The sequence below is a fragment of the Nonomuraea sp. NPDC005983 genome (genome assembly GCF_040614375.1).
Lineage (GTDB): Bacteria > Actinomycetota > Actinomycetes > Streptosporangiales > Streptosporangiaceae > Nonomuraea.
The window spans coordinates 1-53,701 of sequence record NZ_JBEXUP010000036.1 but is presented as its reverse complement, the minus strand read 5'-3'; the positions used below and the strand labels follow the sequence as shown (position 1 = coordinate 53,701).

At 68.5% G+C, this 53,701-nt stretch carries 60 protein-coding genes and 7 pseudogenes (1 of these 67 cut by a window edge); 35 read left to right on the top strand and 32 right to left on the bottom strand.

Annotation, left to right across the window (positions count from 1 at the left end; all coding sequences use genetic code 11):
* Positions 1-342, top strand: partial view of a rhodanese-like domain-containing protein gene (locus ABZ297_RS18375; protein WP_355347002.1) — the 3' portion only. 237 nt of this gene lie to the left of the window's left edge; 342 of the gene's 579 nt are visible here — the last part of the coding sequence; its start codon lies beyond the left edge, outside the window; it ends in the stop codon at positions 340-342.
* Between the two features lie 69 nt (positions 343-411).
* Positions 412-678, top strand: a complete 267-nt coding sequence (locus ABZ297_RS18370; protein ID WP_355346999.1) for a metal-sensitive transcriptional regulator — start codon at positions 412-414, stop codon at positions 676-678.
* Positions 679-710: 32 nt separating this feature from the next.
* On the opposite strand, the gene ABZ297_RS18365 is transcribed toward ABZ297_RS18370, so the two are convergent.
* From ABZ297_RS18365 to ABZ297_RS18345, 5 genes are all read right to left on the bottom strand, one after another.
* Positions 711-968: a Tn3 family transposase gene (locus tag ABZ297_RS18365; protein ID WP_355346996.1), complete on the bottom strand. Its 258-nt coding sequence runs from the start codon at positions 966-968 to the stop codon at positions 711-713.
* Positions 969-1,094: 126 nt separating this feature from the next.
* Entirely contained in the window at positions 1,095-2,075 is a 981-nt protein-coding gene (locus ABZ297_RS18360) for an alpha/beta hydrolase (RefSeq protein WP_355346993.1), read from the bottom strand.
* 243 nt (positions 2,076-2,318) lie between these two features.
* Complete coding sequence (locus ABZ297_RS18355) at positions 2,319-3,158, bottom strand: NAD(P)H-binding protein (RefSeq protein ID WP_355346990.1); 840 nt, start codon at positions 3,156-3,158, stop codon at positions 2,319-2,321.
* Positions 3,159-3,492: 334 nt separating this feature from the next.
* A complete protein-coding gene (locus tag ABZ297_RS18350) occupies positions 3,493-4,416 on the bottom strand; it encodes an RNA polymerase sigma-70 factor (RefSeq protein WP_355346987.1) in 924 nt (307 codons plus the stop codon).
* Positions 4,413-4,538, bottom strand: a complete 126-nt coding sequence (locus ABZ297_RS18345) for a hypothetical protein (RefSeq protein WP_355346984.1) — start codon at positions 4,536-4,538, stop codon at positions 4,413-4,415. Before ABZ297_RS18345 ends, ABZ297_RS18350 begins: the two co-directional genes overlap by 4 nt.
* A 940-nt stretch (positions 4,539-5,478) precedes the next feature.
* Between ABZ297_RS18345 and ABZ297_RS18340 the strand changes: the two genes are divergently transcribed.
* The 3 genes from ABZ297_RS18340 (at position 5,479) to ABZ297_RS18330 (ending at position 8,006) form a co-directional block, all read left to right on the top strand.
* Positions 5,479-6,678 carry an FAD-dependent oxidoreductase gene (locus tag ABZ297_RS18340; protein ID WP_355346981.1) on the top strand — a complete coding sequence of 400 codons (1,200 nt, stop codon included), beginning with the start codon at positions 5,479-5,481 and terminating at the stop codon, positions 6,676-6,678.
* A gap of 17 nt (positions 6,679-6,695) precedes the next feature.
* Positions 6,696-7,652 (top strand): sigma-70 family RNA polymerase sigma factor, encoded by a 957-nt coding sequence (locus tag ABZ297_RS18335; RefSeq protein ID WP_355346978.1) that lies wholly within the window; start codon positions 6,696-6,698, stop codon positions 7,650-7,652.
* A gap of 102 nt (positions 7,653-7,754) precedes the next feature.
* Entirely contained in the window at positions 7,755-8,006 is a 252-nt protein-coding gene (locus ABZ297_RS18330) for a hypothetical protein (protein WP_355346975.1), read from the top strand.
* A 381-nt stretch (positions 8,007-8,387) separates the two neighbouring features.
* Here the strand turns inward: ABZ297_RS18330 and ABZ297_RS18325 are convergent, their stop codons facing one another.
* The gene (locus ABZ297_RS18325) at positions 8,388-9,239 is read right to left on the bottom strand and encodes an SDR family NAD(P)-dependent oxidoreductase (protein WP_355346972.1); all 852 of its coding nucleotides are present in this window, start codon (positions 9,237-9,239) and stop codon (positions 8,388-8,390) included.
* Between the two features lie 252 nt (positions 9,240-9,491).
* On the opposite strand from ABZ297_RS18325, the gene ABZ297_RS18320 reads away from it, so the two are divergent.
* From ABZ297_RS18320 to ABZ297_RS18310, 3 genes are read left to right on the top strand one after another with little or no spacing between them, the layout of a single operon-like run.
* A complete protein-coding gene (locus ABZ297_RS18320) occupies positions 9,492-10,520 on the top strand; it encodes an RNA polymerase sigma-70 factor (RefSeq protein WP_355346969.1) in 1,029 nt (342 codons plus the stop codon).
* 10 nt (positions 10,521-10,530) lie between these two features.
* Complete coding sequence (locus ABZ297_RS18315) at positions 10,531-11,754, top strand: cytochrome P450 (protein WP_355346966.1); 1,224 nt, start codon at positions 10,531-10,533, stop codon at positions 11,752-11,754.
* Between the two features lie 7 nt (positions 11,755-11,761).
* A complete protein-coding gene (locus ABZ297_RS18310) occupies positions 11,762-11,959 on the top strand; it encodes a (4Fe-4S)-binding protein (protein WP_355346963.1) in 198 nt (65 codons plus the stop codon).
* Between the two features lie 262 nt (positions 11,960-12,221).
* Here ABZ297_RS18310 and ABZ297_RS18305 read toward each other — a convergent pair whose 3' ends face one another.
* Entirely contained in the window at positions 12,222-12,830 is a 609-nt protein-coding gene (locus ABZ297_RS18305; protein ID WP_355346960.1) for an XRE family transcriptional regulator, read from the bottom strand.
* 87 nt (positions 12,831-12,917) lie between these two features.
* On the opposite strand from ABZ297_RS18305, the gene ABZ297_RS18300 reads away from it, so the two are divergent.
* Genes ABZ297_RS18300 through ABZ297_RS18290 form a run of 3 tightly spaced genes read left to right on the top strand, consistent with a single transcriptional unit; the run spans position 12,918 to position 15,137 of the window.
* On the top strand, positions 12,918-13,544 hold the full coding sequence (locus ABZ297_RS18300) for a class I SAM-dependent methyltransferase (protein ID WP_355346957.1): 627 nt from the start codon (positions 12,918-12,920) through the stop codon (positions 13,542-13,544).
* Between the two features lie 38 nt (positions 13,545-13,582).
* Positions 13,583-14,083 carry a DinB family protein gene (locus tag ABZ297_RS18295; protein WP_355346954.1) on the top strand — a complete coding sequence of 167 codons (501 nt, stop codon included), beginning with the start codon at positions 13,583-13,585 and terminating at the stop codon, positions 14,081-14,083.
* Between the two features lie 25 nt (positions 14,084-14,108).
* Positions 14,109-15,137: an alpha/beta hydrolase gene (locus ABZ297_RS18290; RefSeq protein ID WP_355346951.1), complete on the top strand. Its 1,029-nt coding sequence runs from the start codon at positions 14,109-14,111 to the stop codon at positions 15,135-15,137.
* Between the two features lie 306 nt (positions 15,138-15,443).
* Here ABZ297_RS18290 and ABZ297_RS18285 read toward each other — a convergent pair whose 3' ends face one another.
* Positions 15,444-16,580, bottom strand: coding sequence for a helix-turn-helix domain-containing protein (locus tag ABZ297_RS18285; protein WP_355346948.1), 1,137 nt, complete (start codon positions 16,578-16,580; stop codon positions 15,444-15,446).
* Positions 16,581-16,760: 180 nt separating this feature from the next.
* Here ABZ297_RS18285 and ABZ297_RS18280 point away from each other — a divergent pair, with 180 nt between their 5' ends.
* Positions 16,761-17,672, top strand: coding sequence for a hypothetical protein (locus ABZ297_RS18280; RefSeq protein WP_355346945.1), 912 nt, complete (start codon positions 16,761-16,763; stop codon positions 17,670-17,672).
* Positions 17,673-18,053: 381 nt separating this feature from the next.
* Here the strand turns inward: ABZ297_RS18280 and ABZ297_RS18275 are convergent, their stop codons facing one another.
* The 3 genes and pseudogenes from ABZ297_RS18275 to ABZ297_RS18265 all read right to left on the bottom strand — a co-directional run.
* A complete protein-coding gene (locus ABZ297_RS18275) occupies positions 18,054-18,419 on the bottom strand; it encodes a hypothetical protein (protein ID WP_355346942.1) in 366 nt (121 codons plus the stop codon).
* Positions 18,420-18,468: 49 nt separating this feature from the next.
* Positions 18,469-18,819 (bottom strand): transposase, encoded by a 351-nt coding sequence (locus ABZ297_RS18270; RefSeq protein ID WP_355346939.1) that lies wholly within the window; start codon positions 18,817-18,819, stop codon positions 18,469-18,471.
* A 202-nt stretch (positions 18,820-19,021) separates the two neighbouring features.
* Positions 19,022-19,228: pseudogene (locus tag ABZ297_RS18265) on the bottom strand (DUF4277 domain-containing protein); the annotation flags it as partial.
* Between the two features lie 211 nt (positions 19,229-19,439).
* Between ABZ297_RS18265 and ABZ297_RS18260 the strand changes: the two are divergent.
* The 3 genes and pseudogenes from ABZ297_RS18260 to ABZ297_RS18250 all read left to right on the top strand — a co-directional run.
* Complete coding sequence (locus ABZ297_RS18260) at positions 19,440-22,274, top strand: BTAD domain-containing putative transcriptional regulator (RefSeq protein ID WP_355346936.1); 2,835 nt, start codon at positions 19,440-19,442, stop codon at positions 22,272-22,274.
* A 461-nt stretch (positions 22,275-22,735) separates the two neighbouring features.
* The gene (locus ABZ297_RS18255) at positions 22,736-23,128 is read left to right on the top strand and encodes a recombinase family protein (RefSeq protein ID WP_355346933.1); all 393 of its coding nucleotides are present in this window, start codon (positions 22,736-22,738) and stop codon (positions 23,126-23,128) included.
* 153 nt (positions 23,129-23,281) lie between these two features.
* Positions 23,282-23,638 (top strand): annotated as a pseudogene (locus ABZ297_RS18250) (Tn3 family transposase); the annotation flags it as partial.
* 81 nt (positions 23,639-23,719) lie between these two features.
* On the opposite strand, the gene ABZ297_RS18245 reads toward ABZ297_RS18250, so the two are convergent.
* Positions 23,720-24,196, bottom strand: coding sequence for a DUF6194 family protein (locus ABZ297_RS18245; protein ID WP_355346930.1), 477 nt, complete (start codon positions 24,194-24,196; stop codon positions 23,720-23,722).
* A gap of 63 nt (positions 24,197-24,259) precedes the next feature.
* Here ABZ297_RS18245 and ABZ297_RS18240 point away from each other — a divergent pair, with 63 nt between their 5' ends.
* Positions 24,260-25,159: a MerR family DNA-binding transcriptional regulator gene (locus ABZ297_RS18240; protein ID WP_355346927.1), complete on the top strand. Its 900-nt coding sequence runs from the start codon at positions 24,260-24,262 to the stop codon at positions 25,157-25,159.
* A gap of 187 nt (positions 25,160-25,346) precedes the next feature.
* Here ABZ297_RS18240 and ABZ297_RS18235 read toward each other — a convergent pair.
* Positions 25,347-25,622 (bottom strand): annotated as a pseudogene (locus ABZ297_RS18235) (Tn3 family transposase); the annotation flags it as partial.
* Position 25,623: 1 nt separating this feature from the next.
* On the opposite strand from ABZ297_RS18235, the gene ABZ297_RS18230 reads away from it, so the two are divergent.
* On the top strand, positions 25,624-25,824 hold the full coding sequence (locus ABZ297_RS18230) for a hypothetical protein (protein WP_355346924.1): 201 nt from the start codon (positions 25,624-25,626) through the stop codon (positions 25,822-25,824).
* A 229-nt stretch (positions 25,825-26,053) separates the two neighbouring features.
* Here the strand turns inward: ABZ297_RS18230 and ABZ297_RS18225 are convergent, their stop codons facing one another.
* The 4 genes from ABZ297_RS18225 to ABZ297_RS18210 all read right to left on the bottom strand — a co-directional run bounded on the left by ABZ297_RS18225 (position 26,054) and on the right by ABZ297_RS18210 (position 28,847).
* Positions 26,054-26,614 carry a hypothetical protein gene (locus tag ABZ297_RS18225; RefSeq protein WP_355346921.1) on the bottom strand — a complete coding sequence of 187 codons (561 nt, stop codon included), beginning with the start codon at positions 26,612-26,614 and terminating at the stop codon, positions 26,054-26,056.
* Between the two features lie 455 nt (positions 26,615-27,069).
* A complete protein-coding gene (locus ABZ297_RS18220) occupies positions 27,070-27,630 on the bottom strand; it encodes a TetR/AcrR family transcriptional regulator (RefSeq protein WP_355346918.1) in 561 nt (186 codons plus the stop codon).
* Between the two features lie 199 nt (positions 27,631-27,829).
* A complete protein-coding gene (locus ABZ297_RS18215) occupies positions 27,830-28,057 on the bottom strand; it encodes a hypothetical protein (protein ID WP_355346915.1) in 228 nt (75 codons plus the stop codon).
* A gap of 118 nt (positions 28,058-28,175) precedes the next feature.
* A complete protein-coding gene (locus ABZ297_RS18210; protein ID WP_355346912.1) occupies positions 28,176-28,847 on the bottom strand; it encodes a phosphatase PAP2 family protein in 672 nt (223 codons plus the stop codon).
* 155 nt (positions 28,848-29,002) lie between these two features.
* Here ABZ297_RS18210 and ABZ297_RS18205 point away from each other — a divergent pair, with 155 nt between their 5' ends.
* The 3 genes and pseudogenes from ABZ297_RS18205 (at position 29,003) to ABZ297_RS18195 (ending at position 30,153) form a co-directional block, all read left to right on the top strand.
* On the top strand, positions 29,003-29,263 hold the full coding sequence (locus tag ABZ297_RS18205; RefSeq protein ID WP_355346909.1) for a recombinase family protein: 261 nt from the start codon (positions 29,003-29,005) through the stop codon (positions 29,261-29,263).
* Between the two features lie 396 nt (positions 29,264-29,659).
* Positions 29,660-29,833: pseudogene (locus ABZ297_RS18200) on the top strand (argininosuccinate synthase); the annotation flags it as partial.
* Positions 29,834-29,835: 2 nt separating this feature from the next.
* Positions 29,836-30,153: a hypothetical protein gene (locus tag ABZ297_RS18195; RefSeq protein WP_355346906.1), complete on the top strand. Its 318-nt coding sequence runs from the start codon at positions 29,836-29,838 to the stop codon at positions 30,151-30,153.
* 189 nt (positions 30,154-30,342) lie between these two features.
* On the opposite strand, the pseudogene ABZ297_RS18190 reads toward ABZ297_RS18195, so the two are convergent.
* From ABZ297_RS18190 to ABZ297_RS18180, 3 genes and pseudogenes are all read right to left on the bottom strand, one after another.
* Positions 30,343-30,426 (bottom strand): annotated as a pseudogene (locus ABZ297_RS18190) (IS5/IS1182 family transposase); the annotation flags it as partial.
* 374 nt (positions 30,427-30,800) lie between these two features.
* Positions 30,801-31,316 (bottom strand): hypothetical protein, encoded by a 516-nt coding sequence (locus ABZ297_RS18185; protein ID WP_355346903.1) that lies wholly within the window; start codon positions 31,314-31,316, stop codon positions 30,801-30,803.
* Positions 31,317-31,494: 178 nt separating this feature from the next.
* Positions 31,495-31,782, bottom strand: coding sequence for a hypothetical protein (locus ABZ297_RS18180; protein ID WP_355346900.1), 288 nt, complete (start codon positions 31,780-31,782; stop codon positions 31,495-31,497).
* A 51-nt stretch (positions 31,783-31,833) separates the two neighbouring features.
* Here ABZ297_RS18180 and ABZ297_RS18175 point away from each other — a divergent pair, with 51 nt between their 5' ends.
* From ABZ297_RS18175 to ABZ297_RS18160, 4 genes are read left to right on the top strand one after another with little or no spacing between them, the layout of a single operon-like run.
* A complete protein-coding gene (locus ABZ297_RS18175; RefSeq protein ID WP_355346897.1) occupies positions 31,834-32,385 on the top strand; it encodes a sigma factor-like helix-turn-helix DNA-binding protein in 552 nt (183 codons plus the stop codon).
* Positions 32,386-32,416: 31 nt separating this feature from the next.
* Positions 32,417-32,602: a hypothetical protein gene (locus ABZ297_RS18170; protein WP_355346894.1), complete on the top strand. Its 186-nt coding sequence runs from the start codon at positions 32,417-32,419 to the stop codon at positions 32,600-32,602.
* Positions 32,603-32,650: 48 nt separating this feature from the next.
* Positions 32,651-32,860 carry a hypothetical protein gene (locus tag ABZ297_RS18165; RefSeq protein ID WP_355346891.1) on the top strand — a complete coding sequence of 70 codons (210 nt, stop codon included), beginning with the start codon at positions 32,651-32,653 and terminating at the stop codon, positions 32,858-32,860.
* Positions 32,857-33,198: a GNAT family N-acetyltransferase gene (locus tag ABZ297_RS18160; protein ID WP_355346888.1), complete on the top strand. Its 342-nt coding sequence runs from the start codon at positions 32,857-32,859 to the stop codon at positions 33,196-33,198. Before ABZ297_RS18165 ends, ABZ297_RS18160 begins: the two co-directional genes overlap by 4 nt.
* 32 nt (positions 33,199-33,230) lie before the next feature.
* On the opposite strand, the pseudogene ABZ297_RS18155 reads toward ABZ297_RS18160, so the two are convergent.
* The 3 genes and pseudogenes from ABZ297_RS18155 to ABZ297_RS18145 form a co-directional block, all read right to left on the bottom strand.
* Positions 33,231-33,642, bottom strand: a pseudogene (locus tag ABZ297_RS18155) (Tn3 family transposase); the annotation flags it as partial.
* Between the two features lie 178 nt (positions 33,643-33,820).
* Complete coding sequence (locus ABZ297_RS18150) at positions 33,821-35,329, bottom strand: MFS transporter (RefSeq protein WP_355346885.1); 1,509 nt, start codon at positions 35,327-35,329, stop codon at positions 33,821-33,823.
* A 9-nt stretch (positions 35,330-35,338) separates the two neighbouring features.
* Positions 35,339-36,160, bottom strand: a complete 822-nt coding sequence (locus ABZ297_RS18145) for an oxidoreductase (RefSeq protein ID WP_355346882.1) — start codon at positions 36,158-36,160, stop codon at positions 35,339-35,341.
* Between the two features lie 188 nt (positions 36,161-36,348).
* Between ABZ297_RS18145 and ABZ297_RS18140 the strand changes: the two genes are divergently transcribed.
* On the top strand, positions 36,349-37,056 hold the full coding sequence (locus tag ABZ297_RS18140; protein WP_355346879.1) for a helix-turn-helix domain-containing protein: 708 nt from the start codon (positions 36,349-36,351) through the stop codon (positions 37,054-37,056).
* Between the two features lie 650 nt (positions 37,057-37,706).
* On the opposite strand, the gene ABZ297_RS18135 is transcribed toward ABZ297_RS18140, so the two are convergent.
* Positions 37,707-38,096, bottom strand: coding sequence for a RidA family protein (locus ABZ297_RS18135; protein WP_355346876.1), 390 nt, complete (start codon positions 38,094-38,096; stop codon positions 37,707-37,709).
* Positions 38,097-38,162: 66 nt separating this feature from the next.
* Here ABZ297_RS18135 and ABZ297_RS18130 point away from each other — a divergent pair, with 66 nt between their 5' ends.
* Positions 38,163-38,765 carry an ABATE domain-containing protein gene (locus ABZ297_RS18130; protein ID WP_355346873.1) on the top strand — a complete coding sequence of 201 codons (603 nt, stop codon included), beginning with the start codon at positions 38,163-38,165 and terminating at the stop codon, positions 38,763-38,765.
* Between the two features lie 191 nt (positions 38,766-38,956).
* Here the strand turns inward: ABZ297_RS18130 and ABZ297_RS18125 are convergent, their stop codons facing one another.
* Genes ABZ297_RS18125 through ABZ297_RS18115 form a run of 3 tightly spaced genes read right to left on the bottom strand, consistent with a single transcriptional unit; the run spans position 38,957 to position 41,089 of the window.
* The gene (locus tag ABZ297_RS18125) at positions 38,957-39,256 is read right to left on the bottom strand and encodes a Tn3 family transposase (protein ID WP_355346870.1); all 300 of its coding nucleotides are present in this window, start codon (positions 39,254-39,256) and stop codon (positions 38,957-38,959) included.
* Positions 39,257-39,273: 17 nt separating this feature from the next.
* On the bottom strand, positions 39,274-39,480 hold the full coding sequence (locus tag ABZ297_RS18120; protein ID WP_355346867.1) for a hypothetical protein: 207 nt from the start codon (positions 39,478-39,480) through the stop codon (positions 39,274-39,276).
* Positions 39,467-41,089, bottom strand: coding sequence for a CocE/NonD family hydrolase (locus ABZ297_RS18115; RefSeq protein WP_355346864.1), 1,623 nt, complete (start codon positions 41,087-41,089; stop codon positions 39,467-39,469). Before ABZ297_RS18115 ends, ABZ297_RS18120 begins: the two co-directional genes overlap by 14 nt.
* Positions 41,090-41,385: 296 nt before the next feature.
* Between ABZ297_RS18115 and ABZ297_RS18110 the strand changes: the two are divergent.
* Positions 41,386-41,592, top strand: a pseudogene (locus ABZ297_RS18110) (helix-turn-helix domain-containing protein); the annotation flags it as partial.
* A gap of 84 nt (positions 41,593-41,676) precedes the next feature.
* Positions 41,677-42,111, top strand: a complete 435-nt coding sequence (locus ABZ297_RS18105; protein WP_355347033.1) for a helix-turn-helix domain-containing protein — start codon at positions 41,677-41,679, stop codon at positions 42,109-42,111.
* A gap of 253 nt (positions 42,112-42,364) precedes the next feature.
* Here the strand turns inward: ABZ297_RS18105 and ABZ297_RS18100 are convergent, their stop codons facing one another.
* From ABZ297_RS18100 to ABZ297_RS18090, 3 genes are all read right to left on the bottom strand, one after another.
* Positions 42,365-43,675 (bottom strand): FAD-binding oxidoreductase, encoded by a 1,311-nt coding sequence (locus ABZ297_RS18100; RefSeq protein ID WP_355346861.1) that lies wholly within the window; start codon positions 43,673-43,675, stop codon positions 42,365-42,367.
* Positions 43,676-43,972: 297 nt separating this feature from the next.
* Positions 43,973-44,350 carry a DUF4267 domain-containing protein gene (locus ABZ297_RS18095; protein WP_355346859.1) on the bottom strand — a complete coding sequence of 126 codons (378 nt, stop codon included), beginning with the start codon at positions 44,348-44,350 and terminating at the stop codon, positions 43,973-43,975.
* Between the two features lie 73 nt (positions 44,351-44,423).
* Positions 44,424-44,897, bottom strand: coding sequence for a cupin domain-containing protein (locus ABZ297_RS18090; protein ID WP_355346856.1), 474 nt, complete (start codon positions 44,895-44,897; stop codon positions 44,424-44,426).
* A gap of 60 nt (positions 44,898-44,957) precedes the next feature.
* Between ABZ297_RS18090 and ABZ297_RS18085 the strand changes: the two genes are divergently transcribed.
* Complete coding sequence (locus tag ABZ297_RS18085) at positions 44,958-45,926, top strand: DUF5937 family protein (RefSeq protein ID WP_355346854.1); 969 nt, start codon at positions 44,958-44,960, stop codon at positions 45,924-45,926.
* A complete protein-coding gene (locus ABZ297_RS18080) occupies positions 45,892-46,218 on the top strand; it encodes a Tn3 family transposase (RefSeq protein ID WP_355346851.1) in 327 nt (108 codons plus the stop codon). The genes ABZ297_RS18085 and ABZ297_RS18080 overlap by 35 nt, the downstream gene beginning before the upstream one ends.
* A gap of 124 nt (positions 46,219-46,342) precedes the next feature.
* Here the strand turns inward: ABZ297_RS18080 and ABZ297_RS18075 are convergent, their stop codons facing one another.
* Complete coding sequence (locus ABZ297_RS18075) at positions 46,343-46,840, bottom strand: helix-turn-helix domain-containing protein (protein ID WP_355346848.1); 498 nt, start codon at positions 46,838-46,840, stop codon at positions 46,343-46,345.
* Positions 46,841-46,915: 75 nt separating this feature from the next.
* On the opposite strand from ABZ297_RS18075, the gene ABZ297_RS18070 reads away from it, so the two are divergent.
* The 4 genes from ABZ297_RS18070 to ABZ297_RS18055 all read left to right on the top strand — a co-directional run bounded on the left by ABZ297_RS18070 (position 46,916) and on the right by ABZ297_RS18055 (position 50,943).
* Entirely contained in the window at positions 46,916-47,752 is an 837-nt protein-coding gene (locus tag ABZ297_RS18070) for an MBL fold metallo-hydrolase (RefSeq protein ID WP_355346845.1), read from the top strand.
* Between the two features lie 497 nt (positions 47,753-48,249).
* Positions 48,250-48,657, top strand: coding sequence for a hypothetical protein (locus ABZ297_RS18065; protein WP_355346842.1), 408 nt, complete (start codon positions 48,250-48,252; stop codon positions 48,655-48,657).
* Positions 48,650-50,242, top strand: a complete 1,593-nt coding sequence (locus ABZ297_RS18060; protein WP_355346839.1) for a multicopper oxidase domain-containing protein — start codon at positions 48,650-48,652, stop codon at positions 50,240-50,242. Before ABZ297_RS18065 ends, ABZ297_RS18060 begins: the two co-directional genes overlap by 8 nt.
* A gap of 317 nt (positions 50,243-50,559) precedes the next feature.
* Positions 50,560-50,943 carry a VOC family protein gene (locus ABZ297_RS18055; RefSeq protein WP_355347030.1) on the top strand — a complete coding sequence of 128 codons (384 nt, stop codon included), beginning with the start codon at positions 50,560-50,562 and terminating at the stop codon, positions 50,941-50,943.
* Between the two features lie 226 nt (positions 50,944-51,169).
* Here the strand turns inward: ABZ297_RS18055 and ABZ297_RS18050 are convergent, their stop codons facing one another.
* Positions 51,170-51,850 carry a TetR/AcrR family transcriptional regulator C-terminal domain-containing protein gene (locus tag ABZ297_RS18050; protein WP_355346836.1) on the bottom strand — a complete coding sequence of 227 codons (681 nt, stop codon included), beginning with the start codon at positions 51,848-51,850 and terminating at the stop codon, positions 51,170-51,172.
* Positions 51,851-51,884: 34 nt separating this feature from the next.
* On the opposite strand from ABZ297_RS18050, the gene ABZ297_RS18045 reads away from it, so the two are divergent.
* On the top strand, positions 51,885-53,339 hold the full coding sequence (locus ABZ297_RS18045; protein ID WP_355346833.1) for an FAD-dependent oxidoreductase: 1,455 nt from the start codon (positions 51,885-51,887) through the stop codon (positions 53,337-53,339).
* Positions 53,340-53,701 lie beyond the last annotated feature (362 nt).

The following is a 53,701-nucleotide window of genomic DNA, read 5'->3' as shown; positions in this document are numbered from 1 at the left end:
CTGGAGCGCGCCGGCGTACCGGCCCGCTCTCTGAACGGCGGGACCGCCGCCTGGACCGCGGCCGGCCACCCGGTCGACCGCCCGGCGACCGCAGGCCACGGCCACCACATCTGGCCGATGGACCGCCAGGTCCGCCTCGCCGCAGGCGCCCTGATCCTGCTCGCACTCGTCGCCGACCTGGCGCTTCCAGGAGCGCGGCTGCTGTCCGCTGCAGTGGCCGCGGGCCTGGTCTACTCCGCCCTGAGCAACACCTGCGGCATGGCCGCGCTCCTCGGCAAACTGCCGTTCAACCGCCCGCCCAAGGCCGACCTGGAGGCAGCGCTGGCCGCACTGCGGGCCTGAACCACACCCGATCCATACCCCCGGGGGTACAGGTATCATGGCAGAAAGGTCCGACAAGGGAGGCATCCGGTGCAGGTAGAAGAAGAAGCGGTGAGCGCCGTGCTCAACCGCCTGCGCAGGGCCCAGGGTCAGCTGGCCGGCGTCATCGCGATGATCGAGGCAGGACGCGACTGCAAGGACGTCGTCACCCAGCTCGCCGCCGTCTCCCGCGCCCTCGACCGAGCCGGCTTCAAGATCGTGGCCAGCGGCATGCGGCAGTGCCTGGCCGCCGCCGACGGCGACACGCCCCCGATGTCCGAGGCGGAGCTGGAGAAACTCTTCCTCGCCCTGGCCTGACGACCGCGCCGGGACCGCCAAGCTCCTCGGCATCAGCCCCGGCACCTTCTACTACAACCACATCCCCGACCTGCTGCCTCTACGAGAGCAGGGTCTCCTACGGCGAACAGCCAGGCCAACGCGGCTTCGATGTCGACAGTGATGAACCCGAAGAAGTTGATGTTCTCGCGGTGGCCAGGGGCGATGAACGACAACAGTTCGTCGAGGACGTCGCGGCCCTGGGCGCGCAGCTCGCCGATCGCCTTGGCGTGGTACTCGGTGGTCCAGGTGATCGCGCGATGCGCGACCATGCCGTGCTGGCCGCGCTGCCGGCGCGGCCCTGTCTGGCAGCCGGGCGCACCTGCGGCGCGTGGGCAAGAACGCCTGGATCTCGTTCGCGTCTTGAGGCGTCTGCCTCCCGCAACGTCACGACGCGTTCAGCCCCCGGGTGTGGGGTCCAGGAAGGCGGTCAGGTGGGCGTTGACCGCGGCGGGATCGTCTTCATGGACATTGTGCCCCGCGCCCGGAACGACGTACACCGAAGAGCCGGGTATGCGTCGGCCGAGCACGTTCGCCTGCCACGGGGGGACGACGGTGTCTCGCTCGCCCCACAGCACCAAGGTGGGTGCGCTGATCTGCCCCAGGTGCCGGTCGACGAGCGACAGGTCGAGGTTGCGGACCTGCTTCCACATCGCCTCGCGATTGTCTGCGCGGCTGAGCGGCACCCAGTAGGCATGGGCGGTTTCGGGGGTGAGCCGCTCGCGATGGACGTAGGCCGCCTTGAGCCCGGAAACGTACAGGTCCTCAGTCATCAGCTTTGTCATCGCCTCTCCGATCACCGGGATGCGCATCAGCCGCAGGTTCTGGTTGAGCTCGGTGTCGAGTGCCAACGGCGCCATGAGCACGAGCCGGTCCACCCGTTCCGGTTCCTGCCAGGCGAAGGACAGCGCGACCGAACCGCTCAGCGAGTGGGCGACGATGGAGGCTCGAGGAAGCCCCACGGCGTCCATGAACTCTCCCAGCGCGTTGGTCATCGCCGGAACGTCGTAGCCGAAGTCGTCGTCACGCACGGTCGTGTATCCGTTGCCCGGCAGGTCCACCGCGTATACGGTGTGGTCGGCCGCGAGCGCAGGGATGACGTCGCGGTAGGTGTGGATCCACTGCGTGCCACCGGGAAGCAGGACGACTGGGGGCCCGTCGCCGGTCCTGCTGTAGTGGAAGCGGGCGACGGCGGTGTCGACAAAACGCGACTGGCTCAGCGGGGAGGTAGCCGAGCCGCGGGCTTCTGGAGGTTGCCACACATACGCGATCAGCAACGTGGCGGTGACGGCGAGAGCCAGCAACATCACCAGGGTTGTCAGCGTTCGGCGGGCCCAGCGCTTTCCCGGCCTGGACTGCTGGTCAATCTCCTGCGCCATTCTTTCCGTCTCCTTGTCGTGGTCGCACGTGTACGCACCTCACCTATCGGACTAGGTCTGTGACACCCGCAATCAGTGATCCAGCTCTCCGCTCCCCGCGGCAGTCGATCAAGATCATGAGGAGGATCAAGTAATGACGCCACGCTCAGAGTGCCGGCGGGTGGAGGAGCTCCCACCGCTGCGGGAGACCGAGCAGCCCGTGCCCCGGATGTGCCCGGAGGCGCACATCCGGGGCGGTCACCGTCAGGCCGAGGTTGAGCCGAAGTCCGCCGCGCGGTGGGCGACCCACTGGGCGTAGGTGAAGGCCGGTCGACCGGTGACCTCCTCGACCGTCGGGACTGTTTGTGCGATCTTGCCGTCTCTCGCGGCGAGCCCGTCGATGAACTCGCCGATCACCGGCGCAGGCATTCCGTGGCGCAGCATCTGCTCCTGGAACTGTTCACGGGGTTGCTCCTCGAACCGCAGCGGCCGTCCGATCGTCTCCGCGATGATCCGCACGCGGTCGATCTGGGTCAGCGACTGCGGCCCGGTGAGCAGGAACGCCTCGCCGACACGCTGATCGAGGAGGGCGCGTACGGCTACCGCGGCGATGTCGCGCGGGTCGACGGGGGCCAGGGCGGCGTTGCCGTACACGCCGCGGACGACCCCGCCGCCCGTGATCTGGGGTGCCCAGACCAGGTCGTTGGTCATGAACGCGTCGGGGCGCACGAAGGTCCACGGCAACCCGGACGCCTCGACGGCGCGTTCCAGTTTCAGGTGCCCTTCACCGATCAACCCAGGCGGGGAGTAGGTGACGGACGAGGAGGACAGCAGCACGACATGTTGCAGGTGGGCTTGGCGGGCCGCTTCGAGGAATCCGTCGAGGGCGTTGAAGACGGGGAACAGGAATGCCCGGTCGACGCCGGACAGCGCTTCGGCCAGGGCTTCCGGGCGGGCCAGGTCACCGGGAACGACCTCGGCCTGGTCCGGGATTGAACGGTCGGCTGGGTTGCGGGTGAGGACGCGTACCTTCTCACCCGCGTCGAGCAGTTGGTGGACGATGTTGGCGCCGACGTTTCCGGTGCCACCGGTTACCAGGATCATGGACGATATCTCCTTCATTTTCTTTTCTTCTGGCCGGTTGTCGACGCGGGCTCTGTTCGGCCCACGACGAGAAATCCGGCTGGGGCAGGGTTGTCGATGGTGTGGCCGAGGGCAGGCGAGATCCGTGCCCCGGGTAGAGGCCTGCAGAAGTCGGAGGCTTGGCCACAACTCGGAGCTCCTGCAGCTCCGCCGGCGCGAGCGCGGATCAGCAGCCCCTCGGTACAGCTGATGCGTTCGCGCAGGTCATGTGAGCACGCGGGCCGGCGGCCGCGGCAGATGCGGCTGCCGTGGGACACCCTCATCGCCGGCGCACCAGCGCTGGCGGCGCTGGTGGTCAGTTCGTGGGACGGCGGGCCTGGTTCGTCTCGCGGATGACCGCCCAGGCGTCCGCGACCGGACCCAGGTGTTCGAGCTTGTCCGGGTTGATTACCGTGCGGATTGCCTGGATCTGTCCGTCGAGAATGTCGAGCGTCCAGGTGTTGATGACCTTGCCGTCCCGGTCGCGGAAGATCGCGCCTGGCTGGCCGTTCACCTGATGCGGCTCCACGACGCCGCCGATCTGGGCGAACAGCGAGACAAGGACGGCCAGTGCCCGGGCCACGTTGTCGGCGCCGAAGACGCCCTTGCCCCACTGCGGGGCCTTGCCGCCGCTGTCGCTGACCATGTGCACGTCGGCGGCGAGGAGCTCGGCCAGCCCTTCGACGTCTCCTTGCCTGAAGGCGTCGAAGAACCGTTCGGCGAGTTCCTCGCGCTCGGTTCGGTCAGCCTCGAACCGGGGCCTGCCCGCTTGCATGTGGCGACGCGCCCGCGCCGCGAGCTGGCGGCACGCGGCCTCCGAGCGCCCGACGGCGGTGGCGATCTCGGGGAAGTCGAAGGCGAACACCTCCCGCAGCACGAAGACCGCGCGCTCGAGCGGGCTGAGCCGTTCGAGCAGGAGCAGGGCCGCCGTCGACACCGAGTCGGCCAGCTCCGCCGACCGTGCCGGGTCCTGGTAGGGGTCGGTCAGCAGCGGCTCGGGAAACCACGGCCCGACGTACTCCTCCCGCCGGGCCCGGGCCGAGCGCAGCACGTCGATCGAGATGCGGGTCACCACGGCCGACAGGAAGGACTTGGTCGAGGCGGGCTCGGTGGGCGTGGTGTGGTAGCGCAGCCACGTCTCCTGGACCGCGTCCTCGGCCTCGCTCACGCTGCCCAGGATCCGGTAGGCGATGGAGAACAGCAGCGGCCGCAGTTCCTCGAACTCCTCGGCGCGGGTCATGCCAGCTCTTCCTTCAAGCCCTGCCGCCAGGAGGGGTAGCGCAGCTGCCAGCCGAGCTCCCGCTCGGCCTTGGTGTTGGAGAGGCCGCGCTCCTCGGTCCCACCAGCCACGAACACCCGCATGACCATCACCTTCCCGTTCCCAAGCCTGTCTTCGATACCGAGACGAGACAGCCACTCCATCTGTGACATGAGGACGGAAAGTAGCCGACACCGGCGTGGCACGAGGCCGAGCAGCGAGAAGTCGGCGACCAGCACGTCGGGCTGGACGGGCGCGCAACTCGGCCAGCTTGTCTCGGGCGTAATCGGCCGCAGGGCCGCAGACAATGCGATCTCTCAGCCGCGCGAACGCGCCAATCGGCGTGCGGGCCTCGAAGTCCCTGAGGACGTCCTTGACCGGATCGGCGCCGTCGTCCAGGCGATCGGCTCTACGCCGCTGGCGGCGACCTCCTCGTGCGGTGACCTGTCGGCCAGCACCCCGGGCGCCGTGGCCGCGTTCGCGCAGCGCGGGCGACCGACAGGACGGGCGGCACGGCTCCGCCGCCGGACCAGATGGCAAACAGGAAGTATTAGAGCCCCAAACAAAATGATCTCTTCAGTGGCCGGCTGCGGCGCTGCCCCTCGCCGGGAATCATCGACTGGCGGCGTCTCGTCCGCTGATCTAACGTGACTGGCTATGGTCAGGGCCTGGTGGGTGCTCGGCGTCCTCATGGTGGTGAGCGGTGCCGCGCTCGGCTTCTTCTTCCCGAACCCATGGGGCTGGGACGGGCACAGCTCCCTGACGTGCGGAAGCGCCTTTCTCGGAGATGGCTATCAACCGAGCGACCCCCAGTGCCCCACTCGTCGGCTGCTATCAGGGAGCATTGCAGTGCTCCTCATCACCGCAGGCGCGATCTTGGCCTGGATGAACTTCCGAGCACGGCGCAGGGCAGTGAGGTCCGGCCTCTAGAGTTGGCCGGCGCTCCTGCCGCTCTGTGACCCATGCCACATGCAGTTCCTGTCAGCAATCGGGGCGCCGCTCCGCTCAACTCACAGAAAGCAAGCGAACCGACAGGAGCAACACATGAAGCACCGCATCGTCGTCCTCGGCGCCGGCTATGCCGGGGCCTACGTGGCCGGGACCCTGGCCCGCCGGCTGTCCCCAGCGGACACCGAGATCACCGTGGTCAACGCTGTGCCGGACTTCGTCCAGCGGCTGCGGCTGCACCAGCTCGCGGCCGGCCAGGAGATCGAGGCTCCACAGCTCGCCGACGTCTTCGCGGGCACGGGGATACGGCTGCGCCTGGCCCGTGTCACCGCCGTCGACCCCGAGCGCCAGGTCGTCGCCGTGGCCGACGCCGACGGCGGCGGCGAGCTCGGCTACGACACCCTTCTCTACGCGCTCGGCAGCCACGGCGACGACAGCGGCGTCCCCGGCGCGGCCGAGCACGCCTTCGACATCGCCGCCCGGCCCTCGGCGCTGCGCCTGCGCGAGCGCCTGGACAGCCTGGGCAGGCGGGGCGAAGGCGGGAGTGTGCTGGTCGTCGGCGACGGGTTGACCGGCATCGAGACCGCCACCGAGATCGCCGAATCCCGGCCCGGCCTGTCGGTGGCGCTGGTCGCCCGCGGCGAGCTGGGCGCCCGGCTCTCCGCCGGAGCCCGCAGCCACTTGCGCCAGGCCTGCGACCGGCTGGGCATCACCGTCCTGGAGCACACCAGCGTCGAAGCCGTCGAAGCGACGCGGGTGCTGTGCGCCGACGGCACCGCCCTGGCGTCCGACGCAACCGTGTGGACGGCTGGGTTCGCGGTCAACCCCATCGCCGCCGCCAGCGGGCTGGAGGTCACCGAGAACGGTCAGATCGTCGTCGATCGCACCATGCGGTCGGTCTCGCACCCGAACGTCTACGCCGCCGGCGACAGCGCCTACGCCATCGGCGACAACGGCCGGCCGCTGCCGATGTCCTGCGCTTCGGCCGGCTACACCGGCCGGCAGGCGATCCACGCGATCGTGGGACGCCTGACCGGCTGCAAGATTGCGAACATCAAGCTGGTCTACTGGGAAAACCACATCAGCCTCGGTCGGCGGGACGGGATCCTGCACCTGGTCGACGACGAAGGGCACGCAAAGCCGAAGTATGTGGGCGGCCGGAACGCCGTGCGGATCAAGGAGGGCATCGTCAAGACCTCGCTGTGGGCCACCTCGCACCCGACCTTCGGCGTGCCCAAGCGCCAGCGCCGCCTGGCCGCCGCGCCGCATGCGTCCGTCAAGACGGTGGTCGTGTAACGCCTAGGGTGGTCCGCGTGGACAGCACCGCCACTGACCGCTTCGACACCAGTCGGTTCGAGGCCAGCCGGAACCGACTGGCCTCGCTGGCGTACCGGCTGTTGGGCTCCGCCGCCGACGCCGAAGACGCCGTGCAGGATGTGTTCCTGCACTGGCAGGCCGCCGACCGGCAACGGATCAAGGTGCCGGAAGCATGGCTGACCAAGGTCGTCACCAACCTGTGCCTCGACCGGCTCCGCTCGGCACAAGCCCGCCGCGAACGCACCGTCGGCGCCTGGCTGCCCGAACCGCTCCTCGACGGCGACCCGATGCTCGGCCCGGCCGACACGTTCGAGCAGCGCGAATCGGTCTCCCTGGCCGTGCTGACGCTCATGGAGCGCCTGTCGCCCCTGGAGCGGGCCGTCTACGTCCTGCGCGAGGCGTTCTCCTACAGCCACGCCGAGATCGCCGAGATCCTCGACATCACCGAGTCCGCAAGCCAGCAGCACCTTCACCGGGCCCGGCGCCGCATCACCGCCGCGCGCCGCGGCGGCGGCGGCGAAGTCGACCCGGCCTCCGCCCGCAGGATCGTCGAGGAATTCCTCGCCGCCGCCTCCTCGGGCCGCACCGAACGGCTGGTGGCGCTGCTCACCGACGACGCGACCGCGATCTCCGACGGTGCCGGCCTGACCGAGAAGCTGCTGCAGTTCGACACTGCGCAGGGCATCGCCGCCGTCGCACGGGCCGGTTTCAAACCCACACCCGCCAAACGGCGACTCGCCGGCGGCACGCCCGCCATCCACTACGCGCTCGTCAACGGTGCACCCGCCATCCTCTTCGTGGTCGGCGAGCAGGTCATCGGCGCCGTGACGTTCGACATCACAGGCGGCAAGATCGCAACCGTGCGCGGCATCGCCGCCCCCACCCGCCTCGCCCGCCTCGCCGAAGCATGGCGGCAGGACGAACCGGACACGCCGCTCATCACCCAGTGGTGACCTGACGCCGACCGCGGCCAGGCGCAGCACCCGCGCTGCGATGAACCGTTCCCGGGCTTCGGACGCCAGCAGCCTGAGCCCATCAACCTGTCGTTCCCCGCCATGTGCATCGGCCTCGGGCGGCGCGCCGGCATCTTCCAGTTCGCCCACAAGGACGACACCGCGATGCGGCTCTACCTCGGCGGCCGCCCAGGCGCGAAGCCCAAGGAGCTCTCCTGCAAGGCCAGCGTCATGCATCTGGTGAACGAGGCACGCAAGCCCAGCTCGCACACCTGGCCCAAGGGCGGCATGCGCCAGGAGATCCTGCAGGCCAAGCGGGGCGGAACGCCGGCCACCACCGAACCAGCAGCCTAGCTCTACTACGTCCGCACTCCGGGTCGGTAAGACCGCTGTCACCAGGTACACGGAATTGCGTTAGCGCAGATCAGACTCCTTGCTGCGGCGCTGGCGAAAAGGTTCATGTGCGGCCAGCCGCGTGGCTGTCAAGCAGGTGGACGGGCCTCGCCGAGCCGGCTCGCGGTCTTGCCGACGCCGATGGCGTAGGCGCGGACGTCCGGGGTCAGGCACCGTCCAGAAATCTCTATCCCGAAAGCTGTACGGCTGGCCCAGCCGTACAGCTTTCGCACTCGCGACCACGACCGCGACGCCTGTTCAGCAACCTTGTCGAGCGCCGAACTCCAGCCGGGAGCGCGTCGGGCCGAGAAGAACAACGCGGCTCAAGGCTCGAACCGAGGGTCACCGACCTTCTTGATTGAGGTTGCCGTGAGCCTCGGCCGAAAGGTCCTGCCAGCCGGCCCAGGTCGTGAGCCGGTCGGCGTAGACCTGCTGGAGCATCGGGTAGAAGCCCAGGCCGAAGAGCACCCGCAGGGGCGGGTTGTCGGAGTCGACGATCTTGAGGAGTGCCTGGGCAGCGGCGGCCGGGTCGCCCGCGGGCTGCTTTCCCGCGAACCCGGCGATGCGCTGGCGGAGACCGTCGTAGATCGGGTTGGGCTCGGCCATGTAGCCGTTGGCGAGAGGATCGGGGTTCTTGCCGGAGCGGGTGGCGAAGCCGCCGGGCTCGACCACGGTCACCTTGATGCCGAAGCCGGCGACCTCCTGGGCGAGGGTTTCGTTCAGGGCTTCCAGGGCCCACTTGGAGGCCTGGTACGCGCCGCCGAGCGGCATCGCGATGAGCCCGGCCGCCGAGGACAACTGGATGATGTGCCCCGAGCGCTGCTCGCGCAGGTACGGCAGCGCGGCCTGGATCACCCACACCGCGCCGAACAGGTTGGTCTCCAGCTGGTCGCGCAGGTGCTCCTCGGTCAGCTCCTCGATCGCCCCCATCTGGGCGTAGCCGGCGTTGTTCACGACGACGTCGAGCCGACCGAAGTGCTCCTTGGCCCGCTGCACGCTCGCGAAGACGGCGGCCTTGTCGGTCACGTCCATCTCCAGCGGCAGCACCGCATTACCGTGGGCGGCGACCAACTCGTCGAGGCTCGCGCTGTTCCGGGCGGTCGCGGCCACCTTGTCGCCGCGGGACAGGGCGGCCTCGACGAAGTTGCGGCCGAGGCCGCGCGACGAGCCGGTGACGAACCAGACCTTGCTCATGATGTCTATCCGTTCTTCTGCAGTGGCGCTCGCGCGGTGGTGACCACGCGACGGGGCCAAGGCGATCACTCGTGGAGTCCTGTGCCGCGGTTCGTTCGCGCGGCGTCCTGACGAGCATGAGGCGTCCGCGACCCGAGCTTTGTGACAGTGCGGGCGTGTGACGTACGCCACCACTCATGGGTGTCACACATCGGTGAGAGCCGGCGCCTTATGCATGGAGCAAGTCGAGAAGCGCACAGGTGGGAGCCGTCCATGAACGAGCACAGCGAGCCGAAGACGGGCGCACCCGGGCCGCCCGCCGATGGCGGCCGGACGGACTCCACCGAGGCGTTCCTCACCCACCGCAACCTGCTCTTCACCGTCGCGTACGAGATGCTCGGATCGGCGACCGATGCCGAAGACGTCCTGCAGGAAGCCTGGCTGCGGTGGATGAAGGTCGATGTGGGGCAGGTGCACGACCAGCGCGCCTACCTGGTCCGGATCACGACCCGGCGGGCGCTCGACTGGCTGCGCATGATGCGGCGCCGCAAGGAGGCCTACGTCGGCTGCTGGCTGCCGGAGCCGCTGCTCACCGCGCCAGACGTGGCCGAGGACGTCGAGCTCGCCGAAAGCGTGTCGATGGCGCTCATGCTCGTCCTCGAGACGCTGTCGCCGACCGAGCGCGCCGTCTTCGTGCTGCGCGAGGCCTTCGATGTCAGTTACGACGAGATCGCGGCCGCCGTCGGCAAGAGCCCCGCGGCCGTCCGCCAGATCGCCCACCGCGCCCGACGCCACGTTGAAGCCCGCCGCCCTCGCGAGACGGTCTCCCCCGGCGAGGCCCGGGCGGTGTTGGAGTCGTTCCAGCGCGCGCTCGAAGCCAAGGACCTGCAGGGCCTGCTTGACGTGCTCGCCCCCGAGGTCGTGGCCATCAGCGACGGCGGCGGCGTCAAGCAGGCCACGCCGCGTCCGATCATCGGCGCCGACAAGGTGGCCCGCTTCATCGTCGGCGGCCTCGGCAAGGCCCAAGTCGCGCTCACCGGTGACCCCACCCTGGTCAACGGCGACCCGGCACTCATCCTCCGCGTGAACGGCGAGATCGACGGCGTCATCGCGCTCCGGGTCGAGGACGCCCGCATCACCGGCCTCTACTACGTCCGCAACCCGCAGAAGCTGACCCGCATCGAATCCGCGACCCCACTCACCCTCGGAGGGAAGCCAGGCGCGGTGCCTGGTCAGCCGCCGGTGTTCACCGCAGAACAAGCCCGATCAGCTCCGAGCAAACTCAGCCAGATCTCTAACTAGGAGGTTATTCATGACGACGAACATCAACGGCGAACTCGCCGGCCTGGAACTGCCGGTCGAGCGGAGCTGCCCGTTCGCCTCGCCCGCCGCCTACGAGCGACTGCGCGAGCAGGCGCCGATCAGCAAGGTCCGCCTGAGCAGCGGCGGCGAGGCGTGGTGGGTGTCTGGCCATGAGGAGGCCCGTGCCGTCCTCGCCGACGGCCGCTTCTCCTCCGACAAGCGCAAGGACGGCTTCCCGCTCTTCACCCTCGATGCGGCGACCCTGAAGCAGCTCCGCAGCCAGCCGCCGTTGATGCTCGGCATGGACGGCGCGGAGCACGCTGCGGCCCGGCGTCCGGTGATCGGCGAGTTCACCGTGAAGCGGCTGGCCGCGCTGCGCCCGCGGATTCAGGACATCGTCGACCACTTCATCGACGACATGCTCGCCACCGATCAGCGCCCGGTCGACCTGGTGCAGGCGCTGTCCCTGCCGGTGCCCTCGCTGGTGATCTGCGAACTGCTCGGCGTCCCCTACACCGACCACGACTTCTTCCAAAGCCGCACCACCATGATGGTGCGCCGGACCTCGCTGGAAGACCGCCAACGAGCCTTCGCCGAACTGCGCGCCTACATCGACGACCTGGTCACCCGCAAGGAGTCCGAACCCGGCGACGACCTGTTCGGCCGGCAGATCGCCCGGCAACGCCAGAAGGGCACCGTCGACCACGCGGGCCTGGTGAGCCTGGCGTTCCTGCTGCTGACCGCCGGACACGAGACCACGGCGAACATGATCTCGCTCGGCGTGGTCGGGCTGCTCTCCCATCCGGAGCAACTGGCCTTGGTCAAAGCCGACTCCAGCAGGACGCCCATGGCCGTGGAGGAACTGCTGCGCTACTTCACCATCGCCGACGGGGTCACCTCCCGGCTCGCCACCGAAGACGTGCAGATCGGCGGGGTGAGCATCAAGGCCGGCGAGGGCGTCATCGCCTCGACCCTGTCGGCCAACTGGGACCCGGCGGCGTTCAAGAATCCAGCCGAACTGGACGTCGAGCGCGGGGCTCGCCACCACCTCGCCTTCGGATTCGGCCCGCACCAGTGCCTCGGCCAGAACCTGGCCCGGATGGAACTGCAGATCGTCTTCGACACGCTGTTCCGCCGCATCCCCACCCTGCGGCTCGCCGCACCGGCCGAGGACCTGCCGTTCAAGACCGACGCCGTCATCTACGGCGTTCACGAACTCCCCGTCACCTGGTGAGCAGGACATGATGCGGATCAAAGCGGACACCGGCCTCTGCGTCGGCTCCGGCCAGTGCGTCCTGACCGAGCCGGCCGTCTTCGACCAAGACGACGACGGCGTCGTGGCCCTGCTGACCGATCACCCCGACGACCAGAGTGCCGCACAGGCGCGCCACGCCATCACCCTGTGCCCGTCCCGGGCCCTGTCCATCCTGCGGGAGTGAGTACACCCAGTTGGATGATGCGTCCGTGCTGGTAGGGGGCGACGACGTCGGCTTAGGTCAGACCTTGCCTCCAGCGCCGCGTTCGGCCCGCCGATACCTGGAATGCCACTCGGTAAATGGGGGCTGGAGCTGGGGCCGGAGCGGTGCCGACGGGCTGCGCGAAATGGTCGAGCACCTGCCGAACGCCATCCTGTGGCGCCTTGAGAAGATCGATCACAGCCCCACCGGACGCGGTCGTGCGCCGCGTTCTCGCCTTCCTCGATCAGGTGGAGAAGCTTCCGTCGTGAGACGACCGATGGGGGCCGGCGCGCACGTGCGAACGCACCCCTTGCAGGCCGAACAGGATGAGAAGCTCGACCGCTCCGCCATCGGCGCTGCCCAGCCAGTGCGGCAAGGACGTGTCGAACTCGGCTGCCTCACCGGGCGGCAACGTCAGGTCGCGCTCGCCGAGCACCAGCCGCAGGCGACCGTTGAGCACGTACAGCCATTCGAAGCCTTCGTGAGTCTGCGGGGACGGTTCGAGCGGTTCCGGTTGAGCGGGGATGATCATCTTGAACGCATGCACCCCGCCCTGCCGCCGGGACAAGGGCACGAAGATCATCCCGAACTGTCTGATCGGCTTCAGGTGGATCCGGGGGTCGCCGGTGCGCGGGGCGCCGACGAGATCGTCCAACGGAACGCCGTAAGTGCGAGCCAGCGGCAGCAGCAACTCCAGAGTCGCCCGGCGCTGCCCGCTCTCCAGCCGCGACAGGGTGCTCTCCGACACCCCGGTCGTCGCCGCGAGGGCAGCGAGGGTGATGCCGCGGTTACGACGCAGCGCACGCAGCCGCGGCCCCACCGCGTCAAGCACGTCATCCGTTTCGCGATCCACGAGACCATCTTGCCAGAACCGCAAGATTCCGTGCCAGATCGTGGCACGCCTGGCGAGACTGAGCGCGTACCGACAGAAGGAGTCTTGATGAGCACCACCGATGCGGTCACGTTCTGGGACGGCGTCCACGCGGCCCGACCGGCAGCCGCCGACCCGCAGCCGAATGCTCGCCTCACCGAGACGACTACGAGCCTGCCGCCCGGCGACGCCTTGGACCTCGGATGCGGCGACGGCGGCGACGCGCTGTGGCTCGCCGGCCAGGGGTGGCACGTCACCGCCGCCGACATCTCGGCCGTGGCGGTCGAGCGGCTCGCCGCCCTCGCCCGCTCACACGGCCTGGGCGACCGCGTCATCGCCGAGCGGCATGACCTGCGCGGGTCCTTCCCGCAGGGCAGGTTCGACCTGATCTGCGCCCACTACCTGCACACCCCCTTCGATCTGGACAGGGCAACCGTCCTGCGCGCCGCCGCGCACGCGCTGCGCCTGGGCGGGCGGCTGCTGGTCGTCGACCACGGCTCGACCGCGCCGTGGTCGTGGAACCAGAATCCCGACGTTCGGTATCCGACTCCGCGGGAGGTCGCCGCAGGTATCGATCTGGACCCGGCGACGTGGACGGTCGAGCGGGCCGACGCACCCCGCCGGATCGCGATCGGACCGGGCGGGCGCACCGCCGAGGTCACCGACCACGTACTGATCATCCGCCGCACCACCTGACCCGGCGCCAGAGCCGCTCCCCCACAAAGGAGACCACCATGCCCACCGCCTCCGCCCGCAACCGCCGCAGCGACACCCCGCCGCCCCGGACCGGAAGCAGCGAGACCGCGATCCTGCGCGAATTCCTCGACTGCCTCCGGACCTCGATCGCCGCGAAGGTCGACGGTGCACCCGAACCGCAGGTCCGAACAGCAGCAGTGCCGTCGGGCACGAACCTGCTCGGCCTGCTCAACCACCTGACTTTCGTCGAGCGCTCGATGTTCCTCGGGGACCACGTCACCGACTGGCAGGCGACGTTCCAGGCTGCACCAGCCGACAGCGTGGCCGACGTCGTCGCCCGCTACCGAGAGACGGTCGAGCGCGCGAACGAAGTGCTCGACGGGTGCACCGATCTCGGCGCACCGATCCCTCGATCGCGGCCGGAACGCCCCGCTCCCAGCATCCGCTGGGCGCTCACCCACATGATCGAGGAGACCGGCCGCCACGCGGGCCACGCGGACATCCTCCGCGAACTGATCGACGGCGCGACCGGGCGCTGATCCACCTCCTTCAGGACAGGAACACATGATCACCGCAGCACGGCCGTTGTCGCGCCGCTTCCTCCGATCCGCGCGCACGGTGGCGACCATCACGCTCACCCTCCTGCTCACGCTCGGCACCGCGGCTTGTTCCACGCCGACAGCCGGCGATGTTCCCCCCTATGCCGTCGCCACCCAGGGCGATCCCCAGTTCAAGAACACCTTCCGACACGAGTTCGCCGACGTCGACGGCGTCCGCATGCACTACGTGACCGGTGGCAGCGGCACGCCTGTAGTGCTGATACACGGTTGGCCACAGACCTGGTACGGCTGGTGGCCGATCATGCCGGCACTCGCCAAGGACCACACCGTCTACGCTGTCGACCTTCCCGGACTGGGCGACAGCACCGGCTCACCGACCGGCTACGACAAAGCCACTCTGGCGCGGTACGTGCACATGCTGATCGCCGATCGGCTCGGGGTGCGTGACGCCCGCGTCGTCGGGCACGACTTCGGCGCCGCAGTAGCATTTCAGTACGCCAGCCAATTCCCCGACGACACCGCACGCCTCGGCTACTTCGACCTGCCGCTACCTGGGCCCGCGATCGATGCGTCCACGTACCGCTCACTGAGCTGGCACATCGCCTTTCACTCCCAGCGACGGGTCCCCGAGGCGGTCGTAGGCGACGACGTCCGCGAGTACCTGGCACTGTTTTATCCCCAGGTCTCGTTCGGTGGAACGGCGTTCGGTGGCACCTCTGATCGGTCCCCGTTCACCGACACCGAGATCAACGAGTACGCACGGACCTACAGCCGGCCCAAGGTCCTGTCGGGCGGCTTCGAGCTCTACCGCGCCCTCGGCAAGGACGTCCGCGATACCGTGGCAGCAGCACCGATACGCGTCCCGGCCCTGCTCATGACCGCCCAAGGGCAGCTCGATGCGATCCGAGCCACAGTGGTGCCGCGCATGACCAACATCGTGCGGGCGGTGGACGTGCCGAACGCAGGGCACTGGCTCGTCGAGGAGAATCCCCAGTTCATCACTGCGGAGCTACTGCGTTTCCTCGACGCATGACCGCCGGTCAGTGCCGCCTTGGGCGTCACTCTGGTGCTGGTCGCTGCCGCCGCGGTCGGGTTGATCGTGCTCGCCCTGATCGGACTCGGCTCGCCCGATCTCTCCCCCAAGGCAAGCTCGACATCACCAACCTGCTGGAGGTCATCAAGATCTCGCTCGCCGTGGTCGCCGGAGTCGGCGGCGTCGTGGCCCTGGTTGGCGCCTATCGCAAGCAGCGCCTGGCCGCCGTGCGCACGGCGGCCTTCGGCATGGCGCTCGTGACGCCGCCTCGCCCACCTGGGCCGCCGCCGGGAGCTCGTCAGCCGCTCACCAGCGACACGTGGCGCGGGCTGAGGATGCGGTCACGGTGTGGGTGTCATTGGCCTGATGAGGTTGGTTGGCCAAGATGAGAGTCAGGCGTCCGGGCCCAGGTACCGGCCAGGTGCCCAGGGTGACCCAGCTGCCGCGGTGGGTTGCCTGGTCGATGGTGACGGGTCCAGCCAGGTGCGGTGGGGTGGTGTTGTCGTCGTCGAGGTAGTAGGAGGCGGTGCCGGTTGAACGCCGGTCGTCGGCGATGAAAGCTTCGATGGTGCATCGCGCTTCAGGCCGGGTGTCGAAGTACCAGTTCACGAGCTGAGTGGCGTGGCCCAGTTCGGAGCCCACTTGCATGAACAGGGCGGTGCCGGTGCAGCCGTCCTTCGTCCAACCGCCGTCGGCCGGTCTCCAGCCAGGGTCGGCGTAGGACCATTCCTCCCGGCAGCCGATGCCGTGCACCGCGCTCCAGCGGCCGGCCTCGCCGGGCGGGGCAGTGGTGGGGCGTGCGGCTGGGTCTACCAAGGCCGTGCCGTCGGCCGGCGGCGTCGAGAGGGATAAGCCGGACGAGGTGCGCCCCGGGAGGGCCGCGGCGGTCGGATCGTGCAACAGCGACCACACTCCGAACATGATGGCGACAGCTCCCGCCGTCCCGGCGGCGATCGCGACGGTCCTTTGCCACCCGCGCCATCTGGGCGACCGGCGCCGGGCAGATGGCTCGGCTGACTCAGCGGCGGCGGCGGGATCGGCCGCAGCAGCCGGTATCGGCGGCAGGGCCGCAGGCCCTGTTCGCTCGGCGTCGGCGAGCGGCTGAGCCTCAGCGATGGCGGGATGCCCGCTCCGCTGCGCGGCGCGATCACTCTGGGCGGTGTGGATACGGTTGCGGCACTGTACCCACGGCTGCGGATCTTCGTTCAGTGCCGTGACGATAGCGCGGACCTGGTCGGCCGCGGGCAGCCGGATGCCGTTGAGCAGATCACCGATCGTCGACTTGGAGATATGCGTTCTGGCGGCCAGAGCGCGCAGCGACACCTCGTGACGGCGGCACAACGCACGCAGTGCCGCGGCCAGATCAGCGGCCGACACGCACTCCTTGAGCATCTGGTGGAGCTGTCCGTCCTGCTCGGACATCTGGTTGCCGCCGTTGGACACTGTCCGGCCCCTTCCTGTTTTCGCTGCTCCGTGGCTTGCTCTGGACGCTGGTGTCCGATCTTGTCCGCAGGTACCGACGGAACGTGGTGGACACGCCCGCATACCTCGCACAGTGGTCTCACCACTGGTCAAGGCGCCGACCTGAGGCATCCCTCCCTTATCTAGTCTCCAGGAGTTCGCATGCGTCTACGAGGTCTGAGGACCTTCACCGGATTGGCGGCCGTCGCGGTCGTCCTCGGCTTCTGCGGGGCGACCACCCCCGCCCACGCCGACACCGAACCGCAAGCAACCGTGCAAGCAGTGCCAGATGTGGACCTGCGCACCACGCCACTCGCCGACGGCCACGTAGACGATCTGGCCGAACCGGCCGTGACAACAGACGACGGCGCCCCCAAGACACCGCTGAACACCACGGTGACGGCCCGCCGCTGTCCTAACAGTGAGGTCGATCTGCCCCTGGGCCCACTCGCCGACCTCGCCGCCCAGACCTCGATGCTCACCCAGGGGCAGATCGACACCTACTGCAGGCTCAGCCCTCACGAGCGAGCGGTCTGCGACGAGGATCTGCTCAAGTGCGTCAACGTGGCCCAGCCCGCTCACGACTTCGCCTACCAGTACGACACGAGCATCGGCGGCCCGCGCACCAAGAACGGGGACGACCGCGCGGATGCGGCACGACACTGCCTGTGGCAGCTCTACCTGACCGTGAACGTCGACGCGGACTACGCGGCCCGCTGGGGAGATGCGCATGAGCACAGCGCCGATCCCGCGCAGAGCCACGCCATGGATCTGCACAACAACACGGTGGCCCGCGCAGCCTCGCGCAGCGTCGTGGAAGAGATCGCTCCGACCATCTCGGCGTATCCGCAAGGCGGCCCTGAGGTGAAAAAGGCCATGAAAGCCGCCGTGGTGGCCACGTGCGACGGCCTGGTCCAGCGAGCGGTCCACGTCAAGCCCGTAGGCGACCCACACGACCAACAGGACATCTCGGTGACCGACCTGGAAGGCACCGACATCTGCTCCCCGGACAACACGCTCGACAACCTGATGCCGTGCGATATCTCTACACGGCTGGTCTACATCAACGACTAACGGACGCCTGCCCCCTTGAGCGGGTTGGCGCGTAAGGCCTGGGTCGGACGGACATCCTCCATCCGGCCCAGGCTCGTCCCAGTCCAGGAGGCCCTCGCGGCACTCACAGCTACCTTGCCCCCTGGCGTTTACGAGACGGCCGAGCGAAGCATCCCGCGCGGCCGCGTTTCGGCTTGGCCGTGCCGTTGACGGCGAGCAGGGCCGCGAACTAGGTGGGCCCGTCACTAACGTCGGTTGGGTATTGCTTGGTGGGTGGAGTCCCGTCACTGGCTCCATGGCCTTTCGTGTCACCACGGGCCATAGATAGAACTCCGGCTAACTGTGCCTGGCTAGCGATCGGGTGGCCGGACCGGCTGCCACCTGCATCGGTAGGGCAGGGCCTTAGCAGAACTGGGCGAGGGCCTGGTCGTAAATGCGATCGAAGCTGATTTTGAAGTGCCGCCCATCGGGCATTGTGAGCCTGACGGTCACGTATTCCGCGCCCTGTGCCGTGTGGATCTCGACGGCTGCTCCTGCCCGTGGGATGGTCCTACGCAAGACCTTGGCGTCCCGGTCGATGGTGTGGACCACCTGTTGATCCGAGATCGTCAGGTAGCCGCCGATCCAGCCCTGATGACTGTCGATCGAGGCGAAACCGTGGATCATGCCGGGAACGGTCAGCGAGCCATCGGCATGCAACCTCGCGCGAGGCATTCCCCATCGACGTGGGGCCCAGCCTAGGAGACCGCCGAGGATTTCGCCGAGCATGCTCCCAGGCTACGTTTCAGGAGAGGCAAACGCGTGCATCCGCGGCCTGTTACGTACCCTTGGTCGGGTAGCTGGTCCAGCTTCGGATGGGTGAGCTCGCGGCGAAGTTGGTCCTGAGTTGGGCTCGGGCGTTGCGCCAGCGCACATAAGCGCCGATCGCCGCGTTCTGCTCGTCGTGAGTGCGGTCGTCGGTGCCGTTGAGGGCGTAGCGGCGCAACGCGGCGAACTCGGACTCGATCCAGTTCAGCCAGGAGCAGTAGGTCGGCAGGAACACCAAGTCGACGTGGTTGTCGGAGGCCCAGGCTCTGACCTCGGGATGTTTGTGCGGGGAGTAGTTGTCGGCGATCACGTACAGCTTCTCGCTGGGCCGGCGGACGCAGAGCGTCTTGAGGAAGGACAAGTACTCCCACCAGCACTTGCGTGGCCGGATCCGTTAGTACTACTTGCCGGTCGTCAGGTCCAGTGCGGCGATCATCTGCATGACGCTGTTGAAGCGGTTGTATGTGGCCCGCAGCCGAGCCGGCCAGTTGATCGAGATGCGGCGCGATCGCATCCAGCGCCCGGCCGATCCGATCATCGTTGACCAGCTCAGCCTCCACACCGAACGCCTCACCCACCGCCCGGCTCCTGGCCCACTCCTGCACGTGCACCAACGGAGACGGCGAGGTCAGCCGGTTGGCTACCAGCACCTCGATCACCTGACCATGCGTCAACGCAGCCACATCACGCACCGGGCAGGCTGCATCGACCAGTTCCCGGATCCGTAACCGGGAACAGAACTCGGCCACCACCGGCAACGCCCCGAGCATCTTCTCGACGCTTACCCCGCCCCACTGCGCACGCTGTCTCACAAGCCACAGGTCATACCGCTACGACCAGTTGAGATCAACACCAGCGCCCGAGATCGTCAATCATCCCGACGTGCGGAAACGGGGCTAGCCGCGCTGCTCATCACTCTACCGAGCTGTTCAGCTGGGTAGAGTGATCGTCTCTCTGTGGATTGACCGGAAATGGATGGGCATGGCCGAAGACCTGCGTTTTTCGTTGCTCGGCCCGGTGCGGGCCTGGCGCGGCGGGCAGGAGCTGGAGCTCGGCTCGCCGCAACAGCGCCTGGTGCTGGCCGTACTTCTGCTAGCAGGGGGCAGGGCCGTGAGCGGCGAGCAGGTCATGGACGCGGTGTGGGGTCAGACGCGGCCGCGTACCGCGCTCCAGGTCTTGCGCACCTACGTCTCGCGGCTGCGCGCGGTGCTCGGCACGGACGCGCTGAGGTCCATCGGCGACGGCTACGCGCTGCTGGGCGGTGCGAGCGACCTCGCCGAGCTTCACGAGTTGTACGGCGAAGGCCGCTACACCGAGGCGCTGGCCCTGTGGCAGGGCGAGCCGCTGGCAGGGCTCTCCGGACTGTTCGCCGAGTCCCAGCGCGCCCGCCTGAGCGAGCAACGGCTCGCCGCGCTCCAACACCGCCTCGACGCCGACCTCGACGAAGGCAGGCACGCCGAGGCCGTCAGCGAGCTGAACGCCCTGTGCGCGGAACATCCAACCAGGGAGCGTCTGCGCGGCCTGCTCATGCTGGCGCTGTATCGAGCCGGACGGCAGGCCGAGGCGATCGGCGTCTACACCGACACCCGCAGGCTGCTGGCCGACGAACTCGGCGTGGACCCCTCGCCGGAGTTGGCCGAGCTGTACCAGCGCATCATCAGCGCCGACCCCGAGCTCGGCCGCGCCGCTGCCCGCCCCGGCGCCGCCCACGCGCCGGTCACGCACACGCCACGGCAGCTACCTGCCGACTCGGCCGACTTCACCGGCCGCGAGCGCGAGATCGAGGAGATGGTGACCGCGCTGCGCTCCGGCGAGACCTCCGCCCTGGTCGTCACGGCGGTCGCCGGGGCAGGCGGCGTCGGCAAGACCACGCTGGCCGTGCACGTCGCCCACCAGCTCGCCGGCTACTACCCCGACGGGCAGCTCTTCGTGGACCTGCGCGGATGGGGAGCCGAGCCGCTGGAACCCGCAACGGTGCTCGGCTCGTTCCTGCGCGCGCTCGGCCTGGATGAGGCGCCGGAAGACCTCGCCGAGCGGGCCGCGCTCTACCGCTCGGTGCTCGCCGACCGGCGGGTGCTGGTCGTGCTCGACAACGCCTCGGACGCTGGACAGGTCCGGCCGCTGATGCCGGGCTCGTCACTCTGCGGCGTGATCGTCACCAGCCGGGCCAGGCTGACCGACCTCAGCGGCGCCCGCCAGATGGACCTGGAGGTGCTCGGCCCCGTCGAGGCGCTGCGTCTGCTGGGCAGGATCGCCGGGGAAGCGCGTGTGGCGGCCGAGCGGCCCGCCGCCATGGACCTGGTCGCCGCCTGCGGCTTCCTGCCGCTGGCCATCAGGATCGCCGCCGCCAGACTCGCCGCCAGGCCGAACTGGAGCGTGGCCAGCATGCGCGACCGGCTCTCCGACGAGCGGCGCAGGCTGGCTGAGCTGCGTGCGGGCGACCTGGCAATCGAGGCCACGTTCACACTGGGATACGAGCAGCTCGACGACACCCACGCGCGGGCCTTTCGGCTGCTGGCCGTACCGGATGGGGGGGATCTGCCGCTCGCGGCCGCCGCGGCGCTCCTCGACCTGCCCGAGCACGACGCGGAGGACGTCTGCGAGGGGCTGGTCGACGTCAGCATGCTCCAGTCACCCTCGCCCGGCCGCTACCGCTTCCACGACCTGCTGAAGATCTACGCCCGTTCCCGCTGTGACGATCCAGAGGTACGGCGAGCCGCTCTCGACCGGCTGCTCGACTTCTACCTGGCCTCGACGGGAGCGGCGATGGGACTGATCACTCCCGGCGACAACCGCCCGGCACTGGCGGCCGCCCGCTCGGCGGGAATGCCCTTCGCTGACGCCACCGCCGCCATCGACTGGATCAACGAGGAAGAACAGGGCCTGCTCGGCTGCGTCGAGCAGGCCGCCCGCACTCCCGGGTGCGACCTGCACCAGGCCGTAGTCCTGTTCGACATGGGCATCGACATCCTCGGCTTCGACTCCGACTCCGCCCGTATCGAACGGATCGGCGATCTGCTCGTTGGCGCGACAGAGGAACGCGGCGACCAGGTTCTGCTCGCTCGGGCCCGGGTCACGCGCGGCCTCACCCGGGTGGACCGGAACCGCCATGACGCCGCCACGGCTGACGGCATGGCCGGCCGCGACCTCAGCCTTGAGCAGGGCGACCTGGCAACCTACGCGAAAGCGCTCAACCTGTTGGCGCTTTGCGCGAATGAACGACGCGAGAGGTCCACCGCGGTGACCTGCTATCTGCAGGCGGTCGAGACATCGCGATCGATCGGCGACCTGGCCTACCTCGCCACCGGGCTCGGCAATCTGGCCCGTGCTCTGTCCGCCGTGGGCCGTCACGACGAGGCGCTCGAAGCCGCCGACGAGGCCGAGCGGATCATGCTCGACCTCAGGGACGGGCAGTACGACGCCGACGCCACCTACCAGTACGGCATCGTGCTGTGCGAGGCAGGGCGGCCGGAGGAGGCGGTGCTCAAGCTGGAGACGGCGGTCACCGAGTACGGGCGGATGAAGATGCGCGGCTGGCAGGGAAGTGCGCTTTTCAGGACCGGGGAGGCGTACCTGGCGGCGGGGATGGCCGAGCGGGCGCTGGAATGCGCGGAAGAGGCGCTGACGATGCTCGTGGAGTCGGGCGATGAGTGGGGGCAGGGCATGGCGCTGACCGTCCTGGGTCAGGCGCTGTGGGAACTGGGGCAGCCGGACCGCTCCCAAGCCTGCCTGACAGAGGCGCTGTCCATCTTCGAGCGGCTCTCGCTATCCGAGGCGGCCGACGTCCGCGCCCTCCTGACGAAGCTGAACGCCTAGGCCTGTTTCAAAGGCGGCCTGCGCTACCTGTTCGGCACCTTGACCACCGACGGCTACGACGACGTGGGCCGGCAGGTATCGGCCCGCATCTGTTGTGGAGCGTCCACTTCTAGGTGATGGGGGCGCCGCCTTCGCTGATCTTGGAAGGGTCGTAGGAGAACTGGATCTCCCTCGCCAGGCTGGGCCGAGGCGTGTGCGCCGACGCTGCTGCCGCTGCAGCGAGCACCGCGCGCGGCAGCAGCACACGGCACAACAAGAGCGTGGCAGAAAATCGCGGCACGTCACCGGAAGGGGTGTCGGGAATAGGTGATTTCCCGACACCCCACAAGCCCCGCATTCGACCGTCAGGGAAACCGGACATTGGGGGATGCAGTGCCGTGCCAGGCGGGTGAATTCGGACCGGGACGACAGGATTTCCCGACAGGTAGAAGGGTGCTCCGTCCTTCCCCGAGGAGCCTTCGGTGCGGATTGTCTACTCGCGCGTTTCCACCGCAACCCAATCGCTGCTGCGGCAACGGCACATCCTCACCGAGGCCGGCCTCCTGATCCGGACCGAGGGCTTCGCCGAGGGATTCCGCCCCGCCGAAGGGGTGCTGCTGTTAGAGGACCCGGCCACCACCTCCAAGATCCCCGCACTGGAGCGCCCCGCGTTCGCCAGGGTCGCCGCCGCCGCACACCCAGGCGACGTCCTGACCGTGTCGGAGCTGTTCCGGCTGTGCCGGGACCTGGTCGACATCTACGCGGTCCGCGACTGGTGCCAGGCCCGCGGCGTCGCCCTACGTGTCCTGTCCGGCCCCTGTCCAACTTTCACGACCTGGCCGCCAAGACTCCCAGAGCATGATCAACCTCGCTGAGATCCATCGGTACATCACGGCTCAGAGCCGGGTCTACGCGCTATGAGCTGCGGAATCCCTCCGGCGAGGCACATCTGAACGGAAAGTCACGGTAACGCGCCCAACTCTGCTCTGCTAACGGGACTTTTCATTCCGATGCTCGTCATGCCCCGCACCGTCCAGGAGTCCCGCCACAAGCTCGCCCGCGACATCTGCCACGGCAAGAAGGGCACCATCCACCAGGCATACAGAGACGGGATGGAGGACCAACTCGGCTCACTCGGCCTGGTCCTGAACGCCGTGGTGCTATGGACAACCCGCTACATCGACGCCGCTGTCGCCCAGCTCCGAGCCGAGGGCCACGACATCAAGGACGAGGACATTGCCCGGCTGTCCCCGCTCAAGCACAAGAACCTCAACGTGCTGGGCCGCTACAGCTTCACTGCCTCCACCCCGGCCGCCGGCGCCCTGCGCCCGCTGCGCGACCCGGACGCGCCCGAGCTGGACGAGGACGACGACGGACAGGAGTGAATGTCAGGAGCCGACCAGGGTGCTGATCATCTTGCGCTCCGTCGCCTTCTCGGCCCGCTCCCGCCGCGGACCGTAGATCCTTCATCGCGTTGTTGATTCAGCGCGTCGCTCATGGCGTGAGCGTGCGAGGTGATGGGCCGCACGCAGCAGCTCACGTGTTGACGCTTCAGTGCGCTCGCCCGGGTTCACCACTGCCAGCCAGCCGACGGTGCCGTAGACGGGGTGCGCGATCACGGTGTCGGTGGCGCTGGGGTCGACGTCGGCGGAGGCTGGTTCGCGTGGTGCGTGACCGGTCCACTGGATGAACGCTTCCTTCCCGGCGGCGATATTCACGCGGAAGGTGTCCGGCCGGTCCAGACGCGATGCCTCGTCGCCGGGGTAGTTCTTGGTCACGACAGTCGCGAACGGTTGGGCCGTCGTCGGAGTGGCGCCGTCAGGTGCGTAGTAGAAGAACGTGTCGCCCCAGCTGATTTCCGGCGTGCCGTCGCCGGGTGCGGGCCTGATGGTCAGGACGCCGTCGAGGCCGCCCACGAAGCTGATGATCTCGACGATGGTCATGTGCTCTAGCGTTGCATTGAAGTGCTTGTGGAGACTTTGAGGCCGAGATAGAGGGATGTTGGGATGCCAGGTCTCAAATCAGGGGATATGCGTACTGCTGATGTCGCGCGGCGCGTCGGGTACTCCGTTCAGCAAGTTCGCAATCTTGAACGCGACGGTGTGCTTCCGCCCGCGACGCGCACGGCCACGGGCTACCGGATCTATGGGGAGGTACATCTACAGTCCGCACTGGCCTACCGAGCCCTCGCCGCGGGCGTGGGGCCGATTGAGGCCAAAAAGATCGTTCGGGCCTTCCACCAGCTCCCCACCTCGCAGGCGCTTGCCCTTCTCGACGCGGCGCACGCCCGGCTCGACGCAGAGCGCGCGGAACTGAGGCAGGCCAAGGAGGCCGCCCACGCGATCTCCAGCGAGCCGATCGAAGACGTGCGCGCGTCGGATTCGATGAGCGTCTCCGAACTCGCCGCCGCCCTCGGTGTGCGCCCTTCGACGTTGCGGCACTGGCATGCGGAGGCTCTCGTCATCCCGGACCGCGACCCCGTGCGCGGAACGCGACGTGCGGGATGCGCGGATCGTTCACCAACTGCGCAAGGCCGGATACCGCATCACGCCCCTTCGGGACCTCATGCCGGAGTTGCGGCGCACCCGCCGATCGGAGGATGTCGTTTCGGCGCTGGCGGCCAGGGACGTCAACATCACTGCTCGATCCAAAGCCCTCCTCGACGGTGCCACCGCACTCAGTGCTGTGCTCTCCGTTCACAGGCAAACGGCCTGATCTACAACGACCGCCCCGCCCCCGATGCTGGACGGTCAGCATCCCCTCCGTCGTGCCGCCCGCCGCTTCCCGCTCTGTCGTCCAACGGACAGGTGCGACGGTCGTCCGATGAACCCGGACTTTCCGGGGCCTGCCGACGGCGCCGATCCAATCAGATCCGACGGATGATGACAGGGTTTGCTGACAGCTAGAGTCGAATGCGATCACCGACACGGGGAGCAGCATGGCCAACCTGGTCTACAAGCGGGTGTCGCCCGACCAGCAGTCGACCGACCGTCAGAACCTCGTCCTGGACGAAGCCGGGATCGAGGACCCAGCTCCCCGTCGACGGCGGGTACACCGCCCAATGACCCGGCCCGGCGAGCCAGCGCGGAACCCTCATCCCCCGGCGGCCGGGTCGTGGAACGGCCGCAGCCCCGAGCCTGCGTCGACGCGGGTGAAGGCGTAGCGGCCCAGGAAGTCGATGTGCTCGTAGGCGATCGGCGAGATCCGGGCGCACATCTCGTCGGTGGTGGGGAACCCGCCGGCGCGGATCTGTTTGGCGGTGGCGTCCAAGTAGAGGGTGTTCCACCACACCACGGCATTCAGCGCCAGGCCGAGCGCGCCGAGCTGGTCCTCCATCCCTTCGCGGTAGCGCTGGCGCAGCTGCCCGCGGATGCTCGACCACAAGACCAGCGAACGCGTCGACTTCCTGTTCACCTACCGGGCACGGCCCGTCGCCAAGACCTACATCAACAACACAATCATCCCCGTGCCCTGCCGCAAAGCAGGCGTCCCACCCACCGACGTCCGCGGCAACATCACCAGCCACCGGGCCCGATCCACAATCGCCACGCAGCTCTACAACGCTCTATGACGTTGTTCGAGCTTCAGGCTTGGCTCGGCCATCGCGACCTGAGCTCAACGCAGCACTACGCCAAGATCACCCCGAACACCCTTGAGGCGCCCAACTGCCTGGTGCCGATACTCTGAGACAGGCTCTCGGCGGCGGTAGCCGTCGCTGGCGTCTGCGGCTTCGCCGGCGACGGCCAGGCGGGCCAGGGCCCGCCGCCCGGCCGCCACTGCTCAGCACGTAGTGCAACAGGTCATGGGCGCAAGGGGGCCTTGAGCGCGCGGGCACGGATAGCCGAGAGCATGACCCGTCGGACGAAACCGCTGCCGAGCCGGATCAGCAGCCAATACCGCAGGAACGCCTGCCGTGCCTCCGGGCTGGTCGCCTGGATGCGGGTCTCGGTGATGAGGCGGATGCGGCCGTCGCCGGCGTCGTCCAGGAGGAAGCTGAACGTGGCCTTGGCGAAGCCGGGACGGTCGAAGGCGAGGAAGCCGTCGAGGTCGGTGACCGAAGAGACGTTCTCGGCCCGGCCCAGCCGCCACCACTGGCCGATCACGCCGTCCACCACCTCACGGCCCGGGTCCTCGGCGAGCGTGGTGAAGCTCGGCAGATCGAGCTGCGCGTGGCCGTTGCGCAGGCGGGAGGCCAGGTCGCGGACGGCGAACAGCGGCTTGGCGAGGCGGATGTCCGTGGGGTTCGGGCGCTTGATCGCGTGCCAGACCTGATCGCGGGAGGCGGGGACCAGGATCGAGTGGCGTTCGGTGGCGTCGGGGAACGGCATGAGCCGGTCGGTGAGGGGGAGATTGCCCGGCATAGGAAGCCTCCATACGGTTGCGTATGGCCTGACTATACGGCGGCGTATGGAGGCCGGTCAGATGGGGTGGTTGAATGCGGATGACTGGGCGCGGGCGGCGCTGGCGCGCTGGCGGCGGTGGGCTGGCGGCGGTCGCGAGGGAGCGGGCGACCGGGGGTGTCCAAGGGGAGTTTCTGCTGGCATCTCGCCAACCGGCAGGCCCTGGTCGAGGCCGCGTTGAAGCGGTGGGAGGCCGAGACCGAGCAGATCATCGCCGGCTTGACGCCGTGGCCGGCCCGATGGAACACACGCGTTCGCTGCACCCCACGACAGGACCAGGCCCCCTCTCGACCGCTGGCCCATGAAACGTACCCTCGGCGCGGTCGCGAATCGATCGCCAAGGGAGAGCTCCAAAGATCAGGAACAGGTCCTTACGCCCGGCCGCTCACGCCGGCACGGCCAGGCGTCCGTCTTTCTCAGGACTGATGGGGGTCGTTGAGGATGATGTCGGTGGCGTGGGCGCGAACCTGGGCGGGGGTGCGGCCATCATGTTCGGCGGCCAGGAAGTGGTGGCCGATGCTCAGGCAGAAGGCGAGCAAGCTACGGGCTTCGACTTCGTCGGGGTCGGTGCAGAAAGTGCCGATCTGTTCGCGCAGCAGGTCCATGCGCCGGTTGTCCACGCGCCGCAGCCGTTCGGCGACGGCCGCATCGCGGCGGGCCCAGTCCCGCACCGCCAGATCGATCGGCAGCAGCCGCTCGGAGAGCGTGAGCCGGCCAGCTAGCCTGATCTTGGTGCGGGCGTCGCCTCCTTGGCGTTCGACCTGGTCGAGGACCTCGTCGATGCTTTCGCGTTCCCAGGTGTCGAGCATTGCCTCCAGGAGTGCGGTGCGGTCGGTGAAGTAGCCGTAGAACCCGCCCTTGGTCACCCCCAGCGTCTTGGCCAACGCTTCGACTCGGACCGCGTCCACGCCGGCTGCGCCCAGCGTCCGCAACCCCTCCTCGATCCACTTCTCACGCGGGGTACGCATTGTGCCCATGTGTGGCCTACCTCACCTCTCAGGCTGGTTGTACGCCGCCGTATAACAGGTCTAGCGTCACGTTATACGGCACCGTACAGCCAGGAGGGGATACCGTCATATCATTCGGCTTCGTGACTTCCTCGCGGGCCTGCCCAGAGCTTTCGCCAGGGGCTGTCGATGTCGGCGAGGTCGACGCGGAATTCGACTAGCAGTTTCTCTACCAAGATCCAGGTGGGGTCCGGCCGGTGGAGCCGGACAAGGCCTTGGAGATGGACGCCACGGAGACGGCGCCGTCGATACTCCTGCGGAGGAAGGCGCGCTCCAGCTTGCGCATCGACGGCTCGCCGACGCGGCGGCAGACCGGCTTCAGCTCCTCCGACAGGCGCCGCGTGGCCGTCCCCGGCTCGGCCGGGGACGGCTTGAGCCGGTACGGGGTGACCGTCACCGGTGCTGTTCGAGCGGGAGTTCACCACCACCACGCGGCGGTTGCCGGTCTCGGCGGTGGCCGCAATCGCCCAGCTGGGCATGGCGAGACGCAGGATGAGCGTCTCCGGCGACGGCTTTCATGTGACTGTCCGCCGACCCCCGGCGAGGCGGCCCCACGCTGATACAACGGCGATGGATATGAGGAGCAACGTGACACTTCCGGCGATGTCGAGCACGTAGTGGTTCCCTGTGATGAGGACGACTGCCGCCATGCCCAGCGGGAAGATCCACGGTAGCAACGCCAATCGCGGATGGGAGCCCCGGAGCGCGAACCACGCGGCATATCCGCACCACAACGACCATCCCACATGCATGCTGGGCATTGCAGAAAACAGGTTCCGGCCGCTGGAGAGGTCTCGTGTGGCATGGCCGCTGCCCAGGATGTCGTGCTCGGCGATGATGTCGACGATGCCCGGTAGTGCGAACCGTGGAGGCGACATGGGCAGCGCCCAGAAGACGGGCAGCACGAGGAGAACCATGACGATGAGGGTCCGGCGGACCCTGACATAGGTCTCGGCATGCCGGACGAAGACCCACACCAGCACACCGATGATCACGATGTAGTACAGGCGGTAGTAGTACACCGCCGGCTGGATCAGAGCCGGATGAGCGCTCAGCCACTGGCTCGCCGCTAGCTCGATGTCCAGGTGCAGGACACGCTCGATGGATTGCAGGGTCAGAGCGTTGGCGGTGGCGGCCGCGACGTCCTTCCCGGCGGCGGCATGAAGCCACGAGAAGCTCAGGATCACGAGTAGTAGGCCGGCCACTTCGACGAGCGGGGCGGGGCGCCCGCCCACTCTTCCGACCTGTACGGCTGACCGGGCACGGGCGGCCAGGCGCGATAATCGGCCGGCGGCCACCTCAGGCGGGCTCACGGGGGTCACACTAACTCGCCCGCTTCGGCATGGGCCAGGCCCGCAAAGACCGGCCCAAGCTGCGCGCCACCGTCCAGCGGGTGCACGCCGGCGGCCCCCTGGTTATCTACAAGCCCGACCGGGTCGCCCGCTCGGGCAAGGAGCTGCTGGTCTTCCTCAAGGACGAGCTCGCCCCGCGCGGCATCAACCTGCAGATCCTGTCCGGCATCTGCGCCGGCACTCACCGCCCCACGGGCAGAGCGTCGCCGACAAGATGCTGTTCATGGTCGCTGAGATGGAACGCCACCTGATCAGCGAGCGCGCCCTGGGTGGCCTGGCGGCCGCCCCGCCCTCAACGAGGATCTGCTGGCCGCCGCCCAGGCCACCACGCGAGCGCCCCAGCCCATGATCGGCCGGCTAACCCACCCGTACCCGCCACTGGATACCGTCGATGAGCTGCCGTTTCGTCCAGATCGGCGGGCGCCCCGGCCTCCGTCCGTCCGGCAGGCAGGCAGGCAGGCAGGCAGGCAGGCAGGCAGCAAAGCCTCCAGCACCGCACTCTTCTCTTGTCGATCTTCGCCACGCCGAACGGTCGACACTCAACTCACGTCTGAAACATGGCCTCTAGCTTGTCTTTTGCCTCTGATCTTCACATTTGCCCTGGCCGGCGCTGATGGTGATCTATCCCGCACAGTCGAGGACCGGCGGCGGGGCTCGGCATGGTCGGCACGCCGCATCCGGCCTTGATCGGTGCCGCCAGGACGACTAGCCTGATCGCCGTGCTGCCGGAAGGCGGGGCCGAGGCGATCGCATCACGCGGGAAGAGCCTCGACCACAACGAGCTGTTCGACCACGCCGCCATGGAGTTTGGGACCGACTGACGATGAGCGCGGAAGAGGATTTCAAGCAGGTCGGCGCCGAGCTGGCCGACCTGGGTGTACGGATCTCCAGGATGATGGGGAGTCCCGCGCTCAAAGATCAGGCGGGGAAGGTGTTCGCGAGCCTGCAGCGCGACGGCGCGATGGTGTTCCGGCTGGTCAGGGACACCCCCGAACACACAGCCGCGCTCCAGCTGGCCGGGGCGTCCCTGTTCGACCCCACGGGGCAGGGCAGGGCGATAAAGGACTGGGTGGTCGTGCCTCACTCCTCGGCCGAGAAATGGACGGATCTGGCCGAGGCCGCCCTCAGCCGCCCACGCTGATCAGTAGGCTACGTCGACGGTGTGGCGGTGGGTGCCCGAGTCGGGCAGGACGCGGAGCACGGCGTTGGCGAGGTTAACGCCCGAGTCGGCAACAGGGCGCGAAACCTGCCTCCGGAATGTGGCGATTGCGCGCCATCGACAGCTCCCGGGCGCTCACGCCGGCGATGTGCTTGGCCGCACTGGTCAGGGCATCGTGTCGATCAGGCCGACTGCCCGAGCAGCGGTCACGTGGTGCACGGCGCCCGGCAACGCGGGCGAGGCCCACACCAGCCGGACCACCGGGCCGGGGTCGTGACGGCGCACCACAAGAGTGGGGATGCTCCGCTGCGGGTGCTGGGGGCCGGGGTTCTCTGTGGGCCGACCGCTGGGCCTGGTTGATCCTGGCCGTCTACACCCAGCTTCGGCCAGCCCGCCCCCTAGTCAACGACCTGCGCCGCCCTTGGGAGAAGCCGGCGTCACCTGCCCGAGTCCGCCGGGGGTTGCGGCACCTGCGCGCAAGGACGCCGAGGCTGTCGCAACGACCAGCCCGCACCGCGCCACAACGTGCATACCGCGACTGGACTGACCAGTGCAAAGGCCACCACGAAGAGACCGAACACCGAGAAATCCGCTAACCCACGACCGCGACGCACAGGTTAAAGATCAAGCTAGTTGGTGCAGTCCTGGTTCTTGAGTTCAAGGCTCACGTCGTAGATCTTGTCGTGGTTGAGCAAGAACCGGTAGTAGGCCTTGGGGTTGCCGGGGACGATGGTGAAGAGGTGGTCGTTGCTCCCGCTGGCAGACGTCTCCAGCTTCGGGTACGCCTTTCGCAGCTGCTTCCTGGTGGAGCCGATCCCGATGCCCTGAGGGGTCTTGACGCCCTTGGGCGCGGCGATCATCGCCACACCGAGCTTCTTGGACACGTAGATGCTCACGGAGTCGCGGCCCGTCGGGTGGGCTTTCAGGTCCCAGCCCGAGCAGATGCTGGCGCCCAGCTTCTGGACGATCTTCCCGGTGGCCTTGGCCTGCGTGGCGCTCATCCCCAGCTTCACGCCTCCGTAGCCGAACGGTCCCAGGGACTCACTCCGGTGAGCGGCGGTCGTACCGGCGACGGGCGAGCTGGTGGCGGCCGCGTTCGCAGTCGCGACGCCGGTCAGCGCGATCCCGGCAGCCAGGGCGGCCACTATCGCCGAACGTCCCATCCGCCGCGTGCATGCGCGGGTTCTGCTGTTTTCTCGCTCTTCAGTAGTCATGTCATGTTCGACCCTTGATCACAGTCAAAGGTTCGCCGTGGGGCGGGCCTTCTTCGGGTGCCACCGGAATACGGGACCGCCGTACCGGCCAGGGCCCTGGTTCTCAGCGTCACGTCCCGTCCGGGAGAAGTGGCTGGTCAGTGGCTACGACGTGGCGGGGCCAGATGAGCCGGAGCCGGTGAAGGTCGAGTCCGGCGTGCTTGTTGAGCAGGAAGCGGGCGCGGTCGTAGCCAAGACGGGCGCGGCCGGTGTGCGGGCAAATGTCGGAGGCGGACGGGCTGCGGGCGGGGACGGGACGGCGCTCGGAGAGGAACAGCGGGCCGTGCGCGCGTGAGGTGCCGTCCAGCAGGCGCATTAGCCGAGGCAGCAGGTGGGCGGTGCCGCTGCCCCAGTACACCCATTCGATCGCGCCGCCCTTGGATACGTCACCCTCGACGAGTCGGTCAACATGGCCTTCCTCGTCGTGCTCGACTCGATGACCCCGGCCGAACGCGTCGCGTTCATCCTGCACGACGTCTTCCGCTACCCCTTCGCCGAAGTGGCCGACATCGTCGGCCGGACTCCGGCGGCCTGCAGGCAGCTGGCCACCTCGGCGCGCCGCCGCATCGCCGTGTCGCAGGCTCCTGCGACTCCGACGGCCCAGCAGGCTCGCATCGTCAGGGACTTCATGCAGGCGTGGGAAGCCAGGGACATCCACGCCCTCATCGGCCTCCTCGACCCTAGCGCCACCTTCACCGCCGACGGCGGCGGCCGGGTCAGCACCACGCTCCGGCCGATCGAAGGCGGCGAGCGGATCGCGCATTACATCGTGGATATCGCCGGCAGGACACCCGACAGCGTGACGATTCTGGAGCGTACGGTCAACGGCCAGCCCGGCCTGATGGTCGAGCGAGGAGGCGTCACCGTGGCGGTGTACGCATTCGACGTCGCAGACGACCGGATCAAGCACATCTGGGCCGTACGCAACCCCGACAAGCTCCGCTCGTGGACGACAGGCTGACGATCATCCGAGTCTCTCCTGCGGTTCGCTCGTGATCCGGTTCCAGCTGGTGATCGTGGTGCGCATCAGGCGGGCGGCGATCGACAGGTGGCTGTCGGCACTCCAGTACGGCGTGAGCGCGCGACGGCAGTCGGGGCTGTCGACGGTGATCGAGGGGGCGCGGATGGAGGTACGCCGGGCGATGGAAGGGACGAGGCCGATGCCGAGCCCCTCGTGAGTTGTGAGAGCACGTGCTGCTCGGCGAGCGCGCGATAGGTTCCCCGCCATGACTGAACTAGGGTCCGTCGCCTGGCCACCTGCCCCGATCAGGACCGAGCGACTCGTGCTCCGCGAGCCCGAGGCCCGGGACCGTGCGGCGTTCATCGAGCTGTTCACCTCGCCGGAGGTGGGCACCTACCTAGGCGGCCCTCGACCGCGTGATGAGTGCGAGCGGGCGTTGCCTGAGACGCCCGAGAGACGCCCCGGCCTTTCGTGATCGAGCTCGACGGAGCGATGATCGGCACCATCGAGCTCAACCGGCGCGATCCGGAGCGTCGGAGCCGCGTCCGCCCGGATGCCGGGGAGGCCGAACTCGGCTACCTGCTCCTGCCCGAGGCGTGGGGACGCGGCTACGCCGCCGAGGCGTGCGCGGCGGCGCTCGGCTGGTTCGCCGACGCGCGCCCCGGCGAGCCGGTGGTGCTCTGCACCCAGACCGCCAACGACCGCTCGATGCGCCTCGCGGCGAAGCTGGGGTTCACCGAGGTGCAACGGTACGAGGAGTGGGGCGCCGAACAGTGGATGGGCGTGTGGTCCCCGGTCACGCCGCCCGCTTGAGCTCGCGCCCGGAAGGGGTGGTGTGTCGGCCGTCAGCCTTCGTCGTCTTCGACGGCGTCCGGGTCCCGGAAGGGGCGCAGGCCCTGGCCGGGGCCGCTGGCCTTGATGTTGAACAGGTAGCGGCCCAGGAAGTTAATGTGCCGGTCCTTGAGCGGGGAGAGCCGGGCGACGTCTTTGTCCTTGATGTCGTGGCCCTCGGCGCTGAGCTGGGCGACGGCCGCGTCGAGGTAGCGCGTGTTCCACAGCACCACGGCGTTGAGGACCAGGCCGAGCGCGGCGAGCTGGTCTTCTCGGCCCTCGCGGTACGCCTGTCGGATCTGGCCGCGGCCGCCGTGGCAGATCCGCGCGGGCCAGACGGTGGCGGGACTCCTGCCCGGTGAGCTGCCGGTTCATCAGGCGCCGGTAGGTGTCGTCCATCGGATCGACCAGGGCGAGCAGGCCAAGTGGTGTGACGACGGCACCGCCCAGAAGATCCATGACCTGCTGCGCCGGCACGTGCGAGAGCAGAAGGGACGATGAGCCGATCCGAGTCTGGTGGTGCTGGACACCCAGAGCGTCCACGTGGCGGCCGGGATCCCCGCTACCACGACGGGCAGGGACGTGACTCTGATCAAGCACTCACTCAATGATCTGGCACGTGGACCCGCTGTGCCGGTGTCGTACTTGGCCGGGGACGCTCGGGCGCGCCGGGCAGCCAGGCCAGGGCGACGAGGGCGCCGAGGAGGCCGAGGCCGCCGCTGGTGGCCAGGACGAGGTCCAGGCCATGGACGAAGGCAGAGCGGACCGTATGCTCCAAGGTCGCGGAGCCGGCGGATCGTGCGGCGGCCAGCCCCGCGAAGACGCTCTCGCGTGCTTGCTGCGGCACTGCGGCGCGGTAGGCGGACGTCAGGATCGAGCCCAGGATCGCCGCACCGAAGCTGCCGCCCAAGGTGCGGATGGACTGATTCACCGCGGCGCCAACGCCGGCGTTGCCGGGCGACAGAGCGCCCAGCGCCGCGTCCATGACCGTGGGCAGGGCGCAGCCGAGCCCGAGGCCGTACACGGCCGTCCACGCGGCCGCCAGTACGGTGCCGCCGCCCATACTGGTGGTGGCCCCCCAGAACAGGCCCCCAGTGAGCAGGACGAACCCCAGACCGGCCGCGAGCTTGGGACCGATCATCCTGCTCAGCCTGCCTGCCGCCGACATCCCGATGAGCATCCCAGCGATGAGCGGCAACAGCCGCAAGCTGCTGCCCATCGCGTCCGTGCCCAGGTTCGCCTGAAAGTACTGCGGCAGCACGAACAGCACACCGAACATGGTGAAGTTGACGACCGTGGCCAGCGCGGTGCCGACGGTGAAGCGCGCGTTGATGAACAGAGAAAGGTCCACCAGAGGCTCGCTGGCCCGTCGCTCCCAGACCATGAACAGCGCCAGCGCGGCTATGCCGCCGAGGATCGGCCCGAACACGGCGACGTCCGCCCAGCCTCGCTCACCGATTTCGATGAGGCCATAGGTCAACGCCGTCAGCGCCACGCTCGACAGCACCACGCCGCCCGCATCGACCCCCCTGCCGCGCTTCCGCTGCGATTCGAGCAGCCAGGCGGCAACCGCGAGGAACGCCAGGACGACCACGGGGATGTTGATCAGGAAGACCGAGCCCCACCAGAAGTGGTTCAGCAGCCAGCCGCCCAGGATCGGGCCGATGGGAAAGGCCAGCATCGAGGCGCCCGCCAGCGTTCCAATCGCCTTCGGTCGCTCCTTCTCGGTGAACATCGTCGGGATCAGCGCCAGCATCGTGGGCATGATGAGCGCCGCTCCCAGGCCCAGCACGGCACGCGCCACGATGAAGATCCCAGTTGAGGGGGCGTAGGCGGCGGCCAATGAGCTGATGCCGAAGATGGTCAGCGCGACCAGGAGCGTCCTCTTGCGGCCGAAGCGGTCGCCCAGCACTCCCGCCGGGATCATGCCGGCGGCGAACACCAGCGTGTAGACCGTAACGAACCACTGCAGTTGGGCGTTGTCGGCGCGCAGGTCCTCGGCCATGCTCGGCAGTGCCAGGTTCAGGATGGTTACGTCGAAGCCCACAGCCAGCGATGTGAGCACGAGCGCGGCGAGCGCCAACCATCTGCGTGAGTCGGGTTGGTACGGCATCGAGGGGGCCTACTTCGCAGCGTTCATGGCGAGCTTGTCGAATTCGCGGTCCGGCAGCGTCCTGTTGAGCTCCAGGAGCTTGTCGGCCATCCAGCCCACCGCATAGCGCGTCTCGGGCTTGCCGGCCTCGATGGCCTGCCGGATGGTGGTGGCGACGACGCTGGGGTCGGTGCCCTGGGTGTTCTCGCCGAGCTGTGTCTCGGCGCGTTTGGCCATGGCTTCGGCCATCTCCCCGTACGCGCTCGTGCCGGAGATCTCGCGGAGGTCTTGTGCCGTGCGGTCTTCAAACTCGGTTTTGATGATGCCGGGCTGGACGATCACGACGTCGATGCCGAACGGCTCGACCTCCATGCGCAGGGTGTCGGAGTATGCCTCCAGAGCATGCTTGCTCGCGTAATACCAGCAGCCGAGCGGAAGCGCGATCTCGCCTCCAATGGAGGAGACGTTGATGATCGTGCCGGACCCCTGCTCGCGCATGTACGGCAGGGCGAGCTGGGTCAGCCGGGCCGGTGCGAAGACGTTGACCTCGAACTGGTCGCGCGCCACGTCGATGGGGATGTCCTCGGCGGCGCCGTGCAGGACGGTGCCGGCATTGTTGATCAGAACGTCGATGCGGCCCTGTTCCTCGACGACGGCGCCGACGACGCGTTCCAGGTCTTCCGGCCGGCGTGCGTCCAACGCCAGGACGTGTCCACCGGCATCGCGGATGTCGTCCATCTTGTGTACGCGCCGCGCGGCGCCGTAGACGATGTGGCCGGCGCGGATGAGTTCGAGTGCGGTGGCCTTGCCGATGCCGGCGGAGGCACCCGTGACGAGAACGACCTTTTCCATGATGAATCTCCTCTTCGATCTGTAGAAACGCTAGGGTTGTGTTCCGAGATGAGACAACTCGCAAAACTCATATGCGCAGGTAGAGGCTCCTATATTGGTGCAATGAGTTTGTAGCTGAGTGCAACAGCATTGCCAGGGCACCGCAGTCCGCCACGGCTGGCGCGTGCTCAGCCCAGGGAGAGGGTGACATGCCAGGAGACCGATTGACGGCCGAGGATCGTCGCCGCATCGCCGAAGGGCTGGCGGCCGGCTTGACCTACGCGGAGATCGCCCGCCGGCTGGGACGGTCCAGGTCCACCGTCACCCGCGAGATCGCCAGGAACGGCGGCCCGCACGGCTACCAGGCGGCCCGCGCACAACATACGACGAGCTGGCGCGCCCGCCGCCGCAAGCGCACCCCCCACACCGACGTTCCGCACACCACCGACAACCGTGACGTCCGCACAGCCCGAGAGTTTGAAGAACAGTTCGTCGCCATGATGATCGAGACCGGGTTGGCACCCATGACAGCCAGGGTGCTCGCCGCGCTCTTCCTCAGCGAGGGCGGCAGCTTGACCGCCGCGGAGCTGGTCCAACATCTCCGTGTCAGTCCGGCGACGATCTCCAATGCCATCAAGTGGCTTGAGCAGAGGGAGATGGTCGTCCGGGAACGCGAGGCGCGCAGGGTGCGGTACTTCGTCGACGTCGATGTCTGGTACCACACCTGGGCGGCCAGTGCCAGGGCGATGGCGATATGGGCCGACACCACCCGACACGGCGCCGGGATCTTCGGCACCGACACACCCACCGGCGACCGGCTCCGTACCACCAGCCAGTTCTTCGAACTCCTCGGCCACGACATGGCCCAGGCGGCCGAGCATTGGCGGCAGACCCTCTCCATGCAACGCCAGCGGTGAACCCTGGCACGTTGGGGCTGCATGGGTGCAAAGGCGCGTCGGCTGGAGCGGCGCGCCGAGGGGCGTACGAGAAGCGCTCTGGCTGGTCGGCACGCGTTCTGCTGCTAGCCTTCGGCGACAACCTCTCCCCCGCTACCAACGCGCTGGAGACCGTGCGGCAGGCACCAACCGGCGTCGCCGTCCTAGCCCGCACCTACAACCCCGACCTCGCCCTCCACCGCGGCGTCATCGTCACCAGCCGACAGCCGACCGGCCCCCCATCATGACCGGCCACCAGGCAGCCCGCACCACCTGACGACAACAGAGCCCCGGCCGCGGCTCACCTCCTTGGCGAGTTCCTCGCCCCCGGAGCCGGAGACGAACGGAGGCCGAGGGAGCCGATCCCTGGATGGAATCGAGCCGGAGTGGAGACAATCTCACCCTGTCCCCTCGTCCCGGCTCCCGCCCGGATTCGGCTCAGCGTTTCTCGAGGCGCGCCGCGCACGCGGCTGGGATCGGTCCCGTCTCGCGCGTGAGTTGCGCAGTGCAGGCGGACGCGATGTGACTGCCACCGTTGAGAGCCTCGTGCGGCTTATCCGAGGTTGGGAAGGCGGTGCCGGAGTAAGCGAGCGGATGGTCCCGCCCCTGGAAGTAGCCCCCGCCCCGGGGGGTCACACGACGGCGACGGCGTCGATCTCGACGAGGAACCCGGGGCCCAAGCCGGCCACGACGTGAACCGTGATGGCCGGCGGCGGGTCGGCCCGGTTCCACACCTCCTGGAAGGCGGCCACACCCTCGTCGAACGTGTGACCGTCGACCACGGCGATGCGCCAGTGCACGATGTTCGCCAGGCTCGCCCCCTCGCTCTCCAAAATGGTCGCGAGATTGCGGAGTGCCTGCCTGGCCTGATCCCCGACCGTGGGACCAACAACCTTGCCGTCGGCGCCGACGCCGTTCTGCCCGCCGATGTAGATCGTCTTCGCCGGCTGTTCGACCACGACGGCCTGGCTGAAGGCCGGGCTGCGATGAAGCCCCTCGGGGTTGATGTGCCGTACGCCCATGTACTTCCTCCTTAGATGCTGAAACCAGTTATAGAGGTTTCATGTGACACCACTTATAGTGGTGTCATGCGAGTGAACGCAACCGGACGGGTGCTGCACGACCCCAAGGGCGGGTCGTTCCGGTTCGACGCCGGCGCCGTCTGCCTGGACTTCGCCCACACGGGCGGCGAGGGTCAGTACGCGATATTCGAGACCCTCCACGAGCCTGCCGACCTCGCTGAGTGGCTGGCCCAGCCGCCACCGGCGGCAGTCATGACGGCCACCGTGACCGCCCGCGAGCTGACTACGGCCAAGGTCCTGCGCCAGGCGATCTGGGACGCGGCTCACGCCCGGGCGGCGCGCCGCCCCCTGCCCGCCGAAGCGGTCGCGACCATCAACCGGGCCGCGACCGCGGCGCCACTGATCCCCGAACTGGCCGCCGACGGCACGACCGCGGGCTGGGCACCGCCGGTACGGGCCACGCAAGCGCTGTCGACGCTGGCGCGGGAGATGATCGAACTGCTGTCAGGGCCGCTCTCCGAGCGCATCCGCGAGTGCGCGAGTGACAACTGCCCGTTGGTGTTCGTCGACACCTCCCGCCCCGGCGCCCGCCGCTGGTGCGCGATGGAGCGCTGCGGCAACCGTCACAAGCTCCGTGCCCTGCGCGCCCGCCAGGCCATGGAGCCGTGACACAGCCTCGAATGCGGCGAGCCCTGGGCGCCGCGGATTACAGTTGCCGCCGCAGAGCACGGCCTCGACGCCGACCTCCAAGTCGCTCTTGGCCATGAGCGTTCTGATGGTGGTGGCGGCGAGCCCGGTCGGCCAGCACGGCGTGGGTCTCGGCGGTGATCTGGTCGACCAGTTTCTGGTAGCAGGGCCGGTCAGGGCGTCAACCCCAGCTCGCGCAGTTGCGCGGGCCGTAGCGGCCGCCAGCCGCTGGTATCGAGCTTGGCCAATTCCGCCTCAACGTCGATGTTGATGACGCCGAAGAAGTCGTGGGTGTAGGTCGGCAACACTTGACCGCCGTGAATGACCGTCGTCCGGCCGGTCAGGGTCTTGCCGCGGACGGGAAACCGCTGGCCGTCGGATGAGCTCATGGTGCCGCCGCCGAACACCTTGGCCAACTCCAGATGGTAGTGGCGCGCGTCCAGCTCGATCAGCAGCGAGGCGAACGGCAGCATCGCGGTCAGTTCGTCCTTCAGCTGGCCTCGGCGGGTACGTCCTCGGCCGACAGCGGTGGCACCAGCAGATGCGCCTCCTCATCCAGCCGGACCGTGCCGGTGTCGTCGGGTGCGGCATTGGCCAGTGTCGTCTCCAGCTCCTCCAGGGCAGCGTGCAGTTCCTCCTTGCCCTGCTCCAGCGCCTCGTCGGTCTTGGACTTCGCCCGGGACTCACGAGCCGACACCGACTTGCCCGGTTCGATCCTGGATGGGGAGGTGGAGTCGGGACCGGGTGAGGTCGATGGTGTGGTGGGAGGAGACGAGCCGCGTGGACGTGGCCGGGTCCTCGCCCGTGCCGAGGTTGCGCTCCCAGCGGGGGTGTGACCCGCCTGCCACCAGCAGTCGGATGCGATGGCCTGCGCGGAAGCGGTGCGCGATGGGGTCCAGCTCGATCCGGACAACGCCGTCCGCCTGCCGAGGGTCGAGCCGGACGAACCCGTCGCTGACGTTATGTGAGCGCCCCTTGGCGTCTACCTCGCTGAGGCGGACGAACACATCGGCGTGCGGCGTGTCCGAGCTGTGCGCCAATTCCACCCAGGGTGCCCCGATGACCTCCACTGCGTCCGTCAGGGGTGCGCCGGTGAAGGCGAGCACGTCGTCACGATCGGCCAGTGCGCTGTCGTCCCGGTAACCCCCGTCAGGGGCGAGCAGACGGCCGCCCACGGTCGGGGTGGGGCTGGCCGGGTCGTAGGTGAAGCGGGCCGGTGGAGTGCCGTCCGGTGGGCGCCGCTCGCCGAGTACGCCTCCTGGTGCCGGATACAGGGATCGGTCCATGGGGTATTCGGGCCAGTCGGGTAGGTCGCGCCACGTGTCGGCGCCGGTGACGAACATCCGCACCCGAGCCGGACGGACGTCGCGCCGGACACCGGCTACGTGCTCATCGAGCCAGTCCATGGTCTCCTGGGCGAGCATGGACATGCCCTGTGTGCCGGTCTGTCGGTGTGTCCAGGGCCCCATGGTCAGCGCCACGTCCTGCCCGCGCTCGCGCAGGCGCGCGTACTGCTGCCGGGTCTGCGGCAGGAAGATGTCCTGCCAGCCGGACTGCAGCAGTATGGGCACCGGCACGCGGTCCAGGGCCTCGCCCAGCTGCATCGGCTCCCAGAAGGGGTCGGACAGGTCGCGTACGCTCGCCCAGTTCTGGAACCACGGCGCGTCCCCGTTGCAGAGCACGTCCGCCGCCTGTGCCAGTGGCAGCCACGACACTGCGGGGGCCTGCCGTCGCCCGGCGGTGGCCATGCGCACAACGGCACGAACGGCACCGATGCGTTCCTGCTGCACCAATTGCTCGCTCCAGCCGAGCCAGTCGCTGAGATTGAAGGCTCCGCCGAAGTAGGCGGCATCACTGAAGTCGTGCGGTGCGGTCTGGATCACCGCGGCGGCCAGTTCGGGGGGTGGATCCATCAGCAGTGCCCACTGCGTCCATCCCAGGTAGGAGTTGCCGATCGTCGCTAGCTTGCCGCCGAACCATGGCTGGGTCCGCAGCCACACCAGCGTGTCCGTCCCGTCGTCGATCTCGTGCACCCACGGATTCCACACTCCTGCGGAGCCGAACGTTCCTCGGCAGCGAACCAGCAGCAGGTGGTAGCCCCGGGTGGGAAACTGCGCTCGGTACAGGGCCGCCGTCACCCCCTCCCAGCCGTAGGGCGAGCGGATCATCACCGTGCCCACCGAGTCTCCGACCGGCGCGTAGTGGTCAGCCAGCAGTTCGACCCCGTCACGCATCGGGATCCGTACGCGCCGGTTGATCGTGTACTCGCTGGTTGCCGCACGCAGCCCGAGGCGACGGGAGAGCATCCGATCGACGACTCGTTCGCGCCAGCCTGGCCGGATGTCTGACTCTTGCTCGTTGTGCACTCTCATGGAGTGTCATCACCGCCAATATTCGTTCACGACAGCGGAAAGCTACAGTTGCTTTCTTCTGGCGTCAAAGAAAATCTCGCGCATATCCGTGGCATGTGACCAATTAGACAGAATGAGTTGCAACGATATGAGGATTATTGCAACGCTGAAGCCTCGTCATGTGTTGCAATGAGTGGAGTGAAAAGACCGCACTGGCCCGGGAATGAGATCCGGCAGCGACAGGAGGACGGATGCCAGGCGACAGGCTGACCCTGGAGGACCGGCAGCGCATCGCGGCATGGCTCGGTGAAGGATTCGGCTATGCCGTGATCGCGCGGCGGCTGACCCGTCCGACGTCGACCATCAGCCGCGAGGTGGCGCGCAACGGCGGGCCCGAGGCGTACCAGGCCGAAAGGGCCCATGAGGCCGCCGCCCACCGCGCACGCCGCCGCGCACCCACCGCCGCCGCACCCACGCCGGCTGCCGACGGCTACGGGCGCGACGTCCACGCTGTGTGTGATTTCGAGGAACAATTCACCGCCATGATGGTCCGAACCGGACTCCCTCCGATGGCGGCCAGAGTGCTCGCCTGCCTGTTCACCGCAGACAGTGGTGACTCCACCGCCGCCGAACTGGTCCAGCGGCTGGCGGTCAGCCCGGCCTCGGTCTCCAAGGCGATCGCCTACCTCGAGAAGCTGGAACTGGTCACCCGCGAACGCGACCCCGAGCGCCGACGCGAGCGCTACCTCATCGATGACGACGTCTGGTATCGCGCCTGGTCGGCCAGCACCAGGTCCATCACGATGTGGGCCCGGACCGCCGAGCGCGGCGCCGGCATCCTCGGCGCCGCGACCCCCGCCGGCGCACGTCTGCAACGCACCGGCCACTTCTTCCAGCTCCTCGCCGAGGACATGGCCGAGGCGGCCGAACACAGGCGACAGACCTTGCGTACGCAATCGCCAGCCGAACAGCAGTGAACCACCCCACGCCCGCAGGACGAGGTCCAGGCCATGGACGAAGGCAGAGCGGACCGTATGCTCCAAGGTCGCGGAGCTGGCGGCTCGGGCGGCGGCCAGCCCCGCGAAGACGCTCTCGCGTGCTTGCTGCGGCACCGCAGCGCGGTAGGCGGACGTCAGGATCGAGCCCAGGATCGCCGCACCGAAGCTGCCGCCCAAGGTGCGGCCCCGCCGCCCCGGTGGGCGGAGGGGCCGTGACCTGCTGGGAACCGATCTATCCGAGCACCGGGTAGTTCGCGCGGAACACGTTGTGCGGGTCACGGGCCCGCTTGATCTCCCGCAGCCGCGCGAGCGCGCTGCCGGAGAAGGACTTCGCCGCCGTGTCACCGGGGGACAGCACGGTGTAAGGCTTGCGGCCGCTGATGTAGGCCCCCAGGTCGGCCACGACCTCGGCCTGCTTGGCGCGCGTCGCATCGGCCGCGTGCGGCAGGCCGAGACCCAGCAGGCCGAGCAGGTACGGCTCAGCCACCGCGCCGCTCGCACCGGCCCCGCCGCCCGGCTCGGCGAGCGCCCCGCCCAGGTGCCTGATCTGCACGTTGATGAGCGGTTCGACCGGCTTGGCCAGCAGGAGCTCCACCGCGTCCGCGCCCAGGCCGGTGAGCAGCTCCGCACGAGCGATGGATGGGGCCGGATCGGTGGGCTCGGCGGTGATGTCACCCAGGTCGGCAACCGGGACGACGCCGCGGCTGTCGAAGATCGCGCCCTCGATCTTGTCGATGCGCGCCAGCAGGCCCTCCCCCTGAGCCGCCTCACCCAGGTAGGCCAGATCCAGCGTGACCATCGGCGACGCGCCGGGGGGCTGGAGCCGGTTGATCCAGACACTGAGTTCACGCGGCGCCTCGGCGGTGATCTCCAGGAACGCGTCGTACACCTCCCTGGTCCGGTGCTCCGGCCAGATCACGCGCCCGCCGTACAGGACTGGCGCGGGATACAGCTCGAGTTCGAGGGCGGTCACGACCGCGAAGTCCCCGCCACCGCCGCGCAGCGCCCAGAACAGCTCGGGATCGGACTCGGCGGTCACCCGGCCAGGCTCGCCATCGGCGTCCACGATGTCGAAAGCCCGCACGCTGTCGGAGGCGAAGCCGTACTTGCGGCTGAACCAGCCGACCCCACCGCCCAGGGTGTAGCCGGTCACGCTGACCCCCGGCGCGCTGCCGGACAGGCCAGTCAGACCCAGCGGGCCGGCCGCCGCCAGCACCTGCCCCCACTTCACGCCCGCGCCCACCCGGACCACGCGCTCCTCCGCGCGTACCTCCACCTGGTTCAGCAGGCCGGTACGCAACAGGATCAGGCCTTCCACATCACCCGAGGCGCCATGCCCGCTCGGCTGCGCGGTCACCGTCATACCCGCCCGCCGCGCGTAACGCACGAGCGCCGCCACGTCATCGGCGTCCGCGGCCTCCGCCACGGCCGCCACCGGCTGCCTGACGGTCAGATTCCACGCGGTGGCCGCCTGTTCAAAGCCGTCGTCATCGGCCAGGAGCACGCGCCCCTTGAGGACACCGCGCAGATCGTTGATCGTCATCGTCGTCTCCCTTTTTCGAGTTCTCAGAAATGCGAAGGAACACCATGCTGTACTACGGCAAGGACGGCGCCCTGACCGGCCGGACAAGGATCACGCCGGAACCTCGATGCTGGCGCTGCACCTGCTGCGGTCCGCGCTGGTGCACGTCAACACGCTGCTGCTTCAGCAGGTTCTCGCCGAGCCGAGGACCGGCGCGGCCTGACCGCGCTGTTCTGGTCCAACGTCGACCGGCTGCTGGATCGCTGGTGCGGCGATGGCGGGACGCGTCGAAGAGCGCCGGTCGCCGGACCACGTGGTTTACGCGATAAGCAGAAGCGCGCTGATCGTCAGCATCACCACGGCGGTGGCGCCGTGGATGCCGTAGACGGCCGCCTTGGGCCCGTTGCTGCGCAGCACGATCACCGCGTCGCCGACGGGTATGGCGCTGGCGGCCAGCATGAACCAGCCCAGCAGGCTGGTTGTTCCGTCGGCCAGCAGGATGAAGATGAAGAGCCCTGAGGCGATGTCGCGCACGCCTTTGACGGCTAGCCAGGCGTGGAAGCTGCGGTCCTCGGTCGGCGTGTCGGGGATGCCGAAACCGACCGCAGCCTGCGGCGCCCAGAAGGCGCAGGCGCCCATGAAGATGATGCCCGCGCCGATCAGTCCGGCGAGCACAGTGGCGATGTTGCTGAGCATGGGTTGTCTCGCCTCTCGGGAGCAGTTCTACGAGCGCATTCCAGATAGTGGGGTGTATGCCGTGCCGGCGCCATCACCGTTCGTAGTCGTCGACGAAGTGGTTGTCGTGGGCTTCGTGAAGCCGGCTCTGGTCCCGCTCGTTCACAGTGGCGAGCTGCGCGAAGTACTCCTCCCGGGGTACGCCTGGCGAGAGTGCCATGAGGAGGGTGGCAGGTTCGGCGCGCTCCTTCCGAAGCGCGTGGACGTCACCCATCGCGGCATGCGCGGTGTCGCCGGGCAGCAGTGTTCGCCACGCCCGCCCATCGAAGTAGTCGACTTCACCTTCCTCAACGATGAAGGTCTCGCTGAAGGTCGTGTGAAAGTGCGGGGCAGGTCCCCGGCTGGAGGGCGACATGCGCCACCGGTAGATGCTCACGACCCCGCTAGTCTCCGCCGGGCCGGCGAGGACTTCGATGGTCGATCCGCTGGCGCCCAGCCGGATCGTTCGCGTCTTTCGGGCTCGCTCGGGTTGCTTGCAGAGCCAGTCCGTCGGCTTCGTCTCAGTCACGACCCGAGTCTCGGGGCTTCGCCGCTCCGCTCGCGCTCACTTCGGCGGTGGCCTAACAATATGGAGATGATCCGCTACCGATTGGGCGCTGGTGCTGCGAGCGTGCGATGGGCCATGTCGCCGATCCACGAAGTGGTCAGTCTTGCCCGGCTGTTGACCGAACCGCAGCGTCACCCGATGTTCCACCAGTGGCTCCGCCGTCGCCACCACCGTCTTTCGGGCCTGGACCTGAGCGCGCTCATGGTCTTCATGGCCGATGGCGCGTACCGACCCGACTTCCTTGACCCATCGCCGATGTCCAGTGAGCCGACCTTCGAAGAAGGCATGGATGCCCTCCTCTCCACCCCGACGGACCAGGTCTACGCCGAGTTGGTCGACGCCAGTATCGGGCGTGGGGCAGAAATAGGCCGCCGACTGCTCGATGACCCCGACCGAGCCAGGTTGGAGGCCGCCGAAGCGGTGCGCCGCCTCTGGAAGGCGGCCATGGAACCGGAGTGGCCGTCCATGCGGCAGGCGCTGCGTGCCGAGATGCTGGACCGGGCCATCCAGGTCAACCGCGAGGGGCTGCGCACCGTCCTTCCGCGCCTGCACCACTCCGCGGCGTGCGACGGCGACACCATCACCGTCGAGTCGACCGTCGACTTCGACGTCGACTGCCCCGAGGGACTCATTCTCGTCCCGTCACTGTTCATCACCGACCGGGTGCAGTGCACCACCTCAGACCACTGGACTCCGGCGATCTATTACCCGGCATCCGGGCGGTACCTCTGGGCGACACCTCCCACTCCGAGATCCCTTGACCGGCTTCTGGGAACGACTCGATCGAGGATCCTGGCCGCGCTCACCACTCCGCTGCAGACGACCGTTGTGGCCAGGCTGGTGGGCGTCACCGTCCCGACAGCCAGCGAACACCTGGCAATCCTGCGAGACGCCGGGTTGATCGACAGCAGCCGGGCCGGTCGCACGGCCACGCACGAGCTCACCAAAGCTGGACGTGCTCTCCTGGACGCGGCCTCGCCGCGACCATGACTGGTCTGGGAGCTGCCGGTCCTCCCTATCGGACCGGTGTGAGCTTCTCCCGCGCATCCGCAATTGGCACGACCTGATCTTCTACCGTCCCGACGCCCGCACCCGCTACCAGCACATCGACGCGCTGTTCGGCGACAGCACCATCGACTGGGGCCTGATCGAGAAGCACTGGACGGACCTGCTGCGCACTGCGATCTCCATCCGCGAGGGCCGGGTGTCGTCGGTGACGCTGCTGCGGCCGAGCGGCCACTCTCAAAACCAAGGTTCCGCGACATACGTGCACGCGGCTTAGGACATCGACACGAATCTCGCGCACTCGGACGGCCGCGCGGAGTGTCCCGTATGCCATTCCCATGTGAGACATCATCTCGGGCGACGTCCGTTGGCGCCTTGGGACATGGCCGACGGCCTGGCGGCTACGAGGAGTTGGTGGCAGTGAGGTAGGCCGCGTTCAGGCGCTCGCGAACACTCGGTGATCGCGCTGGGAGCTTGGAGTCAAGGTGCTCGCGGCGAAGCTCGTCCATGAACTCTTGCCAGAGCGCGGGGCCGCCTTGTTCAAGCAGCACAGCGCGAGCCTTCAGCGCGCTGCTCGTGGGTCGGTGGCGAAGTCCCCAGCTGCCCAGCTGTGCGAACACGGGTACGAGCTGGATCGCGGGTTCGGTCAGGCTGTAGCGTGCCCGCTGGCCGGCTCGCGTGTCCTCGCGGGTGAGCAGTCCCGACTTGACGAGTCGCTTGAGTCGGTCGGCGAGAATATTTGAGGCGATCCCCTCGATTGAGTTGGCCTGCAGCTCTCGGAAATAGCGGCGGTCTCCGAAGACGATGTCGCGGAGGACGATCAGGCTCCAGCGATCCCCGAACACCTCGATGGCGGCGTTGATCGGGCACTCCGACCGCGGCTCATTCGCTTCGCCCATAGTGCTTGCAATCTACCACCGCCCGGTATTACCGTCTCGACGAGCGGTTGCAAATCGCAAGCGGAAGGGGCCACCGTGCTGAGGCAGGTCGCGGAGGGTGTGCTGATCCACGAGAGCGAGTTCGTGCAGAGCAACGCCATTGTCGTGCAAGGCCGCGCCGGCGTGTTGCTCATCGACCCCGGGGTGCAGGACCACGAAATGGCCTGCCTCTCGAACGACCTGTCCCATTTGGGGCAGACCGTTGTGGCGGGCTTCTCGACGCATCCGGATTGGGATCACTTACTCTGGCACGCCCAGCTCGGCGCGGCCCCTCGTTACGGCACGGCGCGCTGCGCGGCCACTGTCCGGGATCAGCTGTCCGACCCTGGTGCGAAGGCCGAGATAACCGCCCACCTGGAACCGACGGGCATCGCCGAGCAGGTCCCGCTGGACCTGTACGGCCTCATCACAGCCCTGCCCGCTGAGACGGCGCGGATTCCGTGGGATGGCCCTCAAGTCCGGATCATCGAGCATCAAGCGCATGCACCGGGCCATGCGGCGCTGTTCATCGAAGAACGCGGGGTTCTCGTCGCCGGCGACATGCTCTCTGATGTCTTGATTCCGATGCTCGACTTGAACGGCACCGCTGACCCGATCGAGGACTACCTCGCCGCGCTGCGGCTGCTGGAGGGTGTGGCAGACGATGTCGATGTCGTCGTCCCTGGCCACGGGTCAGTCGGCGGAGCTGATCAGGTACATGCACGGATCGAGCGGGATCGGGCGTACGTGCTCGCCTTGCGTGAGGGCCATGTTCCCAGTGACCCGCGGGTCGGCCCATCGGCTAAGCCCGGCTGGGAGTGGGTAAGCGATGTGCACAACGGGCAAGCCCAGCGCCTCGCCCGACGAAGCGAGCGCGACGGGACGCCCGGCTAGCTCGCGGTAGTGCCAGCCCAGCGATTCCGCGGCTTCGTCGAGGAACAGCGACCGGTCCAGCCGCGCGGCCCGCTTCTCGATCACCGGCCGGACCTGCCCGGGAGTCAAGGCGTCGATGTCCGCCAGTGCGGACAGGTCGTAGCAGCGGCCCTTCTTCTCGAACACGTCGGCCACGGCCAGGCGCTCGCGGATCGACCGGCTGTGCCGACGGCGGGACGTGCGGCTGCGGGAGAAGACGCTGGGGCGGATGCTCTACGAATCCACCGCGGCAGGTTTCTGGCGTACTCCGGTCCCACCCCAGGAAACCGCGCTTCCAGCTCGTCGGCCGCGCGGCTGAGGTGTTCCAGCCGTGCCACCACCAGGAGCTGCCTGAGCGTGCTCCGTCATGCCTCCCAATACATAACAGCATAGCGATATTCGCCTTAGACAAAATAACCCGCCAGCCATAGTGTCGAGGCCGTTCGCGAATGCGAGAACAAAGTGAGGAGGGATATCGCATGCTCACTATTGCCGCGCGTCGGACGACACCGACGGGGTGGACACTGCGGGCCGTCGCCAGCGCGCATGTGGTGGCGATCGTCGGCCAGCCGGTGTTCGCCGGGGTGTATCTGACCGGTGACTTCGACAGCCTGCGCTGGCACGCGGTCGGCGCCAACGTGGTCACCTCCATCGGGTACCTGCAGGTGATCGTGGCGATCGTGGCGTGGATTCGGCTGCGTCAGGTCTGGCCGTTCCTGGCCACGATGGCGGTGGTGGCGGCCGAGACCGTGCAGTACTTCGCCGGGTTGGACGGCGCCCTGTGGTTGCACATCCCGTTGGGCGTGATGACCGTCGCCGCACTCGTCGTGCTGTTCATCGCCGTCTGGCGCCAGCCCCTCTTGCGAAGGGAGGCCCCTAATGCGTGAGCGTGGCCTCACCAGGCGGCGGATGCTGGGCATCGGCGGGGCGCTCGGACTGATGGCGGCCACCGGGCTGTCGGCCACGGCGGCGCTGGCTCGCAGGCCGTCGATCACCGGTGCCGAGTTGCGCAGTGCCGTACCACTACCGCCGCCTTTCCACGTGCCACTGCCGATTCCCTCCGTGCTGGCGCCGGTCAGTACCTCGGGCGGAGTCGACCGCTACCAGATCACCCAGCGCGAAGCGAGCGCGGAGATCCTTCCCGGTGTCAGGACGCCGCTTTGGACGTATGAGGGCACCTTCCCGGGGCCGACGATCGAGTCACGCCGCGGCCGGCCGGTCACCGTGACGCACCGCAACGAGCTGCCCGTGCCGACCGTCGTGCACCTGCACGGTGGACGGACGCCAGCGGCTTCCGACGGGTACCCGACCGACCTCGTCCTGCCCGAGGGCTGGCAGGAGCACTCCATGCACATGGGGCACGGTTCCGAGCATGGCATGCACGACCCGAGGGCCGTGGTGACCGAGCTGACGAGGGACTACACCTTCCCGATGGACCAGCGGCCCACGCTGCTGTGGTATCACGACCACCGGATGGACTTCACCGCCCCCGCGATCTGGCGGGGGCTGGCCGGGCTGCACATCATCCACGACGACGCCGAGGACGCTCTCGGCCTGCCCGCCGGACCGCGCGAGCTGCCCCTCATGATCGCCGACCGTGCGTTCGCCGCCGACGGCGGCCTGGCATACCCCGCCCTCGACCCCACCCTGCGCGTACGGCCCGGCGTCCGCGAGCCGTACCTCGCCGGGGTCCTCGGCGACGTGATCCTGGTCAACGGCGCCCCCTGGCCCGTGCACGAGGTCGACGCGGCCCGCTACCGACTGCGTATCCTCAACGCCTCCAACGCCCGCCACTACGAACTCGAAGCGGTCACTGACGACGGGCGCCGCCTCGACCTCGTCCAGATCGGGGCCGACCAGGGGCTGCTCGCCGCCCCGGTCACCCACCAGCTGCTGCCGATCGCACCCGCCGAACGCTACGACGTGATCATCGACTTCTCCGGCGTCCCGGTCGGCAGCCGCGTCAGAGTCGTCAACCAGCTGGGCTCCGGGCGTACCCGCGACGTGATGGCCTTCCGCGTCGCCCGCAGAGCCACCGACGACAGCCGCATCCCCAGCACGCTGTCCACCGACCTGCCGGAATGGCGGCGTTCGGACGCCGTCAGGGTGCGCGAGTTCTCCTTCCGTGCCGGGCAGATGCACGCAGGCCACGGCTGGCTCATCGGCGGCCTGCCGTTCGACCCCGCCCGCACCGATGTCACGACCCGGCTCGGCGACGTCGAAGTCTGGCGGTTCGTCGCCGACGTGCACCATCCCGTCCACCTGCATCTGGTCGGCTTCCGCGTGCTCTCACGCAGCGGCAGGGCGCCACTGGCCCACGACGCGGGGCTCAAGGACACCATCTCGCTACGACCCGGCGAAGCCGTGGAGATCATCACCCGGTTCGACGGCTACCGCGGCCGTTACCTCTTCCACTGCCACAACGCCGAACACGAGGACATGGGCATGATGGCCAACCTCGAGATCATTTAGGAGTATGACCCATGGGTGCCGATCCCGGCATCGTCATCGTCGGAGCGAGCCTGGCCGGCGCGACGGCATCCCAGGCCCTGCGCCTCGACCACGGCTACGACGGGCCGATCACCCTCCTCGGCGACGAACCCCATCTGCCGTACCAGCGCCCCGCGCTGTCCAAGGGCTACCTCCTGGGCACCACCGAGGCCGGCGACCTCGACGTCCTGGAACCCCGGTTCTACGCCGACGCACTCGGAGCCCCCGCCGGCGACGTCGCCCGCCACCAGCACGCGGCCGGTGATCGACTCTCGGGTGTTCTACGTACAATGGCGGGCATGGCATGCCGCATCAGTGAGCTGGTCATCGACGCCGCCGACCCCGACGAGCTCGCCGCATTCTGGAGCAAGGTTCTCGGCTACGTCGAACTCGGCAGGGAAGACGACGGAAGCATCGAGATCGGGCCGCCCGACGCTGGCTTCGGCGGCCCGCAGCCCACCCTCGTCTTCGGCCCCAGCAGCGACCCGCGGCCCGGGAAGCTCCGACTGCACATCGACGTCAACGCCACCGACCGCGACCAGGACGCCGAGCTGGAGCGACTGCTCGCTCTCGGCGCCAGGCCCGTCGACGTCGGCCAGACCGGCACCGAGAGCTGGCACGTCCTGGCCGACCCAGAAGGCAACGAATTCTGCCTCCTGCGGACCCGGCTCCAGCCCCTCTGACCACGTGCGTCCTGGCGCCGAGCCGCTCGGCGGCGGGCCAAGGTCCCGGTGGTCGGCACCGCTCGGTCGCCGGCGGGAACGCCTCGCCGGTGCCGGTGTCGATCTGCTCGCTGGTCGAATCGATCAGCACCCGCACCGCCGCGGCCGGCAGGTCCTGGCGCTGGCCCCAGGCGGGTCTGTGTCGCAGGCGCGAAATCAGGTCCACCGGAGGCCGTGTTGGCCGGATTCAGTCTGCGCTGACGCCGTCGAGGATGCGCTCGAGCCCGAAGGTGAACTGCTCGGTGAAGCTCTGGTCGCGCGCCTCGACGACCCCTCTGGCGAAGTGGGGGTAGGCGCCGCTCTCGACGACCTCGCGGATGTACGGCGCAACGCTCGCGCGCCACTCATCCTCATTCTGTCCCGTACGACGTTGCGTCTCCAATTCGGCGAGCTCGCGTGACACGGCGCCGAGCACGTAGTCGCCTATCAAAGCGATGACGTTGGCCGCCCTAGTGGGATCCGCTGTCAGCGACTCGGCCGCCGCCAGCGCGTAGTCCGTGTGGCGCAGCGAGTGCGGGCCGAGCGCCGGGCGGGAACCAAGCAGGGTGGCGAGCCACGTATGGCGCAACATCAGCGCGCGCTGGCCGTGCGCGATCTGGGTCAGATCGGCCCGCCAGTCTCCCGAGGGCGGACGCTGGGGGTCCTCTCCTTTGACTGCGTCGACCATCAAGTCGAGCAGCTCATCGCGGTTCTTCACATGCCGGTAGACCGACGTGGTGCCCGAGCCGAGCTCGGCGGCCACCCTGCGCATCGACAACGCCTCAAGGCCTTCGGCGTCAGCGATGGCGATACCCGCTGCGACCAGGCTCTGCACACTGATCGCCCGTCGCTTGGGGCTGTACGGCTCGCGGCTCCACACGAGTGACATGAACCCATCATACCGATGTGGGTACACTGTTCCCATGAACGGCAACAGTGTTCCCAGTCAGGATGTCCTGATCGTCGGCGGCGGCACCGTCGGGCTCGCCGCCGCGGTCTTCCTCGCCCACCACGGCGTACGCGCACTGGTCATCGAGCGCGAGCCCGGCCCGCAGGTGCAGCCGCGAGCCACCGGGATCGGCCCGCGGACCATGGAGTTCCTGCGCGAGGTCGACCTGGCCGACGCCGTCAACGCGGTCGCCATCGACGCCAACGGCGGCTCGCTGGGCAAGATCGTCGTCGAGACGCTGGCCTCAGCCGACTTCACCACGATGCGGCCCAGCGCGCAGGTCTCCGCAACACCCCCGGTCTACACTCCGGGGGTGTTGCGCGGCACCTGCCCACAGAACCGGCTGGACAGCGTGTTGCTCAGCCGGACCTCGGTCACCTACAACACCCACCTTGTCTCCCTTGAACAGGACTCCGAGGGTGTCACCGCGCTGCTGTCGGGCCCCGACGGCCCGTACCAGGTGCGCGCCGGCTACCTGATCGGCGCGGACGGGGTGCGCAGCACCGTACGCACCGCCCTCGGCATCGGCACCTCAGGGCCAGGGGCGGTCGGGCAGCGCACCAACAACGTGCTGTTCCACGCCGACCTGCGGCCGATCGTGGGCGACACACACTTCGCCGTCTGCGACGTCACCACACCGGACTCCCCCGGCATGATCGTGACAATTGACGGGGAGAAGGAATGGGTCTTCCACACCACCGGCGACGCCTCTCGCGCCGTCGACCTGGTGCGCGGAGCCATCGGCGACCCGTCGATGGATGTGGAGATCGTCAGCGTGCTGCCGTGGCGGCCCCGCGCCCAGGTCGCCGACTCCTTCTCCGCCGGCCGGGTGTTCCTCGTCGGCGACGCCGCCCACGCCGTACCGCCGCTGGGCGCCTTCGGGCTGAACACCGGCGTCGCGGATGCGCACAACCTGGCCTGGAAACTGGCCTACGTCCTGCGCGGCGAGGCGGGACCCAGACTGCTCGACACCTACGCTTCCGAGCGGCGGCCCGTGGCGATGATGACCATGGAGCAGTCGCTTCTACGCCTGTCCGACCCACGGTTGCACTGGGCGCCGGGCATGGCCGCGGAGCGAGCCCGCGTGGGCGCGATCAACGCTCCGGTGGTGCACATGGGCTACCGGTACGGCACGCCGATGGCGGAACTGCCGTCGACGGAGGACCTGGCGCTGGACCTGGACGGCTCGGTCGGCTCTCGAGTCCCGCACCTGTGGGTGGCAGACGGCCTCTCCTCGCTCGACCTGGTGGGCTCGCGTTTCACGGTGCTCGCGGACGCGGGAAACCCGGTGTGGGTGACAGCCGGCGCTCAACTGATCGACGGCTGGCCGTACGGCCCACTTCTGGTGCGCCCCGACGGCATCGTCGCGTGGAAGGCGACCACCCCCGACGCGCTTCCTGCGGTCATGAACGCCCTGCTCTGCCGCTGACTTCTGGCACGGTCGACCTGCGTCAACCACGCTCGGCGGACCTGGCCGCCCTCATGCCCGACGCCACCAGGAACGGGTGCACAGTCGGGTTCAGGCCGTAAGCTCCGCGACCCGGGCCTCGGCGCCGCCGGCGGCGCCGAGGCCACATCGTCGGAACGAATCCGAGCCACGCAGCGTACAGAGCTGGACCAGCTTGCCCAGCTGGTCCACTCGCAAGGGGTCCACCTTCGAGGTGTACAGGTCCAAGGTGCTCGGCCCCGTCTACTGACAACGGATCGTGCGCCGGGGCAGCACCAACACAGTGCGCTATCGACGGGCGATGATGCTGCTGGCCTCGGCCGGCGGCAACCGAGTTCCAGTGA

Coding starts and splice junctions, on each gene's coding strand:
- ABZ297_RS18115 (WP_355346864.1), bottom strand. CDS start 41,089: ATGCTCTCCCGTCGCCTCGGGCTGCGTGCGGCAACCAGCGAGTACACG.
- ABZ297_RS18260 (WP_355346936.1), top strand. CDS start 19,440: ATGGCCGAAGACCTGCGTTTTTCGTTGCTCGGCCCGGTGCGGGCCTGG.
- ABZ297_RS18195 (WP_355346906.1), top strand. CDS start 29,836: ATGAGCGCGGAAGAGGATTTCAAGCAGGTCGGCGCCGAGCTGGCCGAC.
- ABZ297_RS18165 (WP_355346891.1), top strand. CDS start 32,651: ATGACTGAACTAGGGTCCGTCGCCTGGCCACCTGCCCCGATCAGGACC.
- ABZ297_RS18245 (WP_355346930.1), bottom strand. CDS start 24,196: ATGACCATCGTCGAGATCATCAGCTTCGTGGGCGGCCTCGACGGCGTC.
- ABZ297_RS18230 (WP_355346924.1), top strand. CDS start 25,624: ATGCTCGACCACAAGACCAGCGAACGCGTCGACTTCCTGTTCACCTAC.
- ABZ297_RS18150 (WP_355346885.1), bottom strand. CDS start 35,329: ATGCCGTACCAACCCGACTCACGCAGATGGTTGGCGCTCGCCGCGCTC.
- ABZ297_RS18225 (WP_355346921.1), bottom strand. CDS start 26,614: ATGCCGGGCAATCTCCCCCTCACCGACCGGCTCATGCCGTTCCCCGAC.
- ABZ297_RS18175 (WP_355346897.1), top strand. CDS start 31,834: ATGGCCTTCCTCGTCGTGCTCGACTCGATGACCCCGGCCGAACGCGTC.
- ABZ297_RS18240 (WP_355346927.1), top strand. CDS start 24,260: ATGCCAGGTCTCAAATCAGGGGATATGCGTACTGCTGATGTCGCGCGG.
- ABZ297_RS18055 (WP_355347030.1), top strand. CDS start 50,560: ATGGCATGCCGCATCAGTGAGCTGGTCATCGACGCCGCCGACCCCGAC.
- ABZ297_RS18340 (WP_355346981.1), top strand. CDS start 5,479: ATGAAGCACCGCATCGTCGTCCTCGGCGCCGGCTATGCCGGGGCCTAC.
- ABZ297_RS18315 (WP_355346966.1), top strand. CDS start 10,531: ATGACGACGAACATCAACGGCGAACTCGCCGGCCTGGAACTGCCGGTC.
- ABZ297_RS18130 (WP_355346873.1), top strand. CDS start 38,163: ATGCGAGTGAACGCAACCGGACGGGTGCTGCACGACCCCAAGGGCGGG.
- ABZ297_RS18365 (WP_355346996.1), bottom strand. CDS start 968: ATGGTCGCGCATCGCGCGATCACCTGGACCACCGAGTACCACGCCAAG.
- ABZ297_RS18065 (WP_355346842.1), top strand. CDS start 48,250: ATGCTCACTATTGCCGCGCGTCGGACGACACCGACGGGGTGGACACTG.
- ABZ297_RS18135 (WP_355346876.1), bottom strand. CDS start 38,096: ATGGGCGTACGGCACATCAACCCCGAGGGGCTTCATCGCAGCCCGGCC.
- ABZ297_RS18075 (WP_355346848.1), bottom strand. CDS start 46,840: ATGGGCGAAGCGAATGAGCCGCGGTCGGAGTGCCCGATCAACGCCGCC.
- ABZ297_RS18320 (WP_355346969.1), top strand. CDS start 9,492: ATGAACGAGCACAGCGAGCCGAAGACGGGCGCACCCGGGCCGCCCGCC.
- ABZ297_RS18050 (WP_355346836.1), bottom strand. CDS start 51,850: ATGTCACTCGTGTGGAGCCGCGAGCCGTACAGCCCCAAGCGACGGGCG.
- ABZ297_RS18100 (WP_355346861.1), bottom strand. CDS start 43,675: ATGACGATCAACGATCTGCGCGGTGTCCTCAAGGGGCGCGTGCTCCTG.
- ABZ297_RS18310 (WP_355346963.1), top strand. CDS start 11,762: ATGATGCGGATCAAAGCGGACACCGGCCTCTGCGTCGGCTCCGGCCAG.
- ABZ297_RS18220 (WP_355346918.1), bottom strand. CDS start 27,630: ATGGGCACAATGCGTACCCCGCGTGAGAAGTGGATCGAGGAGGGGTTG.
- ABZ297_RS18275 (WP_355346942.1), bottom strand. CDS start 18,419: ATGCTCGGCGAAATCCTCGGCGGTCTCCTAGGCTGGGCCCCACGTCGA.
- ABZ297_RS18280 (WP_355346945.1), top strand. CDS start 16,761: ATGCGTCTACGAGGTCTGAGGACCTTCACCGGATTGGCGGCCGTCGCG.
- ABZ297_RS18300 (WP_355346957.1), top strand. CDS start 12,918: ATGAGCACCACCGATGCGGTCACGTTCTGGGACGGCGTCCACGCGGCC.
- ABZ297_RS18350 (WP_355346987.1), bottom strand. CDS start 4,416: ATGACCCGCGCCGAGGAGTTCGAGGAACTGCGGCCGCTGCTGTTCTCC.
- ABZ297_RS18295 (WP_355346954.1), top strand. CDS start 13,583: ATGCCCACCGCCTCCGCCCGCAACCGCCGCAGCGACACCCCGCCGCCC.
- ABZ297_RS18060 (WP_355346839.1), top strand. CDS start 48,650: ATGCGTGAGCGTGGCCTCACCAGGCGGCGGATGCTGGGCATCGGCGGG.
- ABZ297_RS18145 (WP_355346882.1), bottom strand. CDS start 36,160: ATGGAAAAGGTCGTTCTCGTCACGGGTGCCTCCGCCGGCATCGGCAAG.
- ABZ297_RS18105 (WP_355347033.1), top strand. CDS start 41,677: ATGATGGTCCGAACCGGACTCCCTCCGATGGCGGCCAGAGTGCTCGCC.
- ABZ297_RS18325 (WP_355346972.1), bottom strand. CDS start 9,239: ATGAGCAAGGTCTGGTTCGTCACCGGCTCGTCGCGCGGCCTCGGCCGC.
- ABZ297_RS18205 (WP_355346909.1), top strand. CDS start 29,003: ATGGGCCAGGCCCGCAAAGACCGGCCCAAGCTGCGCGCCACCGTCCAG.
- ABZ297_RS18140 (WP_355346879.1), top strand. CDS start 36,349: ATGCCAGGAGACCGATTGACGGCCGAGGATCGTCGCCGCATCGCCGAA.
- ABZ297_RS18290 (WP_355346951.1), top strand. CDS start 14,109: ATGATCACCGCAGCACGGCCGTTGTCGCGCCGCTTCCTCCGATCCGCG.
- ABZ297_RS18095 (WP_355346859.1), bottom strand. CDS start 44,350: ATGCTCAGCAACATCGCCACTGTGCTCGCCGGACTGATCGGCGCGGGC.
- ABZ297_RS18360 (WP_355346993.1), bottom strand. CDS start 2,075: ATGGCGCAGGAGATTGACCAGCAGTCCAGGCCGGGAAAGCGCTGGGCC.
- ABZ297_RS18125 (WP_355346870.1), bottom strand. CDS start 39,256: ATGCTGCCGTTCGCCTCGCTGCTGATCGAGCTGGACGCGCGCCACTAC.
- ABZ297_RS18355 (WP_355346990.1), bottom strand. CDS start 3,158: ATGATCCTGGTAACCGGTGGCACCGGAAACGTCGGCGCCAACATCGTC.
- ABZ297_RS18345 (WP_355346984.1), bottom strand. CDS start 4,538: ATGCGGGTGTTCGTGGCTGGTGGGACCGAGGAGCGCGGCCTCTCCAAC.
- ABZ297_RS18085 (WP_355346854.1), top strand. CDS start 44,958: ATGGAGATGATCCGCTACCGATTGGGCGCTGGTGCTGCGAGCGTGCGA.
- ABZ297_RS18045 (WP_355346833.1), top strand. CDS start 51,885: ATGAACGGCAACAGTGTTCCCAGTCAGGATGTCCTGATCGTCGGCGGC.
- ABZ297_RS18330 (WP_355346975.1), top strand. CDS start 7,755: ATGTGCATCGGCCTCGGGCGGCGCGCCGGCATCTTCCAGTTCGCCCAC.